Genomic DNA, 57,671 nt, shown 5'->3' on the forward strand with positions numbered 1-57,671 from the left:
CGATCTTGATGCCGTCGGGCCGCTCGATCATATTGGCCGCGGTTGTGAAAAAAAACACCAGCGTAATGAACACAAAAATCCAAGGCGTCCGCGTCACCCAGTGCCCGGTACGCTGGCGATACAAATCGATTACCGTCGCCAGGCAAGCGCTCGAAATCAATACTAACACGCCAGTGGCATAGGCGCCCCCTTGGGCCCCGACGTCGGCCTCGAACATCCAAGTGACGAACAGATTGATTGCCGTAAACAATACGACGAGCGGAAGCACCACTCGCGACCACTCGGGCGCCATGCCGTATCGTGGCAAGTATTGAGGTACCAGATTCAATAGCCCTGCCATTGCGCTGAGGCCGGCAAAACTCAGAATCAGAACCGTGCTCAAGTCGTAGATCGTTCCGAAAGTTTCGCCGAACATTGAATTGATCACGGCTGGCCCTTCGCCGTGCGCTAGGTAGGCCAGCGCGCGATCCGCAGCCGGCCCATTCTTGCGCAATGCGTCGGGCGGAATGAGTGTAGTGCTAACCAGAGACGAGGCTAGTAAATAGATCGACATGATCACGGCTGCTGTGATCAGAAGCTTGCGCGTGTTGCGAATCCGGCCGCGCGGGTTTTCAGTGGTGTCATCGGGATGGCCGATAATCAAGGGCATGACGGCCACCCCGGTCTCGAAGCCGCTTAACCCCAGCGCTAACTTGGGGAACAGTAGCAAGCTGATGGCCAAGATGGTCCACCCGCCTTTACCCGTGAGCGGGCTATTCTCCAAATACCAATTTCCCGCAACGACGTTTGAGTACCAGTCGTGCAAGTACTCGGGGTGGGCAAAAAGGTGTGTTAAACCGCTGCCGATAACCAGCACGTTCAAAATCAAATAGCCGCCGACAATGACTACGGCCAGGCCAATTGCCTCCTTGAATCCACGTATGAACGTGGCGCCCAGGATAACTAGTAACGTCATGGTCAGCCAGTTGCGCTGCTGAACTTCGGTCATTTCACGGATGAACGACGGAGCGTTCTGCCAGATGGGATTGTCCATCAAGTGTACGGCGGCGTCGGCTGCCGAAAGTGTCTTGGTGATGACGAAGTCGGTTGCGGCGAATCCCAATAGCGCCAGCACAATGGCCTTGCCTGTCCAGCCATGCATCAATCGTTCCAGGACGGCGATCGATCCTTGTCCGTTGGGCGAGCATGAAGCCACGTGCGCGTATACTGGCAGCGCACCAAAGAGTGTCACCACCACGAGCACGATGGTGGTCAAGGGCGCCAACAGCCCAGCCGCCTCGAACGCGATCGACGGCTGATAGGCCAGCGTGCTGAAATAATCGACACCCGTCAGGCACATCACCCACAGCCAAAATGTCTGATGGCGCGGCGGGTCAATTGCGATGCCGCCGGATGCGTCGGTCTTTTGTCGTTGGGGGCTGGCGGCCTCGGATTGAGGGGCGGGAGTGACATGCGCGCGTACACTCAGTGGGCGCGACGCAGACCGCTTGGGTGACCACATGTGCTACTCACCAGGCTCTATTGTCACGGTTTGGAACGGCCCGTACCGTCGCTCCGCCGGCGCCAATAGCGTTGGCCAGAAGGGAGTATCAAGCACCTCGGTGCAAATGTCTAGTAAATTCTGATCGCAGCATCGCGACGAGCCGACAAGGCGTGAAATGGTGAAGGGCGGCGCGTCGACGGAAACAGAGATGGGCTGGCAGCGCGCGACCGGCGAGCAAAATATGCAGCGCGTTGGTTACGCTCGGATAACCGCGGCTCGACAACGATTGAGTTGCAGCTCGGGCATCTTGGTTGTCAATGATGGGTTTGATTGGACTTCATATCCCGTCAAAGGCCGGTCAGCTCTTTGGCGGGGATTGGTCGCCGGTAGCCAAAGAAGCCGTGGAGTCGTATTACTTCAGCGACTTCGTTGGGCACGTGGTCACTCCATGAGGGATCGCCGGCTTTGATCTGAGCAATAACATCGCGCGAAAAAATCGACAGGTATTCAGGATTGTAATTCCCCAATTGCTCGATGCATCCGCGCTGAACCAAATACTCGAACAGGTTGCGCAGCTCCGGGGCCACCTTTAAGTTGTCGACAGTTGTCAGAGCTCCTGTTTGCCGGTCCATTAGCGGGTAGATATACAGCTTGAGATCATTCTTGAATAAGCGTCCAAACGATTCGAGAATTCCGCCGTCTAGCCGCGCGTAATACTTCTCGTCAAACAGGTCGCAAAGACTGCCGGCCCCCATAGTGATACCGATCTTCTCCTTCGTGTAACGGGCTAGATACGCTGCTAAGCGGTAGTACTCGAAGTAATCGGAAATAAGCACCGTTTTGCCGCAGGAGGCCAGCATATCGGCGCGGGCTAGAAAGTCGCGCAGGTCGATTGTGCCGCTCGTCTGCCCGCTGGCAGCCTGCAGGTTGTGCATCGTGATTTCCATCAGCGACACGACGGGCTTTCCCTCCACTTCGGGCTCGCGCGAAAACTTTTCGTGAGCCGAGCGAAGCATATCGACGTTGACGTGCGTTACCGGACGGAAACTTCCGCGTTCGACAAGGATCGGCTTCTTGTACAGCACTTCAGATGGTTGCAGCACTTCGCCCGTGGCCGAAAACATGGCCGCATTGCTAAGGCCCAATTGCACGAGTCGCAAGCTCATTACCCGGTTATCGACCTGCCGGAAGGCAATGCCCGAAAATTCGATCATGTCGATTTCGATGCGTCTCGTGCTGAGGTCGTCGAGCAGCGACTCGACAAGTTTGTCGGGCTCGTGATTGAGACAGAAGGCACCGTAGATGAGATTCACGCCTACTATTCCCAGCGCTTCCTGCTGCAGAGCATTTTCGGTGTCAAGCATCCGTACATGGAGGATGATTTGACTGTCCTGGTCGCGCGGATGCGCCTGGAAGCGGACACCCATCCAGCCATGGCATTCATTAGTGCCCTTGAAGTTTCTCGCCGAAACCGTATCAGCAAATGCAAAGAAGGAGGTCGTGTCACCTCGGCTCTCGCGCAATCGGCTAAGGTTCAGCTCGTGTTCATGGTCGAGCATCGATTCCAGCCGCTGCCGGCATACATACCTCTCGCATTCGCCATACACCGCATCACTTACGGCCATGTCGTAGGCGGACATACTCTTGGCGATCGTGCCTGCAGCACCGCCGACGCGAAAGAACCACCGCACCACCTCCTGTCCAGCGCCGATCTCGGCAAAGGTGCCGTAGCGGCGCAGGTCTAGGTTAATGCTCAGCGCCTTACGCTCGGTATTCGGATTATCGTTTGACATAGCGGCAAATGATTATGACAGAGGCGAAGGTGAAAAAACCAAAACGTGCAAGGCGATTGTGCGCTCGTCGGCTACGCGTGAGAAGCTAGGACCTGATCGGACGAGACCGTACTGTTTTGCAGATTTAGATACTCGCAATATTGAATGAGACCTGTCGAGAACTGTCAATCAGGAACTTTGCGGTACCCGCCAATTACGTCGCGGAAAAACGAATCATTTTCAGCAGTGTTTCTGTTACTCCGCCCTGAACGGGCTGCGGCCATCGAAAACTACGCACGAATATTTCCGAACGCTGAGCAGCTATCCTGACCCGAACATATATCTATAGGACTTTGAATCTTTACCCAACCGTTTGATCGCGAAATCACTCGACGGCGACTGGACCAATGGCACAAGTAACTACCCGTCCGGAAACGGCACGGCGGGAGGTGACTTCAACTTTGTGTTCAACGTGTTGCCGGGCGACGGCAATGGAGATGGAATTATCAACTCGCAGGAACGACTGAGCCTGCCGTCGACGACGAACTGGTTGAACTCCTTGCGGCACATGCTGGCGCGTGATGCGTGCCGTTGCAGAAGGGCAGATGAGCCGATGCTCAAGCTGCAATCGTGATTGCGGGTCGCTAGGATAAGCCCATTAAATGCCCTCGGTTTCAGCTTAGCCGCCGATTGGATGGGGGCGCGGTCTTCGCGAACGATCGAAACTCACGCTTATCCCCGAATCCAAGGGATGGAGCCTTGCAAGAACTGCGGGGAGACTCCCCAGCGTACTTCAGGCAACGGAAGGGGGCGTGATTCCCAGCATCGCGTACGAATCGCGGCACTCATAAAACCAACGTTTGATGATGCAGTGCGCGCGTCAGAAAGTCATCCCATACCTGGTAGAAGCACCAAAAGAAATCGACACGCCGTGCAGTGCCAACAGGTATGCTTTCCATCGGAGCCCGAGCCGCCCCGCTGCCAGCCAATCAGTCCTAGTCGCTGTCACCCGTTCGCCAATTGACGAGCACTAGCGGGCGAGCGGGTCGGCCAAAATTAAAGCCGTCCCAGCAGCTCCACTTTTTTTGTCGTAAAATCTTCGTCCGTTATAAAACCTTTCGCCTTCAACTCGCCCAGGCGTTCAATGGCATCCAGGATGCCGGAGTGAGACATTGAACCCACGCTTTGCGCTGCTGCCGGGACCGAACCCTGCACAAGCGGCTGCGTGGTCGGCATTGCCTGTGCTGCCGGCATTGACTGGGTTGACTGACCATTGCGCAATACAACCGGCAGGCTTCCCAAGTTCACCGTGCCGTATTGGCTACTGAAGGCGATCGAACCGCCTTGGCCTTGCTGCTGAGAAAAACCGCCAATCTGGTGATCGAGCGTGTCGTAGACCCAAACATCGCCACCCGTTTTGACCGCCAGGCGCCGCGCGACAGCAAAGTAGGCGTACCGAACGTTGTTCTGTACGCCGGTTGCGTTTGGCGAGCCGAACTCAGAGGGCCACCAGTTGTCATTCGGATCGGGAACGAACAGGCTGGAATTGCCTAAAGATGCACCGCTCGTTTGGTTTTGGTGTCCGCTGCCACTCTGGCTTTGGGACTGGAAACTACCTGACTGCAGCAAGCCGGGTTGATTGGCAAGGATGTTGGAGATGTCATAGCACAGGCCGTCAACGCGACCCTTGAGTGAGTAGTTGAACATGTCGCCAAGCATAAGCATGCCACCCTGCATCCATTGGCCCGAGCCGCCGAATTCAGGATGGCTGAACTGGGCCATTCGTCCATTGCCGTTGAGGACGGCGAACAGCATGTGAGTGACCGCATCGACGCTAAAGCCATACCGCTGGGCCAAGTCATTCGCAATGCGTTGCCCTTCGGGGGTAAGTTGTTGCATTTTCGGTTTTTCTGGGTCTGGGCGCTGCCGTCCAAGAACCCGGCTAACGTCGTGATTATTGATCGGTAGAAATGACTTTGCATCGGGTCTCAGCTTAGCAAATGACGCCGGCCGCGAAAGTGGCGTCGGGGAGGTCTGTCGCGCCTCTTTACCTCACACCGCGTTTGCTCCCTCGGCTGTGTCATCAAGTCATACGTAAGCTGGTACTCCCGAAATACCACCGTTATTTGAGACGGATGACGGCCCCTGGTACGGCATGGATAAGTTAGATCATGAGCCGATGGGACAACGGTCCAACTACGTAAGGAGGGCGTTTCCTGAGCGGGTTCCCCCCTTCGAAGGGGCCTCGGTCGGTAATGGAACGATTAACCCCTCCTAGGGGTATTCTCTTGGAAATGACGGTGAAAAACTCTTGATCTGTGTCTTCCCATTCTTCCTCGCGTAAGCAAGTTTGCACGATTTGCCGGCATCGGCGAGCGAGTGCGAACCCGGTTCTTGGAAGAGGTGATCGACTTTGAGATGATGATTCAGAGCGGCGCGACGTAACTCCATCGAGTGGGTTCAAAGAGATAATTAGACGTGCTTGAAATTGACTGGGATGCTGAAGCAATCCGTGTGGCAAACTACCTAACGCGACACGTCGCCGAGATGCCCCGTGGCGCACTCCTTTGGCATCACGGAATCATCGTCGCCTTCGGCACGGACGATTATTCGAGAGACCAAAAGTCGCAGGAGGTAGTTCAGCTTTTAATGTCCATGCGATGGGTCTAAATCCCTCGCCGTCAGGCGAACCCTTGAGGTTTTTCGGTTTGCTATGATCGGGTGATGGAAAAGTACCGGACTGGTTCGCATAGTCGCTTCGACCTGAAGTACCATTTCGTGTGGATCACGAAGTATCGCAAACCTCTTCTGGTCGATGCGGTGGGTGTTCGACTCCGCGAATTAGTGCGAGAGATCTGTCGTACCAACGAGCTAGAGATCCTGGAAGGATCGGTGTCTCGCGATCATGTGCATGTGCTATTGTCTTGCCCGCCGAACGTGTCGCCGAGCAAGATAATGCAGTACATCAAAGGTAAAAGCTCCCGCAAGCTGCTGATGGAGTTCCGGCACTTGCAAAAGGCGTTCTGGGGACGGCATTTGTGGGCCCGCGGCTACTTTGTGGCGTCCAGCGGCAACGTGACAGACGAGGTGATTCAAGAATACATCCGCCAACAGGACGGCACCGAGCCGGACGACGGCGGCGATAATTTCCGCATTACCAAATCGTGAGCGGAGGACTTCCAGTCCGGAGTTCACGATTCTCCTTCAACCTACCGGCTTCCAGCCGGTAGTAGTTCAGTCAAGACGCGAAAGAACCAGGTACGAAACGTGGAGTCACCGCGAAACTTCTGCCAGCCGCGTGCCACACGCAGCAAGGCATCTTGAACCAGATCCTCAGCGGCCTCCCGATCTGCCGTCAGGCGCACGGCAAACCGTAGTGCTGCCGGCATATGCTCCTGAGCCAGTCGGTCAAGCTCGGAGGAGTCCGCCACGAGTCGCCTCTTGTTGCTCCCTCGCGCTATTGGGGCGCTCGTCTCTTGAATTAGACGCCTGACTCGCGCAGCCTCTCAAAGACAAAATCAAGAATAGTTACAGTACTTCCTGGCGGGCGGCGTTGCGGCCAATGCAACGCAGGGTCTGCGAGAGGGGGTGGCGAACGCTGCCGTGAGCGCTCAATTGGCTGGCAGCATAGGGCGTGGCTTTGGACCGCCGCTAGCCCCCCGGTATTTCGCGGCCGTGAGGGTCCTTTTGCGCATCACTGAGATCGGCCACGATCTGCTCCTGCAGACGGGAGTCGATGAAGTGCTCCATTCGTTCGGCCGGATCGTGGACATGGTCCGGCGGCAGGCCGAGATGCTCGACCAGGTAAGCCTCCCACAGGCGGTGTGAGCGCACCAATTCGGCCGCGCGCTGCCGACCGCGATCGGTCAGTTCCAGCTTGCCTTCGATTCGGGCCACGTCGCGCCGTCTCAGCAGAGACCACAGGCCGGCATCGCCCAGCATGCCTGCGCCAATGGCTTTGGCGGCCTCGTGCGGGCTGAGGCGGCGCTGGACGTGCAGTTCTTCCAGCCGATAGAGCATGGCGAGCAAATCTTCGCGCGCGATGCGCAAAGATATCTGCAAATTGCGCAGAAACGCAGCCAGGATTCCGTATCGTGGCGAGGCGACCGCCGCCGTGAAGTAGCAGCCCCCTGCGACGACCGCCATTGGGCCAGCGGCCGAGACGTTCCAGGCGATCGAAAGGAAGTACCCCAGCACGGCCGACACGACTGCCACGAGTGACGCGAGGAGCATCATGGTTTTCAAACGATCGGTGAGCAAGTGGGCCGTTGCGCCGGGCACGATCAGCATGGCGATCACGAGGATCGAACCAACCTGTTCGAACGAGGCCACGGTCGTCAGGGCCACGAGCGCCATTAGCAAGTAGAAGAGCCGCTCGGCGTTGATGCCCATTGTCGTGGCGAGCGCGGGATCGAACGAGCTGATTTTCAACTCTTTCCAAAGCACGACGATGACGGCGATGTTCAATAGGAGAACTGGCAGGATCGAAACCAGGGCGCGAGGCACTTCGTAGCCCCACAAAGGAACCGTGTAGAACTCGACGAGGTCGATCTGCCCGTACAGGACGCAATCCGGATCGAGGTCGACACCCTGGCCATATCGCTTGATGAGGATTACGCCCAGTGCGAACAACGAGGTGAAGACCACGCCGATCGACGCGTCGGCCGATACGTTTCCTTGGCGATGAATGGTCTGCGTCAAAAACGTCGTCAGTAGGCCCACGGCCAGCGCGCCGGCAAACATATACACAATGTTCAAGCTGCCGGCCGCAATAAAAGCCACGACCAGGCCCGGCAAGACGGCGTGCGATAGCGCATCACCGAGCAAACTCATCCGGCGCAGCACCAGATAGCAGCCCAAGAGGGCGCAGGCCACGTTAGTGAGCGACGCAATGCCGATGACCAGGAGGGCATCCTGCACCTGCGCGTCGAGCGTGTGAAACCAGCTAACCACCCGTGCGCTCCTGTGCCGGGGAGCGTGGGTCGGCGGCGCCGGGAAGATCATGCGGTGAGACGGGCACGGTCCCCGGCGTTGTTTGTAACTTGCCAGCGGCTGCTAGTTGGGCCTCCAGACTTTCGACCATTTGCGGCGTCAGGAAGTGCTCGATGGAATCGGCATCGCGGTCGACGTGATCGGGTGCTATGTCCGCACCGGAGATCAAAAACATCTCCCACAAACGGTGCGCACGCACGAATCGCTCGGCCTGCGCTTGACCGGCGCTGGTTAGTCGGGCGCCTGCGGGCGTGTATTCGATCAGGCCGGCATTTTTTCCCCATCGCGCCAAACGGTGAACGCTCGCGGCCGTCCAGGAGCGCTCTTCGACGAGTTGCTGCCAGCCAATCGACGGGCGGTCCGGCAGCGCCGATTCCGACAGCTCATACAGTGAGCGAAGCAGGTTCTCGCGGCCGATGCGGCTGCGGACTCCGACGATTCGCGCCAGGCGAGCGATTGCACCCCGTTGCGGCGCGAACAGCATCGAGATTACGAACAACGCGGTGCCGCAAAGCACGATCACCGGTCCGGTGGGCAGGTTACGCGTGTTATGCCCAAAGGCGAGTGGATCGAATCCCAAGAGCCCTTCCAACATGCCGGCTGAAATCAGGGTTCCCCCGATTCCAGAAGCCGCGCCGATCAAACCGGCGATCAGCAACATGGTCCCCAGCCGGTTTGTCCAAAAGCGCGCCGCGGCTCCCGGGATAATCAGCATCGCCGCCATCAACACGACGCCGACGGTCGGCAGGCCGACGACCGTCACCAGGGCCAGCACGCCCATCATGGCCATATCGAGGGCTAGCGTCGGCCAGCCTTGCGCGCGAGCGAATCCAGGGTCGAAGCTGAAAACCTGAAACTCCTTGTACAACAGCGCGACCAATATCAGGCAGGCGGCCGAGACCACAGCTATGAACCACACGTCCTCGCGCGTCATGCCGGCCGCCTGGCCGTAGATATAGGTCTGCAGGCCCGCCTTGCTGCTGGCGGTGGGGAGATTTTGAATGACACTCGATAGCACGACTCCCGCGCCAAAAAAAGTGCTCAATACGATGCCGATCGCGGCATCTTCCTTGGTGCGGGTGTAACGGCAGACGAGTGTCACCAAAGCAACGCCCATCAATCCAGTGACAAAGGCGCCGGACAGCATGAGGCTGAACTGCCAGTTTCCGGCTTCGGACGATGTACCGAAAAGCCGACGGGCGAGCGGCTGATATCCGATCAGCAGAAATGCCGCACACAATCCGGGTAGCGCCGCATGCGCGAGCAAGTCACCGACCAATGCCCGGCGGCGTAGCACAGCGAAGCTCCCGACGATCGCGGCAATGGCGCCCAGCAACGATGTGCCGAGCATGACCAACAGCGTGTTCGAGAGTGCCATCACCGCGGCCGTTCTCCCAAGCGCACGGCCTCGGCGGCTTCGTCCAGGATCGTGAGGCGACCGCCATACGTCTGCTGCAGATTCTGCTTCGTAAAAGTCGTCGCTGTCGGGCCTGCCGCCACCAGACGCAAATTGAGCAGAATGACGAAGTCGAAGTAGTTGCGTACCGTTTGCAACTCGTGGTGTACGACGAATACGGTCTTGCCGCTATTGCGCAACGTTTGCAAAAGCGCGACGATGGCCTGTTCGGTCGAGGCGTCCACGCCTGCAAAGGGCTCATCCATGAAATAGATCTGCGCATCTTGGGCAAGCGCTCGCGCCAAAAAGATGCGCTGTTGCTGTCCACCAGAAAGCTGTTGGATCTGACGATCCGCCAGGCCGGCCATGCCGACTTGATCCAGGCATTCCAGCGCGACGCGCCGTTCGGCGGCACCCGGTCGACGAAACCATCCCAATCGGCCATAGGTTCCCATCATCACCACATCGAGCGCGGTTACGGGAAAGTCCCAGTCGACGGTTTCTCGTTGCGGTACGTATCCGACCAGATGACGCTGTTGGGCATAGGGACGTCCGTAGATGCGCACCTTCCCGCTTGCCAAAGGGGTCAGACCCAGCACGGCTTTGATGAACGTGCTTTTTCCTGCTCCATTGGGCCCAATGATGCCGATCAATTGTCCCTCAGGGGCGACCAGGTCAATGTCCCATAACACCGGTTTGCGGTGATAGGCGACCGTCATGTCATGCACTTCCAACGGTGGGACGGTGGACGCAGTGTCCGTCAGTGGCACATGAGCGATTCTGGGAGACGCGGCGTTTTCCTCGGCATCTCGTTTCATCGTAAGGCCCCGACGATCTGATCGACGTTGTATTGGATCATGCCGATATAGCTTCCCTCGGGCGTTCCGGCCGGGCCCATGGCGTCCGAATACAACTCCCCTCCCAATGCCAACTCGTGGCCGGCCGCGTCGCATCCCTGAATCAGGCTGCGGATGTTTTTCGAAGGCACACTGGTTTCGATGAATACTGCTTTGACGTGGCGCGCGACGAGCATCTGTACCAACTCGTTGATGGCTCCTAAATCGGCCTCGTCGGCAGTGCTGATCCCTTGCAGGCCGTGTACTTCAACGTCGTAGGCGCGGCCGAAATAACCAAATGCGTCATGCGCCGTGACGAGCACGCGCCGCTCGGCCGGGATTTCGGCCAGCCGGCGACGTATCTGCTGATCTAAGGCACGCAAATCGGCGATGTACGCATCGGCATGGCGGCGATAGTCGTCCGCATGGGCGGGATCGACCTCGATCAGTTTTCGCGCCGCGTAGTCCGCACAATCGGCCCACAAACCAACATCGAACCAAAGGTGCGGATCGTAGCTGGCAGCGAATTCCGGGGCCCGCCTGAGCCGGTCGGGTGAATATTCGCGGATCTCGTCACTGACGGCGAACGTGGGTTTGCGCTCCGAGAATTTCTCGAGCACGTCGGCCAATCGTCCTTCCAGGTGCAACCCGCTATAGAAAATGACCGTGGCCCGCTTCAGCAAGCGAATATCGCCCGGGGTCGCCTTATAGAGATGCGGATCGACCCCTGGCCCCATCAAGGTGCGCACCTCGACATGCTCGCCGCCGAGGTGGGCGATCATATCTCCCACTTGGCCGGTGGTGCAGACGACGCGAATTCGCTGATCATCCGTTCCGAAGTCGGCAAAATCCGTACACCCGGAAGTTGCCAGCATGCACAGCGTGAGAACGACGATGATGAGACGCGTCACAAAAGCTCCCTACGATTCGCACGATCGCTTGCATCGTGGACCATGGATTCGCCAGGGAATTATGCGGTGAAGAACCGTTTTATTCAATGGGAGAAAAATAAAATTTTGATTAATCAAAAAATGAATTCGGGCGGAGTCGACTTTCCTTGTCCTGCGGAAGGATCGCATTTCCTCTGGTATGCCGGTTGTCCGGGGTGGCGACGGGTAAGTGCCGAGTGCGATCAGCAACGAGCCGATGATGCTATTTGTCGCGGGCTGGAATTTCGTAGATGATCAGGCGCAGTGCATCAAGAGCGATACCAACGAGTTGCGAGAATTTGACCGGTCTGCGATCCAGGGATACGATGTCTGGAGCGGGCGGGTGTTGTGCGATCCTGGAAGTCGAACGCCGCAGGGGCTAGCCCCATGTTGGGACTGACCTATTTCAAGCGTTTCCGGATGGAGATTGATCTCGACCGGGACCTGCCTGCGCCTGAAGTGGCGTTGGGATATCGACTCGTTCCCTGGCGCAGCGATCTGCTGTCGGCCCATGCCGAGGCGAAGTTTCTAAGCTTCCGCAACGGCATCGACGCCAACGTCTTTCCCTGCCTGGGTGAGCATGACGGCTGTCAGCGGCTAATGCGCGAAATCAGCTTGAAGGATGGATTTCTTCCCGGCGCGACGTGGCTCGCGGCCACCGATGGATTTGATCAACCGCTGGAGTATTGCGGAACGATCCAAGGGATTCGCGACCGATCGGGCCTGGGGGCGATTCAGAATCTTGGCATCACACCGGAGCATCGCAGCCAGGGACTCGGGCGAGCGTTAATGCTGGCCGCTCTGGCCGGATTTCGCGCGGCGGGACTGAGGCGCGCGTATCTCGAAGTGACGGCGCAAAACGATGGTGCGATTCGGCTCTACCGGCGCATCGGATTTCACAAGGCGCGGACCGTCTATAAAGCCGTCGAAAGCCCGTCGGTCGGCGCGCGATAGTTCGTCAGCGCGCGCGGGGCCAGTACGGTTGCCATTCTCGTTGGGTACGGCTAGGCTCTAGCTTCTTGCTGGGGATTTCGAGGGCTCTACCGCTCGCTGCATTTTTATTTGCGGTCGGCGTATTCACTTCACTCGGACGGCCGGGCGCGCAAGCGTCATTGACGGAGAAATAGCGCGTGAGCGAGCCGATACTGACGCACACCCTGAAAAACGGACTGGTTCTGCTCGGCGAGCCGATGGAGGGGGTCGAGTCGGCCGCCTTTTCGATACGTGTACCCGCCGGGACGGCCTATGAACCGGAAGAGTACGCCGGCCTGAGTACCATGAGCTGCGAACTGGCATTGCGCGGGGCTGGCGACCGCGACAGCCGGCAGTTCGTCACGGATCTGGATAATTTGGGCGTCGAACGTGATGCCAATGTGTCCGACGCCCATACCGGATTCAGCGGCGCGACGCTCGCGCGCAATCTTTTTCCGGCGCTTTCGATCTATGCGGACGTGCTGCGACGGCCTCGACTACCGGCCGATCAGGTCTCGGCTTCGCGGGCCGTGGTGCTGCATGAACTGAGTTCGATCGAAGATGACCCGGCGCAGAAGGTGATGCTCGAATTACGGCGACGCCACTTCCCTTCGCCCTGGGGGCGCCCCAGCCAAGGGCGTGAAGAATCGGTCGAGGCGATCGAGTTGACGCAGATCAAAGAGCACGTCAAGCGCCACTATCGCCCCAATGGAGCGATCATCAGTGTGGCCGGCCGGTTCGACTGGAACGCCGTTCGCGACCATATCGCCGGGCTTTACGAAGATTGGTCCGAGCAGCCAGCCACGGAGCCCACGCTCGGTAAATCCGGCACACGGATCGAACACTTGGAGCAGGAATCGAATCAAACGCAAATCGGTATCGCGTACAGCAGCGTCCCTTACCGCGACCCTGATTACTTTCAGGCCTGGGGGTCGGTGGGCGTGCTGTCCGGCGGCATGAGTTGCCGGCTGTTCACCGAGGTTCGCGAGAAGCGAGGTTTGTGCTACAGCGTTTATGCTTCGCACCAGTCGCTGCGCGATCGGGCCGCCGTGCTTTGTTATGCCGGCACGAGCGCCGAGCGCGCCCAGGAAACGCTAGACGTCACGCTCGGGGAATTGATCCGGCTGAGTAAGGGAATCGAGACCGAAGAGTTGTCCCGGTTGAAGGCGCGCATCAAAAGCGGGCTGGTTATGCAGCAGGAATCGACCTCGGCACGCAGCGCCGCGATCGCCCGCGATTGGTACTACCTGGGCCGGGTGCGGACACTCGACGAGGTGGCGGCCCTGGTCGATGGCTTATCGCGAGACAGCATCAACGCCTTCTTGTCAGAGCATCCGCCGCAGGATTTCACGATCGTTACGCTGGGACCAAAACCCCTGGAGGTGCCCGTTGGAGTTTCGTGAGCATGTGCTGCCCAATGGATTGGAAGTGGTCGCTGAGTGCAACGATCGCGCGCACTCGCTGGCGCTGGGCTTCTTCGTGAAGACCGGCGCGCGCGACGAATCGGCCGACGTGGCCGGTGTCAGCCACTTTCTGGAACACATGTTGTTCAAAGGAACGGCGCGCCGCTCGGCCGATGACGTCAACCGTGAATTCGACGAGATGGGGGCCCACTACAATGCCTTTACTAGCGAAGAGAAGACGGTTTACTACGCTGCGGTATTGCCAGAATTTCAAGGGCAGGCGCTCGAGCTGTTGGCCGACATCATGCGGCCCGCCTTGCGCGAAGCGGACTTTACCACCGAAAAGCAGGTCATCCTGGAAGAGATCCAGATGTACCAGGATCAGCCGCCGTTCGGCATGGACGATCGATGCAAGGCAATTCATTTCGGCGATCATCCGCTTGGGCATAGCGTGCTGGGGACGCTCGAGAGCGTCGGCCAGTTGCCCGTGACCGCGATGCGCGAGTATTTCACGAAGCGGTATTGCCCGACGAACATTGCGCTCGTCGCCTCGGGACGGGTGGACTTCGACGCGCTGGTGAAATCGGCAGAACAGAGCTGCGGCGCTTGGGAACGTGCTACCGCCCCGCGCAATATTGCCCCGGCCGGGGCAAAGTGTGTTTTCGAACGCGTGGTCAAGGATGGCGTGACTCAGCAATACGTTATTCAACTTGCCAATGGCCCAAGTGCTACACAGAAAGAACGATTCGCCGCCAAGCTGCTGGCCACGATCCTGGGGGACGATTCCGGGAGTCGATTGTTCTGGACGTTGGTCGACCCTGGCCTGGCCGAACATGCCAGCATTGGCCATTACGACTATCAGGGCACCGGCATGTACATGACCTATTTAAGCTGCGCGCCCGACGGCGCCACGGAAAACCTGCAGACGGTGCTCGACATGTACCGGGAAGTCGAAAAGCACGGTGTCACCGAGCAAGAGCTCGATCAGGCCAAAAGCAAAATCAACTCGCGCGTTGTTCTCTCCAGTGAGCGTCCCCGCGGCCGATTGTTCAACGTCGGCGCCAATTGGATGCATCGGCACGAATACCGCTCGGTGCGTGACGATCTCGCCACGGTCGACGCGGTGACCACGGACGAAATCGCCGCGGTGCTCAAGCAGTTTCCGCTGACGAAGAGCACAACCGTGACGGTGGGACCGGCCGCTGACGTGGCTCAGCCGCAGTAGCACGCGCGATCGCTTTGCGGAGAGATTGATTGCGTTGCTTCTCCGCCCGGCAGAGATGATCGGCCGGGCTATCTTGTGACGTACCTGACGAGCGAGAATTCGAAGTATGCCGGCACGCCCTTTGAGCAAGATCAGTTCTGAGTGGTGGGACTACACGACGCTCGACCGCGAAATTCTTGACGATGCCGCGCGGCTTTCGGCCGAAGATTTGCTCGCCCTGAGTCGGCCCGGTTTTACCGTTCGTTTTTACGACACGCTCGAAGACTTTTATTTGGCCGAGGCGCTGGAATACATCACCAGTTGGCGCGCCGCAACCGAAAGCCAGCCCGCCGGTATTTGCGGTCCAATCGGGCCGACCGAACAGTTACCGCTCGTGGCACGGCTGGTGAATGAATTGGAACTCGATCTGCGGCATGCGCACTTCTGGGGCATGGACGAATGGGTTGTCGACGGACGTGCCGCGCCGCTGGAGTTTCCCCTCTCGTTTGCGCGGGCCGATATGGAACTGTGTTTCGATCGCATTCGTCCCGAGTTGCGGATGCCGCGCGAGAATCTGCACTTTCCCACCGAACGGCCCGAGGAATACGTCGCAAGTTTCGGCCAGGCGCGGTGCCTGGTCATGCAGGGGGGCCAAGGCGAGGTCAAGCACTGGGCTTTCAACGATCCGCCGAGGCGTGATGGCGCCTACCTTGACCAGCCGCCAACGCCTGAAGAATATCGAAAACTGTCGACGCGCATCGTCGAACTACACCCGATGACGATCATTCAAAACGCGCGCACATCCGGCGGCGGCGTCGTGACCAACGTACCGACGCATGCTATTACGGTTGGCCCCGCCGAGACGTGGCGTTCCGAGAAAGTCTCGATCTGGCATGCCGGCTGCCACGACAATCCGTTTGGTCAAAGGCTGACGACGTTGATGATTTCGAAGCGTGTGCCGGACTCTGCTGTGCCGATGTCGCTGCTGGCCGATCATCCGCAGGTGCAGTTCAATTTCTATCGGCCCGGCATCGGCAGCTGCGGCGCCGAGATGCACTAGCAATCAGGCCACGGCGATTTGTTGCGCCAATCCTTTGCAAAGGGCGACCGCATGAATGTGCAGGGCAAAGTCGCGATTGTCACCGGCGCGGGGGGCGTTGGATCGGGCCGGGCCTACGCACGGCGACTGGCGCGCGACGGCGCAGCGGTTGTGGTCTGCGACGTCGACGAACCTGGGGTCCGGGAAACCGTGCGACTGATTGAAGCCGCGGGGGGGATCGCTCAGTTCTGCCAGGCGGATATTGGCCGGCGCGACGAAGTGCAGTCGCTTGTGGATTTTGCCGTCGCCAGCTTCGGCGGGGTCGACATCCTGGTGAACAACGCCTCGCCGGCGTATCACGCCAGCGAACCACTGGACTGGTGGTTCGAACCAATCGAGATCGATCTGCTGGGGGCGATGGCCGTGATGCGATCCTGCATTCCGATCATGCGCCGGCGCGGCGGCGGGGCAATCGTCAACATCGGTTCGACGTCTGCGCTCGGCCACGGTCACAAGCACTCGAAATCACCGGCCTACGACGTCGCCAAGGCCGGGATGACTCGCCTGACCACCACGTTGGGCTGGTTGCGTGAAAGCGATAATATACGCGTCAATTGCCTGGTGCCAGATTGGATCGCGGTGCCGGAGGTGTTGGAGTATTGGAACGCGCTGACTCCCGTGCAGCGAGCAGAACAAGGCGTGCCCGACGTGCTAACTTCGCTCGACGAAGTAGCCGACGCGCTCATGGGACTGATTACCGATGAACAATTAGCCGGCCGGGTCATGGTTTGGTGGAGCGGGCAGCGGCGAGGGTTGATTCCCGAGGGCGATCCCGGCTATGCGCGATTGGAATAAGGATTCTGGCATGACTCGACGAGCTTTCGCGATTGCTGCGCACCCAGACGACATCGAGTTCGTCATGGCCGGCACACTTTTGCATTTGCGCGAGGCTGGATATGAGCTGCATTACATGAATGTCGCCAACGGCTGTTGCGGTTCGAGCATGACCGACGCCCTGACCACGGCGCGCATTCGTCGCGACGAGGCCATGCGAGCCTGTCAGATCATCGGGGCGGTGTTTCACGAGAGCCTGACGAACGACTTGGAGATCTTTTACGATCGGCCGACGCTCGGACGGCTGGCGGCTATCCTGCGCGAAGTGTCGCCTGAAATCGTTCTGACACACTCGCCGGCCGATTATATGGAGGATCATACGAACGCCTGTCGGTTGGCGGTGACGGCGGCGTTCGCTCGCGGGATGCCCAACTTTGCCGTCGATCCCCCGACATCGACAACGGATCAACCGGTGACGGTGTATCACGCCCAGCCCCATGGCAATCGGGATGGGCTCGGGCAGCCGGTACATCCGGAGATTTTCGTCGACATCGGCGCGCAACTGGAAACGAAAGGCCAGATGCTCGCCGCGCACGCCAGCCAGAAGCAGTGGCTCGACGAAAGCCAAGGACTCGATTCGTATATCGCGTCGATGCGCGAACTATGCCGCGATGTGGGCCGGCTATCCGGCCAATTCGAATTCGCCGAGGGGTGGCGGCGGCACAGCCATCTTGGCTTCTGCGCCGCGGATGCAGATCCGCTGGTTGCCGCATTACGCCCCGCATGCGTTAAGGCCGAGCCGCGGAGTTGAATCGGGAGCCGACTTATCCCGGTTTGATGCGAATCTCCACGGGGGGGCGTTCAGGTGGGGCGCGCGAACTCTCAGGGCGCTTTCGACGTTCCAGCAACCTTGTCGGCCGGTAGGTTCGCGACGTATTTCGGAATCTTTGTATTCCCCATGTTTGCGATGCTTTCGTTGATTTGCCGCTGAATGGCGGCCTCGACGGTTTCGTTCTGATTCGAGCGCACGAGTCTCGGGGTAATCTCGCCGCCACCGCTCCACACCGGGGTGCCATTGATTTGAAAAGTGAGCGAAGTCAATTGGGTCGGCACCGAGAGTTGCTGCGTTGCCATTCCACGGCCCAAGGTTCGAGAAACCATCTGCTTGACCTCTCCTGGCTTCACCGTCACTACCAATTTGATATTGCTGTTGTCGTCGACGCGCATGCCGTTGGCTTCCAAGGATTTCTTCAGCCCTGCGACGACCTTGTCATGAGACTGCTGATAAGCCCCCATTTGCACATCCAGCGCAATTGCATCCCCGGGTTTGATTGCCAGTAACTCGTCGGCGCTAGTCGACTTGACGAGCATTCGTGCCTCGTCATTGGGTACTGTTCCGCTTGCCAGTACGCAATTCTTGTTGTCGTCTTCGACGTACAAATACCGTCCGCCGGCAAACAATCCCACGGGCGTTCCGGTGTAGGTCCAAGTCTTCACGCGATGCGGAACGTCAATGACGGTTTTGCCATCAACCAGCAGCGTACTCTCATCGGCCCATACGACTTGGTCGAAGGCCGGACAATCGCAGGCGAAATCGTACGTCTGCTCGCGAGTGGTCAAATCCCACACTCGCACCTGGCCATGCAGAACCAGGACCAATTGACGGCCTGCGGGATCGAAAGCCAAAAGCCCGTTCTGGCGGTCGTCAGCGACGATGAAGCCAGCCTTCTTTCCGGACAACGTTTCGATGATCACGATCCCGCCATCGACGGTGGTGGCAAGGTACTTGCTGTTCGCGCTCAAGGCCGGCTTCTTGTTTGCGGTCGTTAACGACTGCCAGATCGGCCTCACTTTGGCGGAAAGGTCCCACAACGCATAGTTGCCATCGGTGTTAATGGTCAGGAGATGGTCCTTATCGATAAAACGCCCTGCGAGGATGTTCTGATCTTTCTTTTCCGCATTCCCGAAGGGGCTCCAGGTGAATCGCGGCTTCAGCTTCTGCCCGTCCAGATCATAGAGAAACAGATCGCCGCGTTCGCGTTCCGCGATTTTGAACGCTACGACCGTCCGCATGTCGGCGCTAATGGCAATGGGAGTCTGGCCTGGCGCGAATTCGGCGGTTTTTTCGACCCGGTCGCGCTTTAAATCGCACGATTGCACGCGTGCTTTCTTTCCCTGAAACGAATCGAGCCAGACAACGACTCCTTTATCCTTCTCTGGCGAAACGAAGACTTGAAAGGGCTTTTCGTGGAACGCCTTCGGCCCCAGCGCGATGCGCGTGTCGGGAATCGCACGCGCCGACGCGACATCCGGCGCGTAGGACCAACTTCCACCGCGACTGATGTCGAGGGGGCGGGCTCGGCTGCCGTCCACGTTGACGCGATCGAAGCCTTCGTCATCTACACCGCCGTCTTCCGCCGTATTAGCGGTTACGCTTTGTAGGAACTCCTGGTCCTTCTCGCTAAGCTTGCCCAGGGGCAACTCGACTTCCTTACCGTCCTTTCGAAGCAGCGTGACGACTTCGTCTTCGACTTTGACAAGGCTGGCTTCGATTTTGAACTTGCCTGTCTGGTCGCTCCACGAGCGAGGGCCATCTTTGTTCGCGCGTTCCTCGACGGTTTCGAAGGGATTTTCTTCGCGGCCGGCAGGCTTCGGCTTCTTCTTCGCCAGTTTGCGAAATTTCGTGGCCGGGCCTCGCTGGCTGCCCCCGAATTCCCCATCGTCGAGCTTCAACGTAATCCAACCGTTGTTGCGATCGATCGATTCCACGGTGCCGGGGTGTTCCTTTCCAGCGAATTCCCAGACGGCGCGATCCCCAACTTTGTATTTTGGCGGTTGTTGCTTGGGGGCCGCATGAACGCTGTCTGCGGATAACAGAACTGCGACGATGATGGCTCCCAAAACGAGAAGAAGCGTTCGACGATTGTTATTAGCCCCTGGTCTCGCCATTACAAGTCTTTCATAAAGCGTCGGCAGTGTTTTGATGGCCCGCAGCGGGCGTTTAGATTCTAATATTCGACCGGTTGGTTTGCACCCTAGCGTTGACAATTGTCGGTACGAGCTTGCCGGTATTTGGAACGTGGCGGGATGGTCGTTTCAACGGCGATCGGGCTCGTCGGCTTGCCCGCGTAATGGCGCGACCGATGGTGTAGTGCAGCGTCCCAAACGTACAAATCGTCAGAGTCACCAATGGCCCGAGAGATTGACGACAACTTGCAGGATCTGCTGCAAATCCTTCCTGCCGAATGGTCCTTGGTTTCCTACCGGAGGTCGCCGCACGGCTGGACCGCAACACTCGCGTTCAAAAACCGAGAATTCCTGCTGACCTCGCAATTCTCTTACATTGACGTTGCCGAACTGATCGGCACAAAGCAGAAGAAGCCCCGGGCGATTCCGCCCCTCGACGAACATCGCGAGGCCATAACCGCCTCTCAGGTTTGCCAGATGCTGTGTGCTGTGGTGAGATCGCACGATTAATTCGCGCAATCGCTCGGCCGGAGGGGGCTTGTCCGGCGGTCGAAACTTTGACACCCGCCCCCTCAACACATTACAATCCAGGCATGCGTTTTCTGGCTGCCGGTTCGCCGGCCGGTGGCCGCTTTGCGAAACGCCACCCCACAATCGGCCCCTGCCCCGCGACGAAGACCCTGTGCTGCGTGCCCCGCCTGCGGCGCCAGGGGAAAGAGGAACGGATTGATGCGGCTTGCCCGCGCGCTATTTCTTGGTTCACTTGCCCTGGCTTCGATGCGCGCGGTTGTGCGCGCCGCCGAGGCCGCACCCGCCGCGACGAACCCGGAAAGTGTCGCGTCGGCCGATGCCGAGAGATTCTTCGAGAGCCAGGTCCGGCCGATGCTGGTCGCGCGCTGCCTGGAATGCCACGGGCCGGACAAGCAAGAGGCGGGTTTGCGGCTTGACTCGCGCGAGGCACTTTTGAAGGGAAGCGATGCAGCGGCGGTGGTCGTGCCTGGCGAACCCGATAAAAGTTCGCTGATCCACGCGGTCCGCTATGAGGGAAATGTGCAGATGCCGCCGGCAGGCAAGCTCGAGGACAAAGAGCTGGTCCTGCTGACGACGTGGGTGAAAATGGGCGTACCGTGGGGGAGCGCCGCGCCGCAGGCGACCGTCGAAACCATGCCCCAGCGGGCTGTGCGAGCGAAAGCAACGCACTGGGCCTACCGGCCGGTCGTACGTCCCGAGTTGCCCAACGCACAAGAGGCGGCCTGGAATGAGAATCCCATCGATCGGTTCGTCTTCGCTGAACTCGACAAGCACGGTTTGCGTCCTTCGCCGCAGGCAGACCGACGAACGCTTTTACGGCGCCTTTCGTTCGACCTGTTGGGGTTACCGCCGACAGCCGCCGAAGTTGACGAGTTCGTGAACGACGCGGCGCCGGACGCTTTTGCCAAAGTGGTCGACCGGATGCTGGCGTCGCCCGCTTACGGTCAGCGTTGGGGACGGCACTGGCTGGACGTGGCGCGCTACTCGGACACGAAAGGTTATGTATTTACCGAGGATCGCCGGTATCCCTACGCGTATACGTATCGCGACTACGTCGTTCGCGCCTTGAATGAGGACCGACCGTACGATCAGTTTATCTTGCAGCAACTCGCCGCCGATCAATTGGACGTGGCTGATAAGCGCGACCTGGCCGCGATGGGATTTCTTACCGTCGGGCGTCGCTTCAGCAACAACATTCATGACATTATCGATGACCGAATCGACGTTGTGACGCGTGGGCTGATGGGATTGACGGTCACCTGTGCACGCTGTCACGACCACAAATACGATCCGGTGCCAACCGATGATTACTATTCGCTGTATGGCGTCATTGCCAGCAGCAACGAGCCGGCCGAGCCGCCACTGATCGGCGAGCCCCGGGAGAGCGAGGCGTATCAACAGTTCGTCGCGGAGCTAGCAAAACGCGAGCAGGCGTTCAATACGTTCCGGGATACCAAGTATCGCGAATTGCTGAACGATCTGCGGGCACGGGTCAAGGATTATCTGTGCCAGGTCGTCATCGACACGATGAAGGATTCGTTGCCGGATGACGCCGACCTGTCGTTCAATCCGGACGAGCTTCGTCCGGCGGTCGTGCGGCGATGGAAGCAATATCTTGAGCGGACTTCAAGCGATGTCGAGCCGGTGTTTGCCCTATGGCACGAATTCGCGGCCTTGCCTCGCGACCGATTCGACGAAGGGGCGCGTGGCATCGTCGAGCGGCTCGCCAAAGGAGATGAACCAGGCCGGTCTGTGAATCGACTGGTGCGCGAAGAGTTCGCTAAGCGAACGCCCCCCGATTCGATGCTCGACGTGGCGCGGACATACGGCGATGTGCTAAGCGAGATCGAAAAGCAGTGGCAGGCCGTATTGCAACTACCGGCGCCCACGGCCGCCGGCGAGTCAGCCAAGCCGGCCGAGCGCCTGCCCGATGACGCAGCCGAACAATTGCGGCAGACACTGTATACTCACGGCGCTCCGACCGCTGTACCGGAGGACGAGGCGCGGCGCGTGTTCGATCGCGCAACGCAAAACGAGCTGAACAAGCTTCGCAAGAGCGTCGACGAGATCAAGGTCAACTCGCCGGCGGCGCCGCCGCGCGCGATGGTGCTCGCCGAGCAACCGACGCCGCATCAGCCGCACGTTTTTCTACGTGGCGATCCGGCTCGCCCGGATCGTGAAGTGCCGCGCCGGTTTGTGCAATTCCTGGCAGCCGAGCCGGGCAAACCTTTTGCTAATGCCAGTGGTCGGCTGGAGATGGCGCAAGCGATCGCGAGCGCCGATAACCCCCTGACCGCGCGGGTCATGGTCAATCGGGTTTGGATGCATCATTTCGGCACCCCACTGGTGCGCACCCCCGGGGATTTCGGGCTGCGCAGCGAACCGCCGACCCATCCGCAATTACTCGACTTCCTCGCTCGGTGGTTTATGGACGAGGGCTGGTCGTTGAAGCGGCTGCACCGCATGATTGTATTGTCGCAGACGTATGGTCAAGCGAGCGACGATCGAACTGAGTGTCGTACGAACGATCCCGAGAATCGTTTTCTATGGCGCGCCAATCGGCGGCGGCTGGATTTCGAGGCCATGCGTGATTCGTTCTTGGCCTTGTCGGGGCGATTGGACACGGCGCTCGAAGGGCGGTCGATCGACATTTGGGCTCAGCCGTACAGTACGCGACGCTCGATTTACGCCTTTGTGGATCGGCAGGATTTGCCAGGCATCTTTCGAATGTTTGATTTTGCCAGCCCGGATGTGAGCACACCGCAGCGCCCCACGACGATGGTGCCGCAGCAAGGATTGTTCGTGATGAACTCTCCGTTTGTGCTGGAGCAGGCACGGTACTTGGCACGGCGAGCGGAAGTGGCGCAGGCCACCGAACCGGCAGCCAAGGTCCAGACTTTGTATCAGGTGGCATTTGCGCGACTGGCCGAGGCGGATGAAGTGCAATTGGGCGTAGCGTTCGTGGCAAGCCTTTCTCCGGTTCCGACGCAGGGAGAAACCGGGGCGTCCTCGGGATCAGCCGTCCCTGCCGCGCCGGTTGCCGTTGATCTGGCCGCGCCGCTCTCGGCTTGGGAGCAATATGCTCAGGCGCTGCTATTATCCAACGAGTTCATGTTTGTTGATTGAGGAATCGATGGCGCGCCACGGTCAAAAACAGAAGCTTAGTGCCACGGCCGGGATTCAGGCTGGTGATAGTGGGCTGTCGCGCCGTGAGATGCTGCGTCGGTCGGGCATGGGCCTGGGCATGCTGGGGCTTGCCGGTTTGCTGGATGCGCCAACTTCTGCGGCGGCGACTGCCACCGGTTCTGGTGGACTGACGAGCCCGATGATTGCGCGTGCGCCGCATTTCGCCGCCAAGGCCAAGCATGTGATTCATATTTTTGCCAACGGTGGGCCTTCGCATGTCGACACGTTCGATCCGAAGCCATCGCTAGCGAAGCACGCTGGCCAAATGTTGCCGATGGAGAACTTGCGCACCGAGCGCAAGACGGGCGCCGCATTTCCTTCGCCGTTCAAATTTGCGAAATACGGTCAAAGCGGCCTGGAAGTTAGCGAGCTGTTTTCGCATGTGGCCGAGCATGTCGACGACATGGCGATCATTCGCTCGATGCATGCTGACGTGCCGAACCATGAACCGTCGCTGATGCTGATGAACTGCGGCGAGTCGCGCTTGCCTCGCCCGAGCTTTGGCTCGTGGACGACCTATGGCCTGGGAACAGAGAATCAGAATCTGCCCGGCTTTATCGCCATGTGTCCGGGCGGATACCCGATCAAGGATGCCGAGAATTGGCAGTCCGCCTTCCTACCTGGTGCGTTCCAGGGAACGTACATCAATACGCAACATACCGAGCTGGAGAAGCTGGTCGAGAACGTGCGCAACACGGCACTCTCGCGCGAGGATCAGCGGCGACAGCTCGACCTGGTTCAAGAATTGAATCGGCGGCACCTGGTGCGCCGCGCGGGGGACGAGGCGCTGGAATCGCGCATTCACTCACTCGAATTGGCCTATCGGATGCAAATGGAGGCGGGCGACGCCTTTGATGTGGCTCGCGAGCCACGGCATATTCTCGATGCTTATGGCGAAGGGGTGCAAGCGCGGCAGTTGTTGATTGCCCGCCGATTGATCGAACGCGGTGTTCGTTTTGTTCAATGCTGGCACGGCGCGGGACAGCCGTGGGATAATCACGACGATATCGAGGTCAATCATCGTAAGCTGGCCGGACAGTGCGATCGGGCGATCGCTGCGCTATTGCGTGACTTGAAGCAACGCGGATTGCTTGATGAAACGCTCGTCGTGTGGGGCGGAGAATTCGGTCGTACGCCCACGGTCGAGCTGCCACAAGCCGGCGCGAATGCGGGCAAAGTGAACGGCCGCGACCATAACCACTACGGCTTTTCGATGTGGTTGGCCGGCGGCGGCGTTAAAGGGGGCCAGGTCTATGGCGCCACCGACGAATTCGGCTTTCAGGCGGTGGAAAATAAGGTTCATGTTCACGACCTGCACGCCACGCTCCTGCATTTGCTCGGATTCGATCATAAGCAATTGACCTATCGCTACGCCGGGCGTGACTTCCGTTTGACGGATGTCCATGGGCAGGTCGTCAAGGCGCTGATTGCGTAAATCCGGCGTCGACCAGTCAACTTTTGCGGCAGTTGTTGTTTATTCCGCTGCAACAGTGCTGCAGGACCGCGATCGGTAACTCTGTATGAACGTTCGTAACGTTATTCGTGATGCGGTATGCACCGCCTGCGGATGTCTGTGTGACGACATCGAGGTCGTCGTTGCAGATGCGCGCGTTATCGAAGCGAACGAAGCGTGCGATCTGGGCTGCGAGATGTTCTTGCGCGACTATGGCAACGATTGGCCCCCCGCTACGATTGCCGGCCGCGCGGTTACCATCGACCAGGCCGTGGACGAGGCCGCGCGGATCCTGGCCGCGGCGCGATTCCCATTGGTTTACGGACTGAGCCATGCAACAAGTGAGGCGCAGCGCGCCGCGGTGGCCATCGGCGACTGGATCGGTGCGAACATCGACACTGCCACGAGCGCCTATCATGGTGTCTCTGGGACGTCGTTTGCCGGTGTCGGCGAGGTGACCTGCACGCTGGGCGAAGTTCGCCATCGCGGCGACTTGGTGATTTTCTGGGGCAGCGATCCTGCCGAAAGTCATCCGCGGCATTTTGAGCGCTACAGTCTCGAAGCGGCAGGCATGTTCGTGCCGCGCGGCCGAGCGGACCGCACTTGCGTCGTGGTTGACGTGACACGGACCCGGACCGCGGAGATTGCGGACTCGTTTCTGCAGATCAAGCCGGCGTGCGATTTCGAGGCACTTTGGATCCTGCGTGCTTTGGTACAGGGAATCGACCTCGATTCGAATTTTGTACAGCGGTCCACCGGTGTATCTCTCGCTTCCTGGCAGGATTTGGCGCGGCAGATGAAAGCAGCACATTTTGGCGTGCTGTTTTTTGGCGACGGGCTATTGAAGACTCGCGGTCGGTACGTCAACGCCGATGCGCTCATGGCGTTGACCCGGGATTTGAATATCTACACCCGCTTCGTCTGCTTGCCGATGCGCGGCAGGGGAAATCGAGCGGGCGCGGATGACGTACTGCTGTGGACGACGGGCTATCCTTTCGGCGTAAACCAGGCCCGCGGATATCCTCGCTTCGGTCCTGGCGAGTACACGGCCGCCGAGACGCTTTCTCGCGGTGAGCCTGATGCCGCGCTCGTGGTCGGTAGCGAGTTGCTCGCCGAGCTGCCGCACGCAGCGCGGGACCACCTGGCAACGATCCCGGCTATTAGCTTGGATGCGGACGGCTCGTCTGGTTTGCCGTCCAGTCGAGTTGCCTTCCGCACGGCGGCTGCCGGGCTGGGTGGGAGTGGGACCATGAATCGCATGGACGATGTGCCGCTCTGGTTGCGTTCAACAGTGGATTCTCCCTTGTCTACCGACGCCGAGATCTTGTCGCGCATCGAGGCACGGGTGAAGGCACTGCGCGGCTATGGAAAAAGTCTGCCGGTCAAAGAGCGTACCCGGGTTGTGTAAAACCATTCGGCGCCGCATACCATCGGGATGCCCTCGCCCTTGGGCATGACGTAGACTTTTTCGTCTGGCATTCTTGTTCTTCATGTCCCGGCGTGATTGCCAGCGCGCGTACGGCGATCGTTGAAAATCGGAGGCCTGAATATGCTTCGGCAGTTGATCGGTACCTGTGTGGTGGGAGGCGTTGTGCTTGCCGTACTGAATCTAAGTCAGCTACCCCGACAAGCCGAATCGAAAGATATTCCTACCGCCAAACCTGCCTCAGCGGTTGTGCTGGGCCAGGACGTGCGTACGTTGGACCTGACGCACGCCTTCGATGAAAAGAACGTCTATTGGCCGACGGAAATTCCATTTCATCTGGAACGTGGGCCGTTCGGGGGAACCGACGGGGGGTGGTTCTATAGTGCCAACCGCTTTCGTACGGCCGAGCATAGTGGGACGCACGTCGACGCTCCGATTCACTTTTTCAAGGATGCCGAGACGGTTGATGCGATTCCGCTCGAGCGGTTGGTCGGGCCGGGTGCGATGGTCAATGTCGCAGAGATGTGTCAAAAGGATCGCGACTATCTCGTGACGGTGACAGACTTCGAGGATTGGGAACAACGACAAGGCGCTCGGCTCGACGGCAAGATCGTGCTCGTGCGTACCGGCTGGTCGCGTTTCTGGCCGGATCGCGAGCAATATCTAGGCACGGCCGAAACAGGGAAAGAGGCCGTCGCCAAGCTGCACTTCCCGGGCGTCGCGCCGGAGGCCGCCCGTTGGCTCGTCGAGCAACGGAAAATCCGCGCGATCGGTATCGATACGGCCAGCATCGATCGTGGGCAGTCGCGAACCTTTAGTACGCACGTCGTGCTGTGTTCGCACAATACGCCAGCCTTTGAGAACGTGGCGAACCTCGAGACGCTGTCTGCCAGCGGCTTCACGATCGTCGCGCTGCCGATGAAAATCTCGGGGGGCAGTGGCGGCCCGTTGCGTATTATAGCTCTCGTGCCGTAACGACGCCGAGTCCCATTGTTCTGGAAAGGGCTGACCATTCGATTACGTCCTTGGCACTTTCGGCTGAGCACGTTGCTCGTCGCGGTCGCCCTGGTGGCCGCCGGACTGGCCTGGTGGCTGCGCCCACTCGATGTAGAAATCCGGCGCGATGACGGTACCCTGGCGGCGCGATTTCGGGTCCAGCGGGATTGGCGCGGTCGGTTCGTCGGTTGCGGGACGCAGTCTTGGTTCCTGCCGGACGGGCAATGCTTTCGCCGCCAGGATATCGAGGGGGCGTTATTGGTGAACGGAACGCTCTTAGGGCCCGGGCGTTATGCGAATCCGGTCTATCCGGCGCACTATCCGCCGGACCCTCCCTCGGCCGAATACGTGGGGTGGTTGCGGCAGGATAATGTGCCCATTTCGACCGACCTGCCGAGCGCGGCCGGCGAGCAGTTCTCTTATCCGTGAAATGCGTTCGCTTCACCCCCCGACCGATTTCACGAACTCTGAACTCGCCAGCGGCTTTGCTTTTAGTTATCTTAGCCGGTGGCAATGCTCGGCCCTTCGGCCGGGCTGGCGGTAACGAGTTGATAATCAGCGACCGCAGCCGGCTTCTATTTTGCCGGCGCGGCTGTTACACGCCCTCACAGGAGATTTGGCGATGCGACTTTCGTTGCTAACGTGCCTGGCTTTGTTCGTGGCTACCTCGGCGTTTGCCGCGGACTCGCCCGTCGGAACTACCGTTAAGGACTTCAAAGCGCGCGATTACCGCGGACGCGAGACGTCGCTTGCCGAATTCGCCGGAAGCAAAGCAGTGGTCGTGGCCTTCCTGGGAACCGAATGCCCGCTGGCCAAAATGTACGGTCAGCGCTTGGAAGAACTCGCCAAGCAATACAAGGACCAGGGCGTAACTTTCCTGGGCATCGATTCCAATCGTCAGGACTCGATCGCCGAGATTGCCAACTACGCACGCACGCACGGCGTGACGTTTCCGATCTTGAAGGACGTTGGCAATACGATTGCCGACCAGCTCGGCGCGCTGCGCACGCCCGAGGTGTACTTGCTCGACAAGGATCGCGTCGTCCGATACGCCGGCCGCATCGACGATCAATACGGCCTAGGTAACAGCTCGGGCTATGCCCAGGCGAAGGTCCGCCACCGTCACCTGGCGACCGCGCTGGATGAACTGCTGGCCGGCAAGACGGTTAGCCAGCCGCACAGCATCACGCCGGGCTGCCTGATCGGGCGCGTACGAGAGCCCGATGCCAAATCGGACGTCACTTACAGCAATCAGGTCGCGCGGATTCTGCAAACCAATTGCGTCGAATGTCATCGACCGGGGCAGATCGCGCCGTTTGCTTTGACGAACTACGAAGAGGTATCCGGCTGGGCGGACATGATCGAGGAAGTGGTACACGATCAACGGATGCCGCCGTGGCATGCTGATCCCGCGTTCGGCAAGTTTCATAACGACCGCAGCATGAGTGATGCCGACAAGCAAACGCTGTACACCTGGGTAAAGAACGGCGCCCCCGAGGGGAATCCGGCTGATCTTCCCAAGCCGATCGACTACCCCGAGAACTGGCAGTTGGGCCAGCCCGACCAGGTCGTGTACATGAACGATAAGCCTTACGAGGTTCCGGCCGAAGGAACCGTGGAATACGAGTATTTCATGGTCGATCCGGGGTGGACCGAGGATCGCTGGATCAAGGCAACCGAATGCCTGCTGGGCAACCGTTCGATTGTGCATCATATCTTTGTGTTCGCCGTGGACGCCTCGAACGACCTGGCGAAGCTCAATGGTCCGCTAGGTACCGGCATTAATCCAGGGCTCGGCGACGATTCGGTACGTCTGATCGCCGGAGCAGCGCCGGGTACGCCGCCGGCCACGGGGCCGCAAGGGGCAGCCACGCACGTCAAGGCGGGGACGAAGTTGCTGTTTCAGATGCACTACACCCCCAACGGCAGCCCCCAGAAGGATCACACCAGTGTCGGGTTCTTCTTTGCGAAGCCTGAGGAAGTGACGCGCGGCATGGACGTGCGGATGGCGATCAATCCTTCGTTCACGATTCCGGCGCAAGCGGAAAATTACCCCGTGAAGTCGGCGCATAAGTTTGCCAAGGATGCGATGCTGATCAATCTGACTCCGCACATGCACTTGCGCGGCAAGTCGTTCCGTTACGATCTGAAATACCCGGATGGTAAGTCGGAGACGATCTTGAACGTGCCCCGTTACGACTTTAACTGGCAGGTAACGTACCTGCTTGAATCGCCAAAGTTCGTGCCCGCCGGCACCGAGCTGCAGTGCCTGGCGCATTTCGACAATTCGGACGGTAACCTTGCGAATCCGGACCCGAACTCGCCCGTCTCCTGGGGAGATCAGACCTGGGAAGAGATGATGATCGGCTGGTTCACCGAGACCGACGACATCTACCCACAGGATGTGAGCCCTGACCAAACGCGAGCGTCTCGTTTCGTCGCGGGCCTGAAAGGGAACGCACCGCACGTCAGCAAGGCGATATCCCGCGCGGCCGAAGGCGCCTTGAAGTCCACCGCTGCGATGGAAAAGTTGCTGGATCGGGTGACGAAGGAGCTACCGCAGATCGATCGCATTTGCGTCAGTCGGATCGACGACGCGAAGCTCGTGTTCGTGCAGGTCGCTCAGCCCGTCGTGCTAAGCTATCCTCTGGGGGGCGTCGAACGTAGCTATCCGGCCACAGAATCGACCTTGGCCGGTTACATCCAGGCGGGGCAGCCGGTCGTCAATGCCCAACTGCTTGAGCAGGGCGCTGATATGGTAGCGATGCGGCGGGCGCTGGGATCCAGCATGCATCTGCCGATTACGATCGATGGGCAGCCGGCCCTGATCAGCTACTGGAGCAAAGAAAAAGAGGCCTTCCCTGCCGCTGCCGTCGACTTCCTGAAGGAAATCACACAGCGCCTCGGTGCCAAGTAGCAGGCCGGGATTTAAGGCGGAGCGTTAGTACCGGCTAGGCGGCACGTAATTCAACTGCGTAGCGGGGACCGCGCCGACGTCGACGGCGGGGACTCCGACGGAAGCATTGGGCACGGGGGCTATAGGGGTCGCGGGAGTTGCCGGGACCGGAGGCGCGACCGGCGCGGCGACGACTTCGGTTTTCGTGGCGTCGCTTGTAGCCGGCGCATCGTACCGCGGCGTTTCCTTGGCGATGGGTCGGGATGCGACGCGCGCCGGTGAGGCTGGCTTCGGTGAAATTGCCACCGCTTCGCTCGTCACCGGCTGAGAGTGTGCCGTGGGGATTCCCCGGCCATTGCTGGCTGACGAATCAATGGTTTGCACCTCGGCCAACTGTTCACGCGGCGGTTCCTCGGCGTTCATGCGATCCAACCACTCGCGGGCTTCGTTCAAGCCCGGATCTTTCTCAACCGCCAAGGCGAACTGTTGGATGGCCGCATTTCGTTTGCCGGTCTGTTTCAACAGAACGCCAACGTTGTAATGCGCAATTGGCTCTCCATAGACGGCCGCCACTTGCGCAACGGCCTCGTTGACGCGACCCATTTCGACAAGAACCGTGGCGATGTTGTTGCGATACAACTGCCGATCGGGCTGCAGTGTGACGGCTTTGCCAAGATACTCGAGCGCCAGGTCGAATTTCCCTTGCCGTGCATAGCAGAGACCGAGGTCGTTCGCGACCGAGGCATCTTCGGGATACAGCTTCGCGGCGCGGCTGTAATACTGAACTGCCTTGACCTTCTCTCCCTGGCGATCGAGAAGGTGCGCGCAACCGACCAGTCCCGCGGAGTTATCGTGATCGATGGCCAGCGCCTTTTCGTACTCTCCGGAGGCTCGGGCAAGGTCGCCGGTTTGTTCATGAACACGTGCCAATGACACGAAGAAATCAGCGCCGGGTCCGTCATCCTTCTTGTTAAAGGGCCACCAGCCAACGGTCTCCTCGGTAGTCGGCATCTCTTCCGGCTTCGGCGGCTGAGGCTTAAAGGCTTTGCTGACCTTGTCCGTGCCGGCTTTGAAGGTACCGCTAACACTCCTGCCGATCGCCGCGGGACTAAAGGCCGCTAGCTTCGAACTGTTCGACTGCGCTTGGTCCTGCTGGCCAAAACCGGGATCCGTCGAATTCGTGCTGACGCAACCCGCTAATGCGACTGTGGCGCCAAGGGCCAGCGCTGCAAGCAAATGCCTGCCCGGACCTCGACGAGTTGCCTCGCGCTGCGTATTGATTTGGCAGCGCGGAAGCTTGAGACTTAAATAAACCATCGCAATTATCTCGAAGAGAACGATTTCGCGGTGTCGGTATACTTCTTCGGTCGCGCTGGATCGCCGGCTGTAAGCGAACTGGCAGATCGGCGAATCCCTAAGGATCGTCAGGGTAAAGACAGGCGGCGCCGGTAAGCGGGGTGGAACGCCGTGGCGTTAAACCTTCGGGTCGTGCAAACGTAAGTCGGTAGCCCGCCGCTGGCTCGTCCGGCAGTGCGAACGTTTGGTACACCCGGCCAGGTCTGCTAGCAGCGGCACCGCAAGTCAGTACTGATTCCCAATTTTGCCAGTAGGACCGTTGCCCCTGAGATGGGCGCTCCGTGTGGAGCGGGGCGAAATGTGTTAGCTGCTATTGGCCGTTGCCGCTCCCGCTTCCGCCGCCCCCGCCGGACAGCGAACTGCTGCCGTCATCCTCAGGCAGACGTGGATCGGGAATCGTGGCCTGGTAGCGGCGCGTAACTTCGTCGACGTAGTAGGCGGGCGCGCCACGCGGCTTGTCGTAAGTCTCGAAGATCGGCACCGGCGGCCGATCGCCCAGGACGGCGACAGCGGCCTCTTGTATCGAGACCACTCGGCCAGCGGTCGTTTCGGGGGTTGGGTCGCGAAGCACGAAAATCGCCCGATAGCACAGCGGGGTTTGATTAATGATGGCGGCGACCTTCAATCGGCCGGCTTCGGTGAGTTGAGTGCCCTCGTCGACGAAGTACTGCTCGCCAAGCGTGTTCTGCACGCGCCAGCCATTGGCCGTATCAAGATCGAAATGGACGCGGGTATTTGCGCGATCGGCCGCGACAAAGGGATCCGGCCAGTTGTTGTTGCGCTTGAAGTCGCGGCAGACCGAATACCAGGCTCGCTTGAAGAAATTTCCTTCCGGCTTGGCGTCACCGTCTTGGCATTGGGCCTCGGCAGGCATGCCCGCCGACTGCGCCAAGGTTGCCTTTGACGACAGGGCGGCACCGACCAAGAGTGGTGCGACGAGCAGGGAACGAATCATGAAAGAACCTCTTCGCGAAACGCGCAGCGAGCAGAGCTTGGCGCCGCCGATTGCTCGCGGCCGGCTGGTATGCGGGTAGGGCGCCTTTTCTCGTTATCGGCCCGCAGGAGCCGAATATGTGTCACTGAGAGACTTGCGCGTCCTGCCTTGCGCAGATTCGCTAGAGCCCGCTGCCATTCATGATCGGGAACATTTCGCGGACCATCGTGATAGCAGCCGGTCCGACAAGCACGACGAAAATGCCCGGAAAGATGAAGATCACCAGCGGAAAAATCAGCTTAACAGCGGTTTTGGCAGCTTTTTCTTCGGCCAACTGCCGGCGGCGCGTACGCATCGAGTCGCTTTGCACGCGCAGCGCCTGCGCGATGCTGGAACCGAACTTGTCGGCTTGGATCAAAATCGATGACAGACTGCGCAGATCATCGACACCGGTCCGCACGCCAAGCTCGTGCAATACCTCGGTTCGCGACTTGCCGACCTGCAGTTGAAAATTCGAAAGCGCGAACTCTTCAGAGATGATGCGATAAATGCGCTTCATCTCGTCCGAGACTTTTCGCATGGCCTGATCCAATCCCAATCCGGCCTCGACGCAGACGACCATCAGATCCAGAGCATCCGGAAGGCCCAGGAAGATTGCTTCTTTGCGCTTGCTGATGATGAGTTTCAGAACCAGGTCCGGCAGATAGAAGAGGAAGCCGGTGATGAGCAGCGTGATCATGGTCGACTTCTGGCTAAAATCTCCCCTTACGGCCATCGCGGCGCCCGAGCCAAACAGGCCGACGATCAGCCCCAAGAATTTGAAGCCGAGGAAGATGGTTGTTGCCGACTCGCCACGGAAGCCGCCGTTGGAAAGCTTCATCTTTATTTTGCTGGCTTCGAGCTCGCTTTTCGGCTGCAGCGGCGCGGCCAAGGCAGGCGACGCGGCCTCGAGCACCTTGGTCATCGCGTCTTGCTTTTTGGTCACCGACGCGGCCTCGCGACGGCGCAGAGCAGGATTCTTCAATTCATCCAGCCGCTGCATGGCACGGGGGCGACCCGTGGCAAGCAAATCCAATAACCACCAGGCGGCCACAGCAAACAGGCCAAACACCGCCAGCGGCAGAATCTGAGTGAAGTCGATCAGGTTGGCGAGAATCACGGATTACACCTTGATATTGATAATTTTCCGGATCACAAGCGCGCCCAACACCTGCATGACGACGGCTCCGGCGAGCATTTTCTTTCCCATCGTGTCCGTGAACAGCATCATGACGTAGTCGGGATTCAGCCGGTACACCGCCAGAAACAACACTGGTGGCAAGGCCAACAGGACGATGCCGGACAGGCGGCCTTCACCGGTCAGAGCCTGCACCTGACCCCAAATCTTGAAACGCTCGCGGATGATGTAACCGATCTTGTCGAGAATCTCCGCCAGGTCACCGCCCGTCTGTTTCTGCAAGACGATGGCCGTGGCGAAGAACTTCAAGTCGAGGTTGGGAACGCGTCGTGTCAGGCTTGTCAGCGAATCGTCCATCGAGACGCCGAGGTTTTGCTCTTCGAAGACGCGACCAAATTCCTTGCCGATGGGCGCTGCCATTTCTTCGCGCACCAGGTTGAAGCCCGAGGCCAGGCTGTGGCCCGCGCGCAGCGCGCGGGCAGTCAATTCCAGCGCATCGGGCAACTGAACGGCAAAGGCTTTCATGCGTCTGCTACGACGAAACATCAGCCACAGCACCGGCAACGTCGCCATCGCCAGTGCCCCCAGCGGCGTAAGGGGGGCGGGGAAGCCCGCCACGACCGACGCCACGGCGCCCAAAACGGCCAGGCCCGCGGAAATGCCGAAGAAACGCGAAGGGGTTAGAGTCGTATCGGCCTGTTCGAAAAGTAAGCCCAGGTTGTGATAACGAGCGACGATCCCTTCGAGGATGCTAGGGGTTGCATTGAGTGGCGCCGCCAGCACGCTCCCTTTGAGCAAATTGTCCTTAACGCTGCTCGCCGAGCTTACGCCCGTGAGGACGTCGAGCCTTTGCTCGATTCCCTTATCGTTCTTCTCGCGCCAGAACATCGCGATGCAGCCGACGAAAGCGGCCACACCGACGAACGCGGCGATCGAAATCATGAGTGTTGGCGTCATAGCTAATTCACGCTAAGCGGGGAGACGGTACTCGATGGGATTGGTCGTGTTGGCCGTTTGCGATCGCGGTTAATCCTCTAACATCACGCGTTGGCGGAAGGCGCTGGCCGGTAATCGCACGCCGGCGGCTTCGAGTTTTTCCATGAATGCCGGTCGGATGCCCGTCGACACGAATCGTCCACGGGCGCGACCGTTTTCGTCGATGCCATCTTTGATGTAATGGTAAATGTCCTGCATGACGATCGTGTCTTGCTCCATCCCGAGGATTTCGGTGATGTGCGTGATTTTGCGCGGCCCTCCCTGCAAGCGGTTGGCTTGAATAATCAGGTCGATGGCGCTCGATACCTGCTGCCGCATGGCCTTTAGCGGCAGCTCGAAGCCGGCCATCGTGATCATGGTCTCGATACGAGCCACGGCGTCGCGCGGATTATTGGCGTGAATCGTGGTCAGCGATCCTTCGTGACCGGTGTTCATGGCTTGTAGCATGTCGAGCGTCTCGGCACCGCGGCATTCGCCGATGATGATTCGTTCGGGCCGCATACGGAGAGCGTTTTTCACCAGGTCCGTGGCCGTGATCGCGCCTTTGCCTTCGATATTCGGCGGACGGGTTTCCAGACGCACGACGTGATCCTGCTGCAATTGCAATTCGGCCGCGTCCTCGATCGTGACGATGCGGTCCGTATTGGAAATAAAGCTCGACAGCGTATTCAGCAGCGTCGTCTTGCCCGAGCCGGTGCCGCCGGAGATGACAATGTTCAAGCGAGCCTTGATCGCTCCCTCGAGCAGCATCACCATCTCGGGGGTGAACGCCTTGTAGTTGAGCAGGTCTTCAAGCTTTAGCGGATTGGCACCGAAACGGCGAATGGACACGGCGGCGCCGTCCAAGGCCAAGGGAGGAATGATCGCATTAACGCGCGAACCATCCGGGAGACGCGCATCGACCATCGGGCAGACTTCGTCGACGCGCCGCCCGACTTTCGAGACGATGCGATCGATAATTTGCATCAAGTGATTGTTGTCGCGAAAGGTGACGGAGGTTTTTTCCATCTTTCCCTTGCGCTCGCAATAGATATTCTTCGGCCCATTGATCAGGATATCGCTGATCGTGGGATCCTTGAGCAACAGCTCCAGCGGACCAAGACCGAACGTTTCATCGAGTACCTCGTCGACCAGCCGTTCACGCTCGGCGCGATTCAGCAGCGTGTCTTCGGTATCGCAGAGGTGTTCGACGACCAGCCGAATCTCGCGACGCAGCACATCGCCGGCCAGGTCGCCGACCCGTGTCAGGTCGAGCTTGTCGACCAGTTTGCCGTGGATACGCCGTTTGAGCTCTTCGAAGTCGTTGTCTTGCGTTTTTTCGCGGGTGGTCGTCAGGGGAGTTTTGGCCATGGGGCTTGCTGTCTTTCGTATCGCGTTCGCATCGTCGGCTGATAGGGCCCGTCCGCGCGAAAACCGCACGGGGAGCAGGACGCTGGAAAATCGTCCCTAAAAGGATAGCTCACGCACGCGACAGCCCGTGGGCCGAATTCCCATGCTTTGACGCGAGCCGTTGGGGTAAATGCCCCCAATAGGTATGCCCTGCCGCTGTAGAGTGCTGACGAGCAGAATAGGCCTTATCGCGAGGCGCGATGCGCACGGCCCGACCGGTGCGGACTAATCGCTACTTGGTCGTAGTCGGCCCGTTCTTCGGCCAGAAGTTGAACAGCCGTGTGATGGCCGCGCGGCTACCGTCGCCGGCCTCACCTTCTGGGCGAGCTGTGCCGGTCAGCGCCGCGGCCAGATTGACGATCGATTGCGTGACCGCGGCCTTGGGAGCTTGCTCGATCAACGGCACGCCGTTGTTGCGGACTTCGATCATCGTTCGATAGTCGTTGGGTATTTGCCAGAAGATTTCCCGGCCGATGGTCTCTTGCGCTTTTTTCAAGCTGATGTGCCCGCAGTCGAGCCCGACCCGGTTGAGCACGATCTTGACCTTGTCGGCCATACCTTGATTGGACTGGAAGGTGGTCATCAATCGCACCACATTCCGCAGGCAGGGCAGATCAAGCTGCGTCACCAGAAGAACCTGGTCCGCCATCTGTAGCGCCACCTGGTCCAGTTCGTTGTACGACTTCGACAGATCGAGAACCAGATGCGTGAAGGTGGCCTTCAAAAGCCCGATCACGCGTTGCAAGTCATCCGGCGCGATTTGCGAGATGTCTTCCATCTGCACGGGCCTGGGGAGCAGGAAGAGCCCTGACGAATGCTTGGTCAGCGAGCGTTTGAGCAGGGCAAAATCGAGCCGCGTGATATTCTGGGCGACGTCCAACAGGGTGTAATCCGGAATCGTATCCAGCAAAACGTCCGCATCGCCCAGGCACAAGTCGAGGTCGACGACCGCGGCGGAGTTCTTCTCATTCGCCGCCAAGGCGCAGCCGAGGTTCACCGCCAGGCTCGTCGAGCCGACTCCGCCTGTGGCGCCGGCAATCGCGATGATCGTGCTATGGCGCGCCTTCGACTCGCCGCGACCAAAACGCTTCTCGCTGATCCGGCCAAGGGCTTCGAGTAAGTCCTCGATCTTTACCGGGCGGGTCAAGAACTCTTTGGCGCCGGCCCGCATGGCCTTCAGAATCAGGCTGCCATCGGTCGAGCTGCTGACGACCAGGATGCTGCACTCGGGCGTCTCTTCGCTGAGCCGGGAGATCAGCCGTAAGGCCTTCTCATGGTCCTGATCGAGCGAGACCAGGGCGATATCCGGATGCGTTTGCAGCACCACGTCTGCGAAAAACTCATAGCGCGAGCATTCCGCCTCGAGCCAAACGAGGTCGAGCCCCAGCAGCATCGACTTGATAGCGTCGCGCGTGGCGTCGACTGGATCGACGACGGCTAAGCGGAGCACATTGGCCATAGTTGTGAATGTCGCGCCGGTGGTCGTACCTTCTAAGGGCGAACCGCGATCCTCCTCCCGGACCGTCGGGATACACTCGCTCGCCCTAATTTTTTACGTCATAACCAACGGGCCCGACGATTCCCGGCGGAGATTGCGCCGAGGCACGTTGCGCCGTGACATTCCGCGACGAACGATTGTTCGGACTGTACGAGACAGCACGATTTTCGAGGGCTGGTCCCACCGCCTCGTCGGCTGCCGGTGGACGTGCCGCGGGTTTTCGTGCCACCGGGGGAGGCGCCTTGGGGGCGTCTTGCACGACGCGTTCCGGCCGGGCGGACGCCGTGGGGGGCGACCGCAGAATCGTGCCGCGGTGCGTGGTCGACAGTGGGGGCTCGGGTGTCGGCGGATCGACCACTTCGCCCTGCGGTGCGACCCCTTCGGCCGAGGGCTCGGCTCCGGGATTTCCGCCCATGGGCCGCGAGAATTCAAAGAGAGATCCAGGTGACAATGACGGGCGACAGGCGTCATCGCCAGGACACCGCGGCACTTCGATGTGTCCCTTCAAATAAAGTTGCGTGTCGGTGGGGCTGGACGTGGCGGTGCCAGGGCCGTCGGGCGGCACGTCGCACGGATCGAGGGCTTCGACCAGTTGCGGTGTGACCATCAGCAAGAGCTCGATCTCTTCGTCGGTTCCGGTCACGTTGCGGAACAAGGCGCCGACATACGGCAGTTCGCCCAACCAGGGCACAGATCGCTTGGTATAGATGCGCCGATTTTGGATCAATCCCGCCAGTGCTAGTGTTTGCCCTGCCCGCATTTCGACACCGGTATTGGCTTCGCGAATTTTGAGCGCAGGCACTGTTTGGCCGTTGATCACGGCCGAATGGGTGTCGTCGATTTCGGTGACGCGCGGATAGACCTCGAGGCGGATGGCGCCGTTGCCCAAGACGATCGGCACGAAGTCGACTTGCGTGCCGTACGTTTTCCACTGGACCGAGATCGTGCCTAAGCTTTGCGGAACGGGCACGGGGAACTGGCCGCCCGAGGAAAAGCTAGCCGGGCGTCCGCTGTAGGCCGTGAGATTCGGTTCGGCCAAGATCGTCGCCAACTGCTGCTGCTCTAAGGCGTCCAAGAATCCGAGGAAGGCGCTATTGGGATTAACGATGCCGAAGCTGAGATGCAGATTGTCCGCCGACGCACTGGCCAGCACGCCTGGGCCCGGTGCTAAGCCGGTGTAAGCACCAGGATTGGTAAATAGGAGCTGGCTGATGGCAGATTGAAAGAAGCTTTGTCCCGACTGTGCGCGGAAGTCAAAACCCATCTTGCGCAGCTTCGTTCGAGAAACTTCCATCACCTTCACCTTCAGCAGCACCTGCTGAACGCCGGCGATCGTGATGTTGTTAATAACCTTGGGGTAGTAGTCCTCGGCGATCTGCACGATGCGGCTGATTTGGTTCGGGTCGTCAACGTGTCCCGAGAGAATCACACTGTTGGCGGTCGGAACCACGCGTAGGGCCGTGGTGGGAAACTGCGCCTGCAAGAGCATCGAAAGTTCGCGAGCATCTGGATAGATGATCACGTCGATCGTGTGAACCTTTTGCTCCTCGTCCCATAGGTTGACCTGCGTTACGCCGGTCTTTTTAGCCAGCAGTTGAACCTGGGTCGCTGAGAGTGGCGTCAACTCGACCAAGTCAGGATTCGCGGCCTGCACTTGCGGGACCTTCTGGTCCATGGTCAGGATGCGGCTGGAATTGATCACCATTTCCAGACGCTCGTTGGACCCCTGCACCTTATAAACGATCGCTTGCGCCGCGATGGCCGAAGGGTCCTGCGCAAACGCCCGTTGCGGCGCCGGTGGCAGCAGTAGCGCGACGATCGTAGCCACGGTCAGCGCTTGGTGCGCTTTCCGGCGGAGTCGCGACAGACCTCGTCCTTGAGGCTGAATACTCATCCGTGAACTTCCTTGCTGCTATCGTGGCTCGGCGCCCTTCCCTGGTATCGCTGTCATCCTTGATCAGCGGATAGCCTTTGCCGAGTCACGTCGGGATGTCGAATCGTTTTTGTGCCCCAGGTTGTGGAGGTCCTGGGACAGAGTTTAGTAATTAGTTTCCTTGCTTAGGGGCCGTCACCGGCTGCTGGCGTGTAAGGCGGAATCTCGGTCGGGAGCGTTGTCGGTGTGTCCGGCGTCCCGACGAGCGGCAACGTGGCTGGCGTGGCTCCGCCTGCAGCATCGTTCGGCCCGTTGACCTGGCGAACCTGCACGGCGCCGCCGACGCGATCGCCGTCCTCGAACTCGACCTCTTCGACAGCGTCCCCCTTGATCACCACCATCTTCCAAGTGGTTTGCACGGGCGGATCCGGCTCGACGGGTTCCGGTTTCTTCGCCGGTTCAAGCATCTTCAAGAGGCTCTCGGCAGCAGGAGCGGCCGGCTTTTGCGCGAGCGTATTGTCGCCCCCTTTGAACAGCTCGCTTTGCGTTACTCCGGCGGTCTCGTCTTGCGATTCGTCGTCGGCGCTACGCATTACGAGGCGAATCTTGCCCATCTCGTTGGCGAGTGTTACCAGTTCGGCTTGCTGCGGGGTCACCAGCAGCGAGATGGTCTTGGCCGTGATGGCCTCGGTGCCATTCGCTTCGCGGCTGTAAACGTTGTTGACAGCAAAGACTTTGACGTTGTGCAAGAACGTGTGCGTGCTCGAGCGATTCCCTTCGGACGCGATCCCGCCATGATCAGTCAGATGCACAAGTGCATCCACTCGATCGCCGGGCAGAATCAGGCCGCTGCCACTGACATCGTCGACTTTGACCGACACGACTCGATAGCCCTTGGGGATCAGGTCCGTGGCGCCCGACGCCTGGTCTCCTTTGGCAAATAGCTTGGCTTCGATGATCGGTTCGCCGCCGTAGAATTTAGTGCGGGCGCGACGTCCCTCGACATCTTCGAGGTGCAACAGGGCGCCTGGTGGCACCTTCATCTTCGGCCATTCTTCGAGCTTCAGCACCTGCGGCGTCAGGGGATCTCCCAGGCCGATGTCGACGAGAGCAACGAAAATCGGTACGGTTTCTCCGGTATCGGCAGCCTGTTCTACGGGGCGGTTCGCCAGCACCTGATTGATGCCAATGGCGGCCACCAGCCCGCAGCCCAAGGCCAGGACCAGAAGTATCAACGATTTCGGACGCATGAATCCCCCAAGCCACTCATGTTGCCGGCCGCGCGCTCGCTACCGAGGCGCAGCACCATCACTGGATGCCCTCGCGCTGCATAGTTGTGCTAGCGGTCAACGTCGCGCCTTTAAGGAAGATTGGCGATGGTGACCAGCTCACTTGACTGAAAGGTACGGTAACCTTAACGGTGACCGGTCCGGTATATCCCGCTGCGGTCGGCAGATCCGGCGTGAAGGTGACGCTGGTACTCCCCGCAACGACGGCAGCAGTCGTTAGGTAGTTTTTGACGAAAGTCGTGACCGCGCTTTCCGTTGCGCCATCGAGCACGGCTTGGCGCGCTCCTTCACGCGATGCGGTTGTGAGAATTTGCTGCACCATGACTCCGCGACCGACCTCGATCATGCCCAAAGTGAATGCGAAAAATACAGGGGCCACGATCGCAAATTCCACGACAGCGGACCCTCGTCGCTTTTTTCGGCATAACCGGCAGAGCTTCTCCAGCTTAAGCCTGCGCGGCGATCGATTTCTCGTTTGACAATCTGGCTCGCCTAGAAGCAACGCTGGCATTTCTTGGTGGTCGTTCATAGCAGCATCCCCTCCCACGCAAAGTACATGATCGTGCCGATGGCAATCGGAATTCCGTACGGCAGAAGCAGCATGCTGCTCTTGCGCTCGGCGGCAATCGTCGACAATTGATTGGGATCGCGGACCGTGAAGATCTCGTTGAAAATCATCCAGAATTGCATGTGGTGCTTGCTCCAATCGCGACGGATCAGAACCATCAAGATGGCAATGATCGCACCCACCACGGCCGAGAGGCAGAACGCGTAGAACGTGGTGCTGGCACCAACCCAGGCGCCGACGCCGGCTAGCAGCTTGACGTCCCCAGCTCCCATGCCGCCGATCGCGTACAACGGCATGAGCAGCGCCAGTCCGGCAGCCGTTCCGGCCAGGCTCCAGCCCAGACCTTCCCAACCGAAGAACACGGTGCTGTAGATCCAGCCGGCCATGATCATGGGGAAGGTCAGCCAGTTGGGAACTTTCAACATCCAGCCGTCGATAATCGCGGCGGTTACGAGCAAGAAGGTAACGACCCAAATGGGCCAGTTTGCGATGAGGGCAGTTCGCAAAGCTTCCATATCCGTCACGGCTCAATCTCCGATGTGCGAGAGGGGCGATGTCTTGTTTGCGCGGTTGCCCAGGCGAGCGGTACATGCACCAGTCTGTTGATGCGAACGCCTGTCCTGTGACAAAAGTGCGCAGAGATCAGTCAATTCAAACTTATGTCAAAAAACGAGTGGTGGGATACGAGACAAGAAACACGTCTCGAAAGAGGGGCGCGGCGCCCGATCGCCGCATCTGGACCGCGACATCGTCTGGCGACTGCAAGACAAATCCGCCGCGGTCAGCATGAGTCGGCTGTCTTAGCCGCGCATGAAGAACAGCATGTACACCGTGGCCATGACGATGCCAATCAGGGCTGACAGTGCTTCTGCGCCGGCACAAACGTAGTCGAACGGAATGCCAGGATACATGGCGATGTCTCGGAACGGTTTCGAAGGTCCCTAGGAAAACCTTAGGTCAAAAAAGAACCCCTGGAATTCGCGGAGGGCGAATTCCAGGGGTGTAGCGTGCAAACAGGTAATAGACGGTCGTGCGAACGATTGTCCAATACCGCGGTCGATTACGAGCCGAGCTTCGTCGCGACGCTATTGAACGTCGTATTGGCATTCGTGCCGATCGATTGAATCGCTGCCAAGCAGACGATCACAATCAATGCGAGCATCACCGCGTATTCCACAGCGGTTGGGCCGTCTTCGGACTTGAGGAAACGTTGTACCTTCAATGCGAGCGTCGTCATGGGAATCCTCCGTTCCTGGGGTCGCCCTGGCACGACCACGCGTCGGGCCAAAATTGGGACAGACCGTTTGCAATCCAAGGGTGGTTAGTTTTTGCACGCTGGTTGATTGCGATCGAACGCGAGTTCAAATACGGTTCGATCGAAATCTCAACGCGACGCGATGATCCATCGTCGAAAGCCGTCGTGCCCCTCGGCACAAAGGATTGCGGATAATGGACCGTGCTGCGCTCCTTCCGGTCAGTGCAGAATCATTCTTTTTCGGATGAGTATCCATTCAGATGGGAACGCAGGAATGATCGCGATGTCATTCCGCGGACGGGCTTCCGGCTTACGCTTTCGTCCCGTGCATTGGAAACCTAGTTTGCGTTTTCAGGAAGTCAAATAAAGCGATTTGAGCAGGGAGTAACGGTTTCAACGTCACCAACTCCCGGCTAACGCATCCTCGCGCGATCTTTTGGCGTGTGGCGGTCGAGTTTCTGCGTAAAGGGCTAGTGCTAAATCCTCCGCCGCAGGGCCTGCGACGTAGGCTTGCGCGCCGCTCCAAATGATGGGTGTACGTGCCCTGCCCTTTTGCTTCCCTCACTTGGCTTTAATGAAATCCGTCGATCGTGCTCTCGATTTCCTGGAATGCCAGACCGACTGGCGCTATAGCGCCCGGACAACGCCGGCCGCCGAGCCGACAGCCTGGGCTGCTTTGGCATTAGCTGCGTACGGTCGTCACGAAGCCGCAGCACGCGCGCGGGTCTGGCTCCTGGATCTGCAGAACACGAACGGTAGCGTCGGAATTCGAAAAGATGAGCCAGCGCCCTGTTGGCCAACAGGACTGGCTGTACTGGCGTGGAAACTGACCGGCGCTGTCTCTGCCACAAATATCAAGTCGATCGGCACAGCGCCGTCGAACGCGCCGAGTTGGGCCGAGCAGGAAGGGAGTCGACGCGCCGTCGAATGGCTGCTGACGATCGCCGGCGAAACTTCTGCGAACGCGCAATACACGGGGCACGACACATCGATTGCCGGCTGGCCCTGGGTCGTGGGCACGCATTCTTGGGTCGAGCCATCGGCGCTCGCGCTCTTGGCGCTCCGCGCGGCCGGACTCGCAGAACATCCGCGCGCGCGGGACGCCGCGCGATTGCTTTACGATCGGTTGCTTTCCACCGGAGGATGTAATTACGGCAATACGATTGTTCTCGGACAGGCTTTGCTGCCGCACGTCGAACCGACGGGACTGACATTGTTGGCGCTGGCTGGTCGCCCAGACGCACAAGGGCGAATCGCCGCGTCGATCGCCTACTTGCAAGGAACCTTGGGACCCGAGACCACTCCGGCATCGCTGGCCTACGGCCTGCTGGGCTTGGCTGCGCAGAGAACGACTCTGGCGCAATCCGACGAGTGGCTGTCGGCCTGCGTCGAAGGTTCATATCGCCGCGGGGCTTCACTCGAGCTCGCGCTGCTCGCACTTGCGGCGATGGGCAGTGATTGCCCGTTAGTCGCCTTTTCAACAAATCATCAGGCCGCGTGATTCGACAGACGAAGATGGACTCGACTGACAAGATCGACTGCGATAAGCATTTCAACGGGCAAGCACCGCGGCTGGACCGTCGCGCCCTGCTGGTAGGGGCGGGCGTGGCCACGGCCGGCGTCATCGCTTATCCGCTCGTGCGAAGCGCGTTGACCAAGCCGCAACCGGTCTTTCTAGCCAGACACCAGACGTACGATGGCCCTTTGGCCCGCACGATTACCGACGGTTTGTTGGCCGCCGGACTGGAGCCGACATCGTTGCAAGGTCGCCGCGTACTGCTGAAACCGAACCTGGTTGAACCGTCGCGCGCTCGACCGCACATGACAACGCATCCCGCGATGGTGATCGCGGCCGCTGAAGTATTTCGCCGCTGGGGGGCCGAGGTCGTGGTGGGCGAGGCGCCGGGGCATGTTCGCGACTCCCAAATGGCGTTATTCGAATCGGGGGTGGGACCGGCGATCGATTCGGAACAGATCGAGTTTGCCGACCTCAATTACGATGACATTACGACGGTCGCCAATCGTGGCCGTGCGTCGAAGCTGGCCACGTTCTCGTTTCCTAGCACCGTCGCCGAGGCCGATTTAATCGTTTCCATGCCCAAGCTGAAAACGCACCATTGGGTAGGGATGACCGCTGCGATGAAGAACATGTACGGCGTGCTGCCGGGGATCGCCTACGGCTGGCCCAAAAACGTGCTGCACCATGCCGGCATTCCGCAAACCGTGTTTGACATCAATGCGTCGTTACCACGAACGATCGCGATCGTCGACGGCATCGAGTGCATGGAAGGGGACGGGCCGATCTTGGGAAGCATGAAACGGCTGGGCCTGATCGCCGTGGGACTGAATCCGACCGCGGTTGACGCCACTTGCGCGCGGATTATCGGACTCGAGCCGCGGCGGATCAGCTACTTGAAGTTAGCAAGTCGACTCGGACCGCTCGACGTCGCGCATATTCCGCAGCGCGGAGAATCGTGGGAAAGTGTAGCGTCGCCATTTACGATCCTTGACGTGCCCCATCTGCAAGAGCTGCGCGCGAATCGTGGCGTGCTCGTTTCGTGACGCACTATGCTTTGACGTCGCTTTGCGTCCAGGCGCCGTCGACAAGCCGCCACGGTTGGCCCGCGGGATTCTTGTCCTGCAGCAATTCGGGCAATCGGGCCGGACGGACGCCATCGTAGCAGGCCAACATGGCAAAACGCCGCAACGAGGCGGGGATCCCCACGGCGGTAAAGCCTGGATGTCCCGTCGCGGGATATGGACCGCCGTGGTTCATGCCCGAACTGACGGCGACGCCGGTCGGCATTTTGTCATTTAACAGCCGTCCGACGCGCGGCCGGAGATGGTCGATTAAATCTGCATATAAAGCGTCGTCGCTGCCGCGCGTATCTGAGTAAACGCAACCGGTGAGGTTGCCTTCGAGATGGTCGAGCACGGCGGCCGCCTGGCGAGCATTCTGCGCGACAACCACGAGCGACGCATTTCCAAACGCTTCGGTCTGCAGTTTTTCCGGCGCGGCGAGAAACTGCTCGCCGGAAACCCTGAGTAATGTGTTCGCGAAACGATATCCGCCGGTGGAGTCGGCGACGCCGCCGACCAGCAGGTCCGCTCCGGCGCTAGCCAACTCACGCACGCTGGTGGCCAGATTCCGCGCCACCGACGCTGACAAAAGCGTCCCGGCGGGGGCAGCGCCGAACCGTCGTGCTACATTCGCGATGAATTCTTCGGTGGCAGGGCCGCCCAGAAGTACGACGAGTCCTGGGTTGGTGCAAAACTGCCCGGTACCCATTAAGCAGCTTGAGGCGAACTCCTCTGCGATTTTATCGCCGCGCTCGGACAGTGCCCCGCTGAGAACGAGCACGGGGTTGACGCTCGATAGTTCGAGATAGATAGGCTTGCCGGCCGCGTCGGCCGCGCGCTTGAGTGCCAATCCCGCCGACCGGCTGCCTGTATAGCCTGTTGCTCCGAGCCGGGGATCAGCCACCAGTCGTTCGCCGTCAGCGTGGCTCGTGCGATACAGCAATTGCACCGTTGCCGGGTGGAGCTCGGTTTCCGTGACGGCCGCAAAGGCTTCTTCGGCCAACAGCCGGGTTGTGCCCGGATGCGAGGTATTCGCCTTGGCGATCACGGGATTGCCAGTGGCAATGGCCGCGGCGAAATCTCCCCCCGCCACGCTGTTGAAGGCGAACGGAAAATTGTTGGGGCCAAAGACCGCGACAGGCCCGAGCGGCATATAACAGGAGCGGATGTTCAGCTTCGTATCGATCGTGGGCAGCGCCCAGGAACCTTCACGCGCCGCCGCCGCGGCTTGGCGCAGTTGGTTCGTGGTGCGCGGCAGTTCGACGTCCGCCAGGCGGGGTTTTTGTGGGAGAGCCGTTTCCGAATGTGCCATTTCGACGAGTTCAGCAGCACGTGCTTCGATTCGTTCAGCAAAACGGTCGAGGAACACGGCCAGCCGTTCCACCGGCAGCGAACGCAGCGAACGGGCCGCGTCGACGGCTGCCGCGAGGGCCGCGTCACAATCGTGCCATGTGCTGACAGGGTACACGTCGGAAAGTGGTTTGGCGGTGGTGGGATTGTCAGCCTGGAATGTTGATGCGGCGTTTGCCGGTTGCCATTCTCCGGCAATAAGAATCGATTGCGGGCCCATGAATCGAGGGACTCCGTCGAGGCACGAAAAGATGATTTAAACGTCCTATACTGTAGTATCCGCGACATCCTACCATATAGGGCTTGTGATCGCAGGCACCCGAGGCTGTGGTGTCGTGCGCGGGTGGCCTGAGTTCACCAACCGCCTGATTCGTTTGACGTCGAGCTGCTCCATGACCCGCTCGACAAACCGCGCGGACTTTGCGATCGTCTGAGAATTCGACATCGTCGCCATGCTGCATCGCAACACACAATCCGCTGTTTCTAGCGCCGACGGGAAAGCCGCCGGCTGGAGCGAAAACGTCGACCTGCAGACGCAGGCTACGCGGACGTTTTTGGCGGCGCTCGCGCGCCTGATCAGCGGGGCAAGCGTGCGCTGGATCGATTGTCAGCCTGATACATGCCAGCGCGTTTACTTTGCCAATCACACCAGCCACCTGGATGTGTTGGTGTTGTGGGCCTCGTTGCCTCGCCGCGTGCGCAACCTGACCCGGCCGGTCGCGGCCAAGGATTATTGGGAAAAGGGCTTTGTGCGCCGCTGGATCGCAATGAAGGTCTTCGACGCGCTGTTGATCGACCGCAAGGAAATCAAAGTCCACCAAAGCCCGGTCGACCTGATGCTGAAAAGCATGGGAGATCGCTATTCACTGATCGTGTTTCCCGAAGGACATCGCAACACGGGCTCGGACCTCGACGAATTCAAAAGCGGATTGTACTACCTGGCCAAGAAACGGCCGGACCTGGAATTGGTGCCGGTGCATATCGACAACGTGAATCGCGTGTTGCCGCGCGGAGAGTTTCTGCCCGTCCCCTTGTTGAGCTGTATCACTTTCGGCCCTCCGATGTGGCTGGAAAACCAGGAGCCGAAGGTGGAATTTCTCCGCCGCGCCCGCAACGCCGTACGCCGCTTGAAGGACCTATGAGCCTGATTAATGACGCGGTCACATGGGTGTTGGTCCTGGGCGTGCTCGGGCTGCTGGCGATCGCCACTGGCGTTGGGCAGATCCTCAAACGCCAGACCGATCCGCGATTCGATCCGGCCGTCATCGAGCAATTCAATCTGCGCATCCGCGCCTGGTGGTTGATGTGCTCGGTGCTGGCCGCGGCCTTCCTCTTAGGGAAAGTCGCCACCGTGGTCATGTTCTTCTTGCTGTCGTTTTGGGCCCTACGCGAGTTCATTACGCTAACGCCCACACGGATCGCGGATCATCGCGCGCTGTTCTGGATTTTTCTTTTCTCACCTGTGCAATATGTGCTGGTGGGCATGGACTTGTACGGGCTTTACAGCATTTTCATTCCGGTTTACGCGTTTCTGTTCGTGCCGGTGCGCGTGGCCTTGGCGGGCGACTTCAAACGCTACTTGGAACGTTGCGCGAAGATTCAGTTTGGACTGATGATTTGCGTGTACTGCTTGAGCTACGCGCCGGCGTTATTGAATCTGAAACTGCCGAACGAGCAAAACGCCAGCCTGCTATTGTTCTTTATACTGGTCGTGACGATGGGAGATGCCTTCCACTTTGCTGCAGAATACGTGGTCGGGCGCAGAGTCATTGCGCCGGCGATCAGCGCGAATCGCACCTGGGAAGGTTTTCTGGCCGGAGTTGCTTGCAGCTCGCTGATCGGTGCGGCTCTGTTTTGGGCGACACCGTTCAATCCGTTGCAAGCGGCCGGCATGTCGCTGCTGATCACCACGATGGGCTTTTTCGGCGGGCTGACCATGTCCGCCATCAAGCGCGACCGAGGGGTGCAGGATTATGGCACGCTGGTGACGGGGCACGGTGGCGTGCTGGACCGCATCGATTCGATCTGCTTCGCCGCGCCGATCTTCTTCCACGTCACCCGCTACGTCTTGCCGTAGTGCGATCAATCGCAGCGGCATGCCACGGGGTACCGGCTTCGACCGAGAGCGATTACGGCGCTGCGATCGGCTGACTATTGCGCGGCGTGTAGACCGATGCCCCTGATGAACCCGGTGCAGCGCCAGTAGGTCCGGCGGATCGGTTGGCCGCGGCATCCCATTCTAAAAGCACCTGTCGATCACCGGCCGTCGATGGGCCGCGTTGGAACGGATCACGTGGTGAGCTTGCACGCTCCGAAGCTCCCTCCATCTGCTGCCAACTGGCTGGCCCCGGAAGTGGCGTGTTTGCCGCTAATGCCATCTCGGGAGCGGGGGCGGCAACATTAGGACGCGCGGCCGGCTGACGCGAAACCGGAACGAGATTGCCCGCCAGATTATCTAACGGTACGGTCTTTTGGGGAGCGGGCGCCGTGTCATCATCGCGATCGCTGCTTTGGCCGCGATAGATCAGGTTAGGTTCGGGGCGGTTGCGCGGGGTGGCCGCTGCCAGTTGCGTATCGGGCGCCGGATTCGGCGCGCTGATCGCCGGGCTTCCCTTGCGCACCCAGGCTAGCCACGAATTCTGCAGTTCGGCGAGGTTCTCGAAGCCGTATTGCTGCTTTGTGACCGACGGCCATTGTTCGTTTTGCAAGCCTGCCGATACGAAGTTCAAGAACTTCTGCCGGCCTCCTTGCTGGATCAAGAAGGACGCCAGCGAATGCCCCTGCGCATATAACGGAAGGACGTCGGCCGGGTATTCCTTCATGGCGAACATCGAATGAAATGGGATCCCACGGTTGGTGCGCAAGAACGTGATCAGCATTTGCTGCTGCTTGGTGCGCTCGCTGATATCTTCGACCGTGGTGCAAGCTCCCTCGTCGGCCCAGCGCGGCAGTGGCCGACGAAAATGGCTGGCGAAAATCGTGTGCGTGACTTCGTGCGGTAGGACCGAATCCAAGATTCGCTCGAGCGAACCTTGAATCGTCATGGTCCAGCCGAACACTTCGCCGTGATCGAACATGAAGCTGGTCGCGCCGCCGGCGCCGAGGTTTTCGGCCACTTGTGCGGTGATCGGGCAGGGCTGGGCCCAATTCGGCAGGGGCTTTCCTAACCAAAGAACCGCCAGATCGTGGCGGAAGGTCTCGGCTTGTTTGCCGATCTGCTCCGCCATCTGCGGCGACGGAGCATTGACGACGAAGTTGGGAGTGCGGTAGCCAGCGCCTAACGACACTAGCGCAGCGACCAAGATGGCCGCGCGGGCGATGCGAGCATCCATGCTCTAGTCTCCTCGAGATTGTCTGCGGTTGCAGCTCTTGCCACATCCCTGGGTCTTGGCAAGGCTGTCGGCCGTGAAGCAAATCGCGAGCCGAAATCCGCTGCCGTCGAGCGCACCTGAGGAGGAATCGAACCGAAGGTGTTATGCAGCTTCGGTACTCAGCAAATCGGACGCTGCGGGACGTCAGACGCCGCCACCCGTCAGGCGTTGTAAAGTTTGCAAAATTTACTCAAGATTCCGCGTTCGTCCAATACCGCTTTTGCGTCCATGCAAAACTGAGTGCGCTTGAAGAAACAGCATTGCGGCGCGTCGTTGCCGCGTAGGCCAGTTTTCGCCGCGAATTACGTCGCGTTGTTAACAAAGATGGTCAGCAAACGACCAATTTCGTGCTAGCGAGTAACTGATTCGATTTTTAGTTTTTTTTTTTCGCGGTCGATTGCTAGGCGGGGGATTTCTGAGCGGCCGACGCATCGACGAGTTTACGAATGAGTGTCGCGTTCGCCGCGGGGAACTCATAGTTCACAAGCTCCGCCACCGGGACCCAGCGAAAGGGATCGCGCGGTTCGCTGAGTGGGATTGTGGGATGGCAGGCCACGAATGTTACTTCGACCGTGGCATGGTCATAAGCATGGGTTACGACGTCGTGGCTGCCCACGGCGCGGACTTGCAATCCCGTCTCTTCAACGGTTTCACGCTCCGCGGCCTGGGCCCCGGATTCGTCCGGAAGCCGTTTACCGCCGGGAAATTCCCATAAGCCAGCGAGTGCCGTGCCGGCCGGGCGCTGACCGATCAGGTATTGGCCAGCGTGTTCGACGACGGCGACAGCGACGCGCACCACTTGAGGGCCGGTAGTTTTGGTCGATTGCTCGCTCATTAGTGGCCGGCAACTTATCGGAACGCCTTGGGATTAGCGTCGTGCTCGGGCGTGTTTCAGCGGCAGCCAGGCGCCATTCTGTGCGCTACTGGCTACGGATTGCTGGATGAAGTACATCCCTTCGACGCCATCGTTAATGTTCGGATAGATGGTGTTGCGCTTTTCGAAGGCCTGGCCGGCCGCACGCAGGGCCATGTCATCGAAAGCGAAACGATAGACATTGGCGAACGCCTCGAAGAACGCTTCGGGGTGACCGCCTGGCAATCGGCTGGCAGCGTTGCCCGCGGCGTTCATGTACGGCGCGCCGGGGTTGCGCGTGTAGACGTTCAGCGGATGTCCATTGCGGCGATAGAGCATTTTATTGGGCTCTTCCTGGTGCCACGCGAGCGAGCCCTTGGTGCCATCGACCTCGATAAACAGGTCGTTTTCTCGGCCGTGACTGATTTGCGAGGCGGTCACCGTTCCGAGCGCGCCGTTCTCGAAGCGTACGACCGCGTGGCCGTAATCATCGAGCTTACGCCCTTCGGCAAATGTTTTCAGATTGCAACTAATGCTTTCCGGGAGCAGGCCTGTGACGAACCTTGCCAGGTTATAGGCATGCGTGCCGATGTCGCCAAAGCAGCCAGCGGCGCCACTCTTCGAAGGGTCGGTGCGCCACGATGCTTGCTTCTGCGATTCGGTTTCGATCCGTGTCCGTAGCCAGCCCTGAATGTAGTTGGAGCGGACCGCGTTGATTTCGCCCAACTCGCCGGAGAGGACCATCTCGCGCGCTTGCCGTACGAGAGGGTATCCGGTGTAGTTGTGCGACACCGCGAAGACCACGCCCGAACGGTCGACGACTTCGGCCAATTCCTCGGCCTGTTTGAGGTCGAACGTCATCGGCTTGTCGCAGATAACGTTGAAACCGGCCTCGACGGCCGCCTTGGCGATTTCGAAATGCGTATGGTTTGGCGTCGCGACCGACAGGAAATCGATGCGGCGATCCGCCGGCAGCTTCTTTTCGCCATCAATCAGTTCGCGATAGGAACCATAGGCTCGATCGGTGGGAATGTCGTAATCCGCGGCCGAGGCCTTGGCTCTTTCGGCGTTGCTGGAAAGCGCGCCGGCAACGAGCGCCGCGCGGTTGTCGAGCACAGCGGCCGTGCAATGTACGCGTCCGATGAAGGACCCCTGCCCTCCTCCGACCAACGCCATGCGCAACTTTCGATTCAAAGAACCATTCGTGGACATCGTAGAGAAATCTCCTGCGAGGGCGTGGGCGCTCGGCTTTGATCCTGATAGCGGCTGCGAAAGCTCGACGCCAGTTTACCGTGGGCAGTAGCCATTTGTAGTGGCGCAGCGGTAAACCACGGCAAAAGCCAATCTGGTATGGTTTTGGGACGCGCGGTACTATGCGATCAGTCGGTTGTCGGTTGTTCGGGCCGACACGTGGGAAGCCGGCGTTTCTTATGCTCTTATGCGAGGAGAGCTTGTTATGACGCCGTTATGGGACCGCAGATCGCCCGGTTGGCTGATCTTGGTGTTGCTCGTCGGGGTGGGGCTGGGGGCGCTTGTGCCTCGGGCGCCGTTACACGCCGTGGCGACGGATCACACCGACAACTTCGCCATCGCGACCGGTCCGGTCGACGACGAGCTTGAAGCGTTGTTTCTCCTGGACTTTCTGACCGGCAGCTTGAAGTGCGCCGTGCTCAGCACCTCGACTGGTAAGTTCAACTCGGCGTTCGAAACGTCGGTGATGGATGACCTGGGGCTGAAGGCCAACCAGAATCCAAAGTTTATGATGGTCACCGGCGCGGCCGGCTTGCGCCGGCAAGGTGGGCAGATGCAGCCGGGGAACGCCGTCGTCTATGTGGCCGACACGTCGAGCGGTCGCGTCGTGGCCTACGCCGTCCCTTGGACGCGCGGGCTGGCCACGAGCGTGATGCCTTTCAAGGGGCAATTGTTCCGGCTTGACGTTTTGCAGTTCCGCACGCAGGCGGTACGCAGTCAGTAGTGCAACCGTCGGTAATGGTTGCGCCGCTTGACCATGCGTGCGCCACGGCTCTAAAATGCCGCGGTGACAAAGTATCCTGCCTCAGCGCGGCCGCCGGAAACTTCGGCGAGTCACGCCTCTGCTTCCGCCTCGTTGCAAATCGTCCTAAATGGCGAGCCGCGCCCTGTCGCGCCTGGCACGACCGTGGCCGAACTGGTGGAATCTTTGCAGTTGTCACCTCGCCAGGTTGCGGTGGAAATCAATCTGGAGTTGGTCCCTCGTGCGCAGCACGGTGGGCATGTGCTGGCCGCTGGCGATCGCGTGGAAATCGTCTCGCTGGTCGGAGGGGGATGAACGATGGGGTCACAAACCGCTACCACTGATGCCGGTCAAGGGAGCTCCAACGTTGGTGCCCCTGACGGCCAGGTGCTCCGCCTGGGCAACCATCGGCTCGCTAGCCGATTGATCGTGGGAACCGGCAAATACGCCAGCTACGAGTTGATGGCCCAATCGCTCGAGCTTTCGGGTACCGACTGCATCACGGTTGCCGTTCGGCGCGAACGGCTGGTCGACGCCGCCGGTCGCAACATTCTCGATTACATCGACACGAATCGATATGTTTTGCTGCCGAATACCGCCGGCTGTTTCTCGGCCGAGGATGCGATTCGTGTAGCCCGACTGGGGCGTGAAATCCTGCTCGGCATAGACAATCCCGGCGCCGACTGGGTAAAGCTCGAAGTTCTGGGCGATACGAAGACGCTGTTACCGGATCCGATTGCCACCCTCGCGGCTACCGAAAAGCTGGTGGCCGAAGGATTCCAGGTACTGGTCTACACCACCGACGATCCGATTACGGCCCGGCGACTGAAAGAGGCTGGCGCGACCAGTGTCATGCCGGCCGGCAGTCCCATCGGCTCAGGGCAGGGAGTGTTGAACCCTAACAACATTCGCATCTGCCTCGAGTATCTCAAGGACGGCGATCCCGAATATCCGGTGATCGTTGATGCCGGCGTGGGCACCGCCAGCGATGTGACGGTCGCCATGGAGCTAGGCGTAGACGGTGTGCTGTTGAATACGGGGATTGCCCATGCCCGCGACCCGCTGGGAATGGCGCGGGCCATGCGACTGGCGACGGAAGCAGGGCGCCTGGCCTTCCTTGCCGGACGGATCCCGAAAAAACTGTACGCAACGGCCAGCAGTCCCGAGCAGGGGACGATCGCGCCGGCCAAGCCGCGCTAGCGCTCTATTGTTTGCACGGACGCATCGATCCACGGCGGAGTGCCATGACCTTTACGCCTGCCGAGATTCTGGGCCCCACCGGACGTATCGCGGCACGTTTGCCCCGTTACGAAAACCGTCCGCAACAGCTCGCCATGGCCGAGGCCGTGTGGCAAGCCTTGAATGACCAGAAGCATCTGATGGTCGAGGCCGGGACCGGGGTCGGCAAAAGTTTCGCCTATCTGGTGCCGGCCATCTTGGCGACTGCCGGCGGCGATAAGGAACCGATCGCGCGGCGGATCGTGATCTCGACCTATACGATCAGCCTGCAGGAGCAGTTGATCACGAAAGACCTGCCACTGTTGAATGCGGTTATTCCGCTGGAATTCTCGGCAGTGCTCGTCAAAGGACGGCATAACTATTTGAGCCGTCGTCGTCTGCGTGGCGCCGTCGGCCGGGCCGGCACGATTTTTCGCGACGAGGCAGAGTTTACGGAATTGCGCTCGATCGCGAAATGGGCTGAGGAGACGAGCGATGGTTCGCTGGCCGATCTGTCGCATCGCCCCCTGCCGCAAGTGTGGGACGAAACGCAAAGCGATCACGGCAATTGCATGGGGCGTGACTGCCCGACCTATAACGAGTGCTTTTATTATCAGGCTCGCCGGCGGTCGCAAGGTGCGCAGATTTTGATCGTCAACCACGCGTTGTTTTTCAGCGACTTGGCTTTGCGCCGGCAGGGGGCGAGCATCCTGCCCGACTACGACGCGGTGGTTTTCGACGAAGCTCATAACTTGGAAGCGGTGGCTAGCGATCACTTGGGCATGGAGCTGCGATCTGGCAATATCGAGTACGCGCTGAACAAGCTCTATAACGACCGCACCAATCGCGGGTTGCTGGTGCAGCAGAAGCTGGCCGACGCGCAGCGCCAGGTGCTGGAATGCCGCTTTGCCGCTGATGAGTTTTTCGAGTCGGTGCGAAGCTGGCGAGAGTTGAGCGGCGGCAGTAACGGTCGCGTGGAAAGACCGGGAATCATCGAGAATCCGCTCAGCCCGGCGCTGGCCAAATTGGCTCGCGCGGTGCGCAGTCATGGCGACTTTGCCACCGAGCGCGAAGAGCGGCAGGATTTCATTGCGGCAGCCGAACGGCTAGTAGCTCTGGCCAATCAGGCGGATGACTGGATTGAGCAGCGCCTGGATCGCAACGTTTACTGGGTCGAGGTCACGCGCGGCCGCTATCCACGCGTGAGCATGGCCGCGGCGCCGATCGAGGTTGGGCCGGCATTACGCGAGCACCTCTTCGACAAGGTCGGCAGCGTGACGATGACCAGTGCCACGCTGGCGACGGGCAAAGAAACGTCGTTCGACTATTTCAAATCGCGTGTTGGCCTGACGCGCGTGAATTCGCTGTCGCTGGGGAGTCCGTTCGACTATGGGCGGCAAGCGGAGTTGGTGCTGGTCGACGGCATGCCCGACCCCAACACGCAGCGTGAATCGTTCGAACGTGCGGCGCTGGCCATGATTCAGAGGTACGTCGAGCGGCGCAACGGGCGCGCGTTCGTTCTGTTCACGAGCTACGACATGCTGCGCCGAACGGCCACGGAATTGACTCCCTGGCTGGCCGAGCGGAATCTGGCTCTGTATTCCCAGGCCGAAGGGGGCTCGCGCACCAACCTGGTCGAACGATTCAAGGCCGATCCACGAGGTGTCCTGCTGGGAACCGACAGCTTCTGGCAGGGGGTGGACGTCCCCGGCGACGCGCTGCAGACCGTGATCATTACGAAGTTGCCATTCACGGTTCCTGACCGGCCTCTGCTGGCCGCGCGGATGGAAGCCATTAAGGCGGCCGGCGGCGATCCCTTTCGCGGCTACCAACTCCCCGAGGCTGCCCTGCGACTAAAGCAGGGCTTTGGCCGCTTGATTCGCACGCAAGACGATACCGGATCGGTCGTGATCCTCGATTCGCGCGTGCTTCACAAACCGTACGGGCAGGTCTTCCTCGGCTCTCTGCCGAACTGCCGCCGCGTCGTTGAGCAGCTCTCGGCGCGCGTCTAAAGCGTCGCGCGACCGGCCCAATTTCTCTCGCATTTCTGCCTGGCGCGACGCCCAAATTCTGCGGTTCCGCCGTGTCGCTTCGCGCGGCAAGGGGTGCCTAGGCCTCGGGCAGACGGGCCTGCGAGTTTACCGGCCAAGGCTGACGGGAGAATTAAAAAGGCGATCGAAAGTCTTTTTATGGTAAGTAGATACGCATTGCGATCAGGATTCGATCAGGCCATTGCGGCACGGCATTTGTTTTAAGTGTCAGGCGAACAGGCAGGACCAGGGCGCTGTGGTCACAGAATCGGGCAAGGAAGCCACCTGTTCCACCCCTCTGACAGCTACGGAAGCCGATGCGAACATGCCACCGCGGAATTCTGTTTCTTGTCTGCTGCCTAACTTCGGCGCTGGCCAACGCGGCGTCCCCTCAAGCAGCATGCTCGTCGTGCAGTGACGCCTGTGCGGCGAAAAGCGAAACTACGTCGACCGTACGCCGATCGGGCTCCTGGTTGATCGAAGAGACCGAGAACTTCTCTTTCTGCCGTCCGGCCAATTATCCGCTGAAGGCCGAGGTCGTGCAGGCGATCGAGAAGCTGCGTCAGGAGCTCTGCGGCACGTGGCTGCCCAAGTCCCAAAAGATGGCGTGGAATCCGAAGTGCCACATCGTGGTCCACGCACGGCTCGAAGGTTATCTAAAGGAAGTGGGGCCCGGCGCTGGCCAAACAACGGGTTCGTCGCTGATCGATTTCGACGAGAATCGGATCGTGATGCGGCGGATCGATATCCGCGGTGATCGTGCCGACTGGTTCGCCGATGCCCTGGCCCATGAACTGACACACGTCGTCTTGGCGGACCGCTTTACGGAAGTGCAGATTCCCCACTGGGCCGACGAAGGGATGGCAATTCAGGCAGATCCGATCGCAAAGCGCCGTTTGCATGGCCGGGATCTGGACGCGGCCGTAGCCTCGGGAGGGGAGTTCCGCCTGGTAGAACTCCTGACGCTGGACCATTATCCACACCCATCGCGGATGGGAGCGTTCTATGGTCAAAGCGCGTCACTGGTCGACTATCTGACTCGCATCGGGACGAAGGAGCAACTCGTCGGCTTCGTACATGAGGCGACCGTCAACGGGTACGACGCCGCTTTGCGGAATGTTTATGCGATTTCGGGCGTGAGCGCCCTGGAGAATCAGTGGCGCCGGCACCTGCGCGGTCTGCCGATCGAGACGATTTCCCAGCAGCCTGGGACCTTGCGTCCTGACGAATCGGATGTGGCCGTCGTCACGGCCTCGGCGGCGGAACCTAGCCAGGAGTCGACTCCGCTTACCGTGGCGTTGATGGAATAGCCGCCGGCGGGCCTACGGCCTTGGTGAACTTGCCGGGGGCAAGAAAACGAAGCGGGCCAGGCGATATCGCCTGGCCCGTAATTGTTTGAACGACTTCGGCGGTCCCCTTAGTAAGGGTAGTAGCCGTATCGGAACTTCACTTTCGAGTCGGCCCGTTTCCAGCTGTCTGCGCTGGCACGCGGTCCCACGTCACCGCCGCGAGACGGTTCGTAAGAGTAAGCGCGGTAGTTCCGGCGCTGTGCTGCTGTCTGTTGGGCCGTTCGTGGCCGCGCCTGGGTGGACGAGTTACCGCTCTGCTGGGCGGCACCCGCCTGCG

Annotated in this window: 49 protein-coding genes (1 of these 49 running past the window's edge); 24 read left to right on the top strand and 25 right to left on the bottom strand. The window is 59.8% G+C overall.

Annotated elements, in window-relative coordinates; genetic code table 11:
* Together VGN12_00565 and VGN12_00570 are read right to left on the bottom strand one after the other, a co-directional pair.
* The coding region (locus VGN12_00565) for a hypothetical protein (GenBank protein HEY4307916.1) at positions 1-1,501 on the bottom strand (1,501 nt) is incomplete at its 3' end.
* A 329-nt stretch (positions 1,502-1,830) separates the two neighbouring features.
* Positions 1,831-3,276 (bottom strand): TonB-dependent receptor, encoded by a 1,446-nt coding sequence (locus VGN12_00570; protein ID HEY4307917.1) that lies wholly within the window; start codon positions 3,274-3,276, stop codon positions 1,831-1,833.
* Between the two features lie 352 nt (positions 3,277-3,628).
* Here VGN12_00570 and VGN12_00575 point away from each other — a divergent pair, with 352 nt between their 5' ends.
* Positions 3,629-3,889, top strand: coding sequence for a hypothetical protein (locus VGN12_00575; protein ID HEY4307918.1), 261 nt, complete (start codon positions 3,629-3,631; stop codon positions 3,887-3,889).
* A gap of 422 nt (positions 3,890-4,311) precedes the next feature.
* Here the strand turns inward: VGN12_00575 and VGN12_00580 are convergent, their stop codons facing one another.
* Positions 4,312-5,154, bottom strand: a complete 843-nt coding sequence (locus VGN12_00580; GenBank protein ID HEY4307919.1) for an SHOCT domain-containing protein — start codon at positions 5,152-5,154, stop codon at positions 4,312-4,314.
* 825 nt (positions 5,155-5,979) lie between these two features.
* Between VGN12_00580 and tnpA the strand changes: the two genes are divergently transcribed.
* Positions 5,980-6,423, top strand: a complete 444-nt coding sequence (tnpA, locus tag VGN12_00585; protein ID HEY4307920.1) for an IS200/IS605 family transposase — start codon at positions 5,980-5,982, stop codon at positions 6,421-6,423.
* A gap of 41 nt (positions 6,424-6,464) precedes the next feature.
* Here tnpA and VGN12_00590 read toward each other — a convergent pair whose 3' ends face one another.
* The 5 genes from VGN12_00590 to VGN12_00610 all read right to left on the bottom strand — a co-directional run bounded on the left by VGN12_00590 (position 6,465) and on the right by VGN12_00610 (position 11,390).
* Positions 6,465-6,686, bottom strand: coding sequence for a sigma-70 family RNA polymerase sigma factor (locus VGN12_00590; protein ID HEY4307921.1), 222 nt, complete (start codon positions 6,684-6,686; stop codon positions 6,465-6,467).
* A 220-nt stretch (positions 6,687-6,906) separates the two neighbouring features.
* Positions 6,907-8,208: a metal ABC transporter permease gene (locus tag VGN12_00595; protein HEY4307922.1), complete on the bottom strand. Its 1,302-nt coding sequence runs from the start codon at positions 8,206-8,208 to the stop codon at positions 6,907-6,909.
* The gene (locus VGN12_00600) at positions 8,201-9,625 is read right to left on the bottom strand and encodes an iron chelate uptake ABC transporter family permease subunit (GenBank protein HEY4307923.1); all 1,425 of its coding nucleotides are present in this window, start codon (positions 9,623-9,625) and stop codon (positions 8,201-8,203) included. The genes VGN12_00595 and VGN12_00600 overlap by 8 nt, the downstream gene beginning before the upstream one ends.
* Positions 9,625-10,461: a metal ABC transporter ATP-binding protein gene (locus tag VGN12_00605; protein HEY4307924.1), complete on the bottom strand. Its 837-nt coding sequence runs from the start codon at positions 10,459-10,461 to the stop codon at positions 9,625-9,627. The genes VGN12_00600 and VGN12_00605 overlap by 1 nt, the downstream gene beginning before the upstream one ends.
* On the bottom strand, positions 10,458-11,390 hold the full coding sequence (locus tag VGN12_00610; protein ID HEY4307925.1) for a zinc ABC transporter substrate-binding protein: 933 nt from the start codon (positions 11,388-11,390) through the stop codon (positions 10,458-10,460). Before VGN12_00610 ends, VGN12_00605 begins: the two co-directional genes overlap by 4 nt.
* A gap of 405 nt (positions 11,391-11,795) precedes the next feature.
* On the opposite strand from VGN12_00610, the gene VGN12_00615 reads away from it, so the two are divergent.
* The 6 genes from VGN12_00615 (at position 11,796) to VGN12_00640 (ending at position 17,671) form a co-directional block, all read left to right on the top strand.
* The gene (locus VGN12_00615) at positions 11,796-12,362 is read left to right on the top strand and encodes an N-acetyltransferase (protein HEY4307926.1); all 567 of its coding nucleotides are present in this window, start codon (positions 11,796-11,798) and stop codon (positions 12,360-12,362) included.
* A 176-nt stretch (positions 12,363-12,538) separates the two neighbouring features.
* Positions 12,539-13,783, top strand: a complete 1,245-nt coding sequence (locus VGN12_00620) for a pitrilysin family protein (protein ID HEY4307927.1) — start codon at positions 12,539-12,541, stop codon at positions 13,781-13,783.
* Positions 13,770-15,008 carry a pitrilysin family protein gene (locus VGN12_00625; protein HEY4307928.1) on the top strand — a complete coding sequence of 413 codons (1,239 nt, stop codon included), beginning with the start codon at positions 13,770-13,772 and terminating at the stop codon, positions 15,006-15,008. The genes VGN12_00620 and VGN12_00625 overlap by 14 nt, the downstream gene beginning before the upstream one ends.
* A gap of 106 nt (positions 15,009-15,114) precedes the next feature.
* The gene (locus VGN12_00630; GenBank protein HEY4307929.1) at positions 15,115-16,047 is read left to right on the top strand and encodes a glucosamine-6-phosphate isomerase; all 933 of its coding nucleotides are present in this window, start codon (positions 15,115-15,117) and stop codon (positions 16,045-16,047) included.
* 51 nt (positions 16,048-16,098) lie between these two features.
* Entirely contained in the window at positions 16,099-16,881 is a 783-nt protein-coding gene (locus VGN12_00635; GenBank protein HEY4307930.1) for an SDR family NAD(P)-dependent oxidoreductase, read from the top strand.
* A 10-nt stretch (positions 16,882-16,891) separates the two neighbouring features.
* Positions 16,892-17,671 carry a PIG-L deacetylase family protein gene (locus VGN12_00640; protein HEY4307931.1) on the top strand — a complete coding sequence of 260 codons (780 nt, stop codon included), beginning with the start codon at positions 16,892-16,894 and terminating at the stop codon, positions 17,669-17,671.
* 71 nt (positions 17,672-17,742) lie between these two features.
* On the opposite strand, the gene VGN12_00645 is transcribed toward VGN12_00640, so the two are convergent.
* Positions 17,743-19,629: an SHD1 domain-containing protein gene (locus tag VGN12_00645; GenBank protein ID HEY4307932.1), complete on the bottom strand. Its 1,887-nt coding sequence runs from the start codon at positions 19,627-19,629 to the stop codon at positions 17,743-17,745.
* Positions 19,630-20,049: 420 nt separating this feature from the next.
* Between VGN12_00645 and VGN12_00650 the strand changes: the two genes are divergently transcribed.
* The 7 genes from VGN12_00650 to VGN12_00680 all read left to right on the top strand — a co-directional run bounded on the left by VGN12_00650 (position 20,050) and on the right by VGN12_00680 (position 30,336).
* The gene (locus VGN12_00650) at positions 20,050-20,337 is read left to right on the top strand and encodes a hypothetical protein (protein HEY4307933.1); all 288 of its coding nucleotides are present in this window, start codon (positions 20,050-20,052) and stop codon (positions 20,335-20,337) included.
* A 219-nt stretch (positions 20,338-20,556) separates the two neighbouring features.
* Complete coding sequence (locus tag VGN12_00655; protein ID HEY4307934.1) at positions 20,557-23,484, top strand: PSD1 and planctomycete cytochrome C domain-containing protein; 2,928 nt, start codon at positions 20,557-20,559, stop codon at positions 23,482-23,484.
* A gap of 106 nt (positions 23,485-23,590) precedes the next feature.
* Positions 23,591-24,979, top strand: a complete 1,389-nt coding sequence (locus VGN12_00660; GenBank protein HEY4307935.1) for a DUF1501 domain-containing protein — start codon at positions 23,591-23,593, stop codon at positions 24,977-24,979.
* Between the two features lie 85 nt (positions 24,980-25,064).
* Positions 25,065-26,405, top strand: coding sequence for a formylmethanofuran dehydrogenase subunit B (locus VGN12_00665; protein HEY4307936.1), 1,341 nt, complete (start codon positions 25,065-25,067; stop codon positions 26,403-26,405).
* A 141-nt stretch (positions 26,406-26,546) separates the two neighbouring features.
* A complete protein-coding gene (locus tag VGN12_00670; GenBank protein ID HEY4307937.1) occupies positions 26,547-27,398 on the top strand; it encodes a cyclase family protein in 852 nt (283 codons plus the stop codon).
* A 15-nt stretch (positions 27,399-27,413) separates the two neighbouring features.
* Positions 27,414-27,848, top strand: a complete 435-nt coding sequence (locus tag VGN12_00675) for a hypothetical protein (GenBank protein ID HEY4307938.1) — start codon at positions 27,414-27,416, stop codon at positions 27,846-27,848.
* 193 nt (positions 27,849-28,041) lie between these two features.
* A complete protein-coding gene (locus VGN12_00680) occupies positions 28,042-30,336 on the top strand; it encodes a redoxin domain-containing protein (protein HEY4307939.1) in 2,295 nt (764 codons plus the stop codon).
* 24 nt (positions 30,337-30,360) lie between these two features.
* Here the strand turns inward: VGN12_00680 and VGN12_00685 are convergent, their stop codons facing one another.
* From VGN12_00685 to VGN12_00735, 11 genes are all read right to left on the bottom strand, one after another.
* Positions 30,361-31,632, bottom strand: a complete 1,272-nt coding sequence (locus tag VGN12_00685) for a tetratricopeptide repeat protein (protein HEY4307940.1) — start codon at positions 31,630-31,632, stop codon at positions 30,361-30,363.
* A gap of 349 nt (positions 31,633-31,981) precedes the next feature.
* Positions 31,982-32,626 (bottom strand): hypothetical protein, encoded by a 645-nt coding sequence (locus tag VGN12_00690; GenBank protein ID HEY4307941.1) that lies wholly within the window; start codon positions 32,624-32,626, stop codon positions 31,982-31,984.
* A gap of 160 nt (positions 32,627-32,786) precedes the next feature.
* Entirely contained in the window at positions 32,787-33,764 is a 978-nt protein-coding gene (locus VGN12_00695) for a type II secretion system F family protein (GenBank protein ID HEY4307942.1), read from the bottom strand.
* A 3-nt stretch (positions 33,765-33,767) separates the two neighbouring features.
* Complete coding sequence (locus VGN12_00700) at positions 33,768-34,739, bottom strand: type II secretion system F family protein (protein HEY4307943.1); 972 nt, start codon at positions 34,737-34,739, stop codon at positions 33,768-33,770.
* A 69-nt stretch (positions 34,740-34,808) separates the two neighbouring features.
* The gene (locus VGN12_00705; GenBank protein HEY4307944.1) at positions 34,809-36,128 is read right to left on the bottom strand and encodes a CpaF family protein; all 1,320 of its coding nucleotides are present in this window, start codon (positions 36,126-36,128) and stop codon (positions 34,809-34,811) included.
* 271 nt (positions 36,129-36,399) lie between these two features.
* Positions 36,400-37,626, bottom strand: a complete 1,227-nt coding sequence (locus VGN12_00710) for a response regulator (GenBank protein ID HEY4307945.1) — start codon at positions 37,624-37,626, stop codon at positions 36,400-36,402.
* A gap of 85 nt (positions 37,627-37,711) precedes the next feature.
* The gene (locus VGN12_00715; protein ID HEY4307946.1) at positions 37,712-39,559 is read right to left on the bottom strand and encodes a pilus assembly protein N-terminal domain-containing protein; all 1,848 of its coding nucleotides are present in this window, start codon (positions 39,557-39,559) and stop codon (positions 37,712-37,714) included.
* Positions 39,560-39,723: 164 nt separating this feature from the next.
* A complete protein-coding gene (gene cpaB / locus VGN12_00720; protein ID HEY4307947.1) occupies positions 39,724-40,788 on the bottom strand; it encodes a Flp pilus assembly protein CpaB in 1,065 nt (354 codons plus the stop codon).
* Positions 40,789-40,846: 58 nt separating this feature from the next.
* Positions 40,847-41,221, bottom strand: coding sequence for a TadE/TadG family type IV pilus assembly protein (locus VGN12_00725; GenBank protein HEY4307948.1), 375 nt, complete (start codon positions 41,219-41,221; stop codon positions 40,847-40,849).
* A gap of 131 nt (positions 41,222-41,352) precedes the next feature.
* Positions 41,353-41,910, bottom strand: a complete 558-nt coding sequence (locus tag VGN12_00730) for a prepilin peptidase (GenBank protein ID HEY4307949.1) — start codon at positions 41,908-41,910, stop codon at positions 41,353-41,355.
* Between the two features lie 545 nt (positions 41,911-42,455).
* Positions 42,456-42,632: a Flp family type IVb pilin gene (locus tag VGN12_00735; GenBank protein ID HEY4307950.1), complete on the bottom strand. Its 177-nt coding sequence runs from the start codon at positions 42,630-42,632 to the stop codon at positions 42,456-42,458.
* 592 nt (positions 42,633-43,224) lie between these two features.
* Between VGN12_00735 and VGN12_00740 the strand changes: the two genes are divergently transcribed.
* Both VGN12_00740 and VGN12_00745 read left to right on the top strand, forming a co-directional pair.
* The gene (locus tag VGN12_00740; protein HEY4307951.1) at positions 43,225-44,151 is read left to right on the top strand and encodes a hypothetical protein; all 927 of its coding nucleotides are present in this window, start codon (positions 43,225-43,227) and stop codon (positions 44,149-44,151) included.
* A 14-nt stretch (positions 44,152-44,165) separates the two neighbouring features.
* Positions 44,166-45,212: a DUF362 domain-containing protein gene (locus tag VGN12_00745; GenBank protein HEY4307952.1), complete on the top strand. Its 1,047-nt coding sequence runs from the start codon at positions 44,166-44,168 to the stop codon at positions 45,210-45,212.
* A 4-nt stretch (positions 45,213-45,216) separates the two neighbouring features.
* Here VGN12_00745 and VGN12_00750 read toward each other — a convergent pair whose 3' ends face one another.
* Positions 45,217-46,800 carry an aldehyde dehydrogenase (NADP(+)) gene (locus tag VGN12_00750; protein ID HEY4307953.1) on the bottom strand — a complete coding sequence of 528 codons (1,584 nt, stop codon included), beginning with the start codon at positions 46,798-46,800 and terminating at the stop codon, positions 45,217-45,219.
* Between the two features lie 232 nt (positions 46,801-47,032).
* On the opposite strand from VGN12_00750, the gene VGN12_00755 reads away from it, so the two are divergent.
* Positions 47,033-47,722, top strand: a complete 690-nt coding sequence (locus tag VGN12_00755; GenBank protein ID HEY4307954.1) for a lysophospholipid acyltransferase family protein — start codon at positions 47,033-47,035, stop codon at positions 47,720-47,722.
* Positions 47,719-48,657: a phosphatidate cytidylyltransferase gene (locus tag VGN12_00760; GenBank protein ID HEY4307955.1), complete on the top strand. Its 939-nt coding sequence runs from the start codon at positions 47,719-47,721 to the stop codon at positions 48,655-48,657. Before VGN12_00755 ends, VGN12_00760 begins: the two co-directional genes overlap by 4 nt.
* Positions 48,658-48,709: 52 nt before the next feature.
* On the opposite strand, the gene VGN12_00765 is transcribed toward VGN12_00760, so the two are convergent.
* The 3 genes from VGN12_00765 to VGN12_00775 form a co-directional block, all read right to left on the bottom strand.
* Entirely contained in the window at positions 48,710-49,912 is a 1,203-nt protein-coding gene (locus tag VGN12_00765) for a hypothetical protein (GenBank protein HEY4307956.1), read from the bottom strand.
* A gap of 439 nt (positions 49,913-50,351) precedes the next feature.
* Entirely contained in the window at positions 50,352-50,786 is a 435-nt protein-coding gene (locus VGN12_00770; protein HEY4307957.1) for a (deoxy)nucleoside triphosphate pyrophosphohydrolase, read from the bottom strand.
* Between the two features lie 33 nt (positions 50,787-50,819).
* Positions 50,820-52,016, bottom strand: a complete 1,197-nt coding sequence (locus tag VGN12_00775) for a Gfo/Idh/MocA family oxidoreductase (protein HEY4307958.1) — start codon at positions 52,014-52,016, stop codon at positions 50,820-50,822.
* A 244-nt stretch (positions 52,017-52,260) separates the two neighbouring features.
* Here VGN12_00775 and VGN12_00780 point away from each other — a divergent pair, with 244 nt between their 5' ends.
* From VGN12_00780 to VGN12_00800, 5 genes are all read left to right on the top strand, one after another.
* Entirely contained in the window at positions 52,261-52,779 is a 519-nt protein-coding gene (locus VGN12_00780; GenBank protein ID HEY4307959.1) for a hypothetical protein, read from the top strand.
* A gap of 132 nt (positions 52,780-52,911) precedes the next feature.
* Positions 52,912-53,112, top strand: coding sequence for a sulfur carrier protein ThiS (gene thiS, locus VGN12_00785; GenBank protein HEY4307960.1), 201 nt, complete (start codon positions 52,912-52,914; stop codon positions 53,110-53,112).
* Between the two features lie 3 nt (positions 53,113-53,115).
* Positions 53,116-53,997 (top strand): thiazole synthase, encoded by an 882-nt coding sequence (locus tag VGN12_00790; protein HEY4307961.1) that lies wholly within the window; start codon positions 53,116-53,118, stop codon positions 53,995-53,997.
* A gap of 44 nt (positions 53,998-54,041) precedes the next feature.
* Positions 54,042-56,027, top strand: coding sequence for a helicase C-terminal domain-containing protein (locus VGN12_00795; GenBank protein ID HEY4307962.1), 1,986 nt, complete (start codon positions 54,042-54,044; stop codon positions 56,025-56,027).
* A gap of 335 nt (positions 56,028-56,362) precedes the next feature.
* On the top strand, positions 56,363-57,355 hold the full coding sequence (locus tag VGN12_00800) for a hypothetical protein (GenBank protein HEY4307963.1): 993 nt from the start codon (positions 56,363-56,365) through the stop codon (positions 57,353-57,355).
* A gap of 107 nt (positions 57,356-57,462) precedes the next feature.
* Here VGN12_00800 and VGN12_00805 read toward each other — a convergent pair whose 3' ends face one another.
* On the bottom strand, positions 57,463-57,671 hold the 3' portion of the coding sequence (locus tag VGN12_00805) for a hypothetical protein (protein HEY4307964.1). It continues 67 nt past the right edge of the window; the window shows 209 of its 276 coding nt (coding positions 68-276); its start codon lies off the right edge, out of view; its stop codon occupies positions 57,463-57,465.

The sequence above is a fragment of the Pirellulales bacterium genome (assembly GCA_036499395.1).
Taxonomy (GTDB): domain Bacteria; phylum Planctomycetota; class Planctomycetia; order Pirellulales; family JACPPG01; genus JACPPG01.

Coding starts and splice junctions, on each gene's coding strand:
- VGN12_00570 (HEY4307917.1), bottom strand. CDS start 3,276: ATGTCAAACGATAATCCGAATACCGAGCGTAAGGCGCTGAGCATTAAC.
- VGN12_00580 (HEY4307919.1), bottom strand. CDS start 5,154: ATGCAACAACTTACCCCCGAAGGGCAACGCATTGCGAATGACTTGGCC.
- tnpA (HEY4307920.1), top strand. CDS start 5,980: ATGGAAAAGTACCGGACTGGTTCGCATAGTCGCTTCGACCTGAAGTAC.
- VGN12_00600 (HEY4307923.1), bottom strand. CDS start 9,625: ATGGCACTCTCGAACACGCTGTTGGTCATGCTCGGCACATCGTTGCTG.
- VGN12_00605 (HEY4307924.1), bottom strand. CDS start 10,461: ATGAAACGAGATGCCGAGGAAAACGCCGCGTCTCCCAGAATCGCTCAT.
- VGN12_00615 (HEY4307926.1), top strand. CDS start 11,796: ATGTTGGGACTGACCTATTTCAAGCGTTTCCGGATGGAGATTGATCTC.
- VGN12_00630 (HEY4307929.1), top strand. CDS start 15,115: ATGCCGGCACGCCCTTTGAGCAAGATCAGTTCTGAGTGGTGGGACTAC.
- VGN12_00635 (HEY4307930.1), top strand. CDS start 16,099: ATGAATGTGCAGGGCAAAGTCGCGATTGTCACCGGCGCGGGGGGCGTT.
- VGN12_00640 (HEY4307931.1), top strand. CDS start 16,892: ATGACTCGACGAGCTTTCGCGATTGCTGCGCACCCAGACGACATCGAG.
- VGN12_00650 (HEY4307933.1), top strand. CDS start 20,050: ATGGCCCGAGAGATTGACGACAACTTGCAGGATCTGCTGCAAATCCTT.
- VGN12_00655 (HEY4307934.1), top strand. CDS start 20,557: ATGCGGCTTGCCCGCGCGCTATTTCTTGGTTCACTTGCCCTGGCTTCG.
- VGN12_00660 (HEY4307935.1), top strand. CDS start 23,591: ATGGGCCTGGGCATGCTGGGGCTTGCCGGTTTGCTGGATGCGCCAACT.
- VGN12_00665 (HEY4307936.1), top strand. CDS start 25,065: ATGAACGTTCGTAACGTTATTCGTGATGCGGTATGCACCGCCTGCGGA.
- VGN12_00670 (HEY4307937.1), top strand. CDS start 26,547: ATGCTTCGGCAGTTGATCGGTACCTGTGTGGTGGGAGGCGTTGTGCTT.
- VGN12_00680 (HEY4307939.1), top strand. CDS start 28,042: ATGCGACTTTCGTTGCTAACGTGCCTGGCTTTGTTCGTGGCTACCTCG.
- VGN12_00685 (HEY4307940.1), bottom strand. CDS start 31,632: ATGGTTTATTTAAGTCTCAAGCTTCCGCGCTGCCAAATCAATACGCAG.
- VGN12_00690 (HEY4307941.1), bottom strand. CDS start 32,626: ATGATTCGTTCCCTGCTCGTCGCACCACTCTTGGTCGGTGCCGCCCTG.
- VGN12_00700 (HEY4307943.1), bottom strand. CDS start 34,739: ATGACGCCAACACTCATGATTTCGATCGCCGCGTTCGTCGGTGTGGCC.
- VGN12_00705 (HEY4307944.1), bottom strand. CDS start 36,128: ATGGCCAAAACTCCCCTGACGACCACCCGCGAAAAAACGCAAGACAAC.
- VGN12_00710 (HEY4307945.1), bottom strand. CDS start 37,626: ATGGCCAATGTGCTCCGCTTAGCCGTCGTCGATCCAGTCGACGCCACG.
- VGN12_00715 (HEY4307946.1), bottom strand. CDS start 39,559: ATGAGTATTCAGCCTCAAGGACGAGGTCTGTCGCGACTCCGCCGGAAA.
- cpaB (HEY4307947.1), bottom strand. CDS start 40,788: ATGCGTCCGAAATCGTTGATACTTCTGGTCCTGGCCTTGGGCTGCGGG.
- VGN12_00730 (HEY4307949.1), bottom strand. CDS start 41,910: ATGGAAGCTTTGCGAACTGCCCTCATCGCAAACTGGCCCATTTGGGTC.
- VGN12_00735 (HEY4307950.1), bottom strand. CDS start 42,632: ATGACGACGCTCGCATTGAAGGTACAACGTTTCCTCAAGTCCGAAGAC.
- VGN12_00740 (HEY4307951.1), top strand. CDS start 43,225: ATGAAATCCGTCGATCGTGCTCTCGATTTCCTGGAATGCCAGACCGAC.
- VGN12_00745 (HEY4307952.1), top strand. CDS start 44,166: ATGGACTCGACTGACAAGATCGACTGCGATAAGCATTTCAACGGGCAA.
- VGN12_00750 (HEY4307953.1), bottom strand. CDS start 46,800: ATGGGCCCGCAATCGATTCTTATTGCCGGAGAATGGCAACCGGCAAAC.
- VGN12_00755 (HEY4307954.1), top strand. CDS start 47,033: ATGCTGCATCGCAACACACAATCCGCTGTTTCTAGCGCCGACGGGAAA.
- VGN12_00760 (HEY4307955.1), top strand. CDS start 47,719: ATGAGCCTGATTAATGACGCGGTCACATGGGTGTTGGTCCTGGGCGTG.
- VGN12_00765 (HEY4307956.1), bottom strand. CDS start 49,912: ATGGATGCTCGCATCGCCCGCGCGGCCATCTTGGTCGCTGCGCTAGTG.
- VGN12_00770 (HEY4307957.1), bottom strand. CDS start 50,786: ATGAGCGAGCAATCGACCAAAACTACCGGCCCTCAAGTGGTGCGCGTC.
- VGN12_00775 (HEY4307958.1), bottom strand. CDS start 52,016: ATGTCCACGAATGGTTCTTTGAATCGAAAGTTGCGCATGGCGTTGGTC.
- VGN12_00780 (HEY4307959.1), top strand. CDS start 52,261: ATGACGCCGTTATGGGACCGCAGATCGCCCGGTTGGCTGATCTTGGTG.
- VGN12_00790 (HEY4307961.1), top strand. CDS start 53,116: ATGGGGTCACAAACCGCTACCACTGATGCCGGTCAAGGGAGCTCCAAC.
- VGN12_00795 (HEY4307962.1), top strand. CDS start 54,042: ATGACCTTTACGCCTGCCGAGATTCTGGGCCCCACCGGACGTATCGCG.
- VGN12_00800 (HEY4307963.1), top strand. CDS start 56,363: ATGCGAACATGCCACCGCGGAATTCTGTTTCTTGTCTGCTGCCTAACT.